At 68.0% G+C, this 48718-nt stretch carries 40 protein-coding genes and 1 pseudogene; 21 read left to right on the top strand and 20 right to left on the bottom strand.

What is annotated here, in order from left to right:
* The 3 genes from AC1D1G_RS15255 to AC1D1G_RS15245 form a co-directional block, all read left to right on the top strand.
* On the top strand, nucleotides 1–295 hold a 295-nt coding region (locus tag AC1D1G_RS15255; protein ID WP_477952709.1), incomplete at its 5' end, for an aldehyde dehydrogenase family protein.
* Between the two features lie 57 nt (nucleotides 296–352).
* On the top strand, nucleotides 353–1921 hold the full coding sequence (locus AC1D1G_RS15250) for an APC family permease (RefSeq protein WP_477952708.1): 1569 nt from the start codon (nucleotides 353–355) through the stop codon (nucleotides 1919–1921).
* The gene (locus tag AC1D1G_RS15245) at nucleotides 1918–3540 is read left to right on the top strand and encodes a GMC family oxidoreductase (RefSeq protein ID WP_477952706.1); all 1623 of its coding nucleotides are present in this window, start codon (nucleotides 1918–1920) and stop codon (nucleotides 3538–3540) included. The genes AC1D1G_RS15250 and AC1D1G_RS15245 overlap by 4 nt, the downstream gene beginning before the upstream one ends.
* Here the strand turns inward: AC1D1G_RS15245 and AC1D1G_RS15240 are convergent.
* Entirely contained in the window at nucleotides 3449–4624 is a 1176-nt protein-coding gene (locus AC1D1G_RS15240) for an alpha/beta hydrolase family protein (RefSeq protein ID WP_477952705.1), read from the bottom strand. The two genes, AC1D1G_RS15245 and AC1D1G_RS15240, sit on opposite strands and share 92 nt — an antisense overlap.
* A 150-nt stretch (nucleotides 4625–4774) precedes the next feature.
* Here AC1D1G_RS15240 and AC1D1G_RS15235 point away from each other — a divergent pair, with 150 nt between their 5' ends.
* The 4 genes from AC1D1G_RS15235 to AC1D1G_RS15220 all read left to right on the top strand — a co-directional run bounded on the left by AC1D1G_RS15235 (nucleotide 4775) and on the right by AC1D1G_RS15220 (nucleotide 8357).
* Nucleotides 4775–5290 (top strand): hypothetical protein, encoded by a 516-nt coding sequence (locus AC1D1G_RS15235; RefSeq protein ID WP_280782088.1) that lies wholly within the window; start codon nucleotides 4775–4777, stop codon nucleotides 5288–5290.
* Between the two features lie 133 nt (nucleotides 5291–5423).
* Nucleotides 5424–6278: a tryptophan 2,3-dioxygenase gene (locus AC1D1G_RS15230; RefSeq protein ID WP_477952703.1), complete on the top strand. Its 855-nt coding sequence runs from the start codon at nucleotides 5424–5426 to the stop codon at nucleotides 6276–6278.
* Nucleotides 6275–7510 carry a kynureninase gene (locus AC1D1G_RS15225; protein WP_477952702.1) on the top strand — a complete coding sequence of 412 codons (1236 nt, stop codon included), beginning with the start codon at nucleotides 6275–6277 and terminating at the stop codon, nucleotides 7508–7510. The genes AC1D1G_RS15230 and AC1D1G_RS15225 overlap by 4 nt, the downstream gene beginning before the upstream one ends.
* The gene (locus tag AC1D1G_RS15220) at nucleotides 7494–8357 is read left to right on the top strand and encodes a PaaX family transcriptional regulator (protein ID WP_477952701.1); all 864 of its coding nucleotides are present in this window, start codon (nucleotides 7494–7496) and stop codon (nucleotides 8355–8357) included. The genes AC1D1G_RS15225 and AC1D1G_RS15220 overlap by 17 nt, the downstream gene beginning before the upstream one ends.
* 4 nt (nucleotides 8358–8361) lie before the next feature.
* Here the strand turns inward: AC1D1G_RS15220 and AC1D1G_RS15215 are convergent, their stop codons facing one another.
* The 10 genes and pseudogenes from AC1D1G_RS15215 to AC1D1G_RS15170 all read right to left on the bottom strand — a co-directional run bounded on the left by AC1D1G_RS15215 (nucleotide 8362) and on the right by AC1D1G_RS15170 (nucleotide 24229).
* Nucleotides 8362–8811 (bottom strand): flavodoxin domain-containing protein, encoded by a 450-nt coding sequence (locus AC1D1G_RS15215; RefSeq protein WP_477952699.1) that lies wholly within the window; start codon nucleotides 8809–8811, stop codon nucleotides 8362–8364.
* 34 nt (nucleotides 8812–8845) lie between these two features.
* Nucleotides 8846–10615, bottom strand: a complete 1770-nt coding sequence (locus tag AC1D1G_RS15210; RefSeq protein WP_477952698.1) for a sulfite reductase subunit alpha — start codon at nucleotides 10613–10615, stop codon at nucleotides 8846–8848.
* A complete protein-coding gene (locus tag AC1D1G_RS15205) occupies nucleotides 10612–16104 on the bottom strand; it encodes a glutamate synthase-related protein (RefSeq protein WP_477952697.1) in 5493 nt (1830 codons plus the stop codon). The genes AC1D1G_RS15210 and AC1D1G_RS15205 overlap by 4 nt, the downstream gene beginning before the upstream one ends.
* A 376-nt stretch (nucleotides 16105–16480) precedes the next feature.
* Nucleotides 16481–16876 carry a nitroreductase/quinone reductase family protein gene (locus AC1D1G_RS15200; protein WP_105413468.1) on the bottom strand — a complete coding sequence of 132 codons (396 nt, stop codon included), beginning with the start codon at nucleotides 16874–16876 and terminating at the stop codon, nucleotides 16481–16483.
* Between the two features lie 44 nt (nucleotides 16877–16920).
* Entirely contained in the window at nucleotides 16921–18300 is a 1380-nt protein-coding gene (locus tag AC1D1G_RS15195) for a dicarboxylate/amino acid:cation symporter (protein ID WP_280782081.1), read from the bottom strand.
* 190 nt (nucleotides 18301–18490) lie between these two features.
* A complete protein-coding gene (locus tag AC1D1G_RS15190; RefSeq protein ID WP_283331179.1) occupies nucleotides 18491–19477 on the bottom strand; it encodes an isopenicillin N synthase family dioxygenase in 987 nt (328 codons plus the stop codon).
* A 31-nt stretch (nucleotides 19478–19508) separates the two neighbouring features.
* Nucleotides 19509–20072: an N-acetyltransferase family protein gene (locus AC1D1G_RS15185; protein WP_477952696.1), complete on the bottom strand. Its 564-nt coding sequence runs from the start codon at nucleotides 20070–20072 to the stop codon at nucleotides 19509–19511.
* Nucleotides 20073–20206: 134 nt separating this feature from the next.
* A pseudogene (locus AC1D1G_RS15180) lies at nucleotides 20207–21702 on the bottom strand (aldehyde dehydrogenase).
* Nucleotides 21703–21737: 35 nt separating this feature from the next.
* A complete protein-coding gene (locus AC1D1G_RS15175) occupies nucleotides 21738–22103 on the bottom strand; it encodes a cupin domain-containing protein (RefSeq protein ID WP_105413473.1) in 366 nt (121 codons plus the stop codon).
* Nucleotides 22104–22111: 8 nt separating this feature from the next.
* Complete coding sequence (locus AC1D1G_RS15170) at nucleotides 22112–24229, bottom strand: oxidoreductase (RefSeq protein ID WP_477952695.1); 2118 nt, start codon at nucleotides 24227–24229, stop codon at nucleotides 22112–22114.
* Between the two features lie 230 nt (nucleotides 24230–24459).
* Here AC1D1G_RS15170 and AC1D1G_RS15165 point away from each other — a divergent pair, with 230 nt between their 5' ends.
* Nucleotides 24460–26001, top strand: coding sequence for an APC family permease (locus AC1D1G_RS15165; RefSeq protein ID WP_061044389.1), 1542 nt, complete (start codon nucleotides 24460–24462; stop codon nucleotides 25999–26001).
* An 86-nt stretch (nucleotides 26002–26087) separates the two neighbouring features.
* The gene (locus AC1D1G_RS15160; protein WP_477952694.1) at nucleotides 26088–27014 is read left to right on the top strand and encodes a LysR family transcriptional regulator; all 927 of its coding nucleotides are present in this window, start codon (nucleotides 26088–26090) and stop codon (nucleotides 27012–27014) included.
* On the opposite strand, the gene AC1D1G_RS15155 is transcribed toward AC1D1G_RS15160, so the two are convergent.
* Nucleotides 27011–28219: an enhanced intracellular survival protein Eis gene (locus tag AC1D1G_RS15155; protein ID WP_477952693.1), complete on the bottom strand. Its 1209-nt coding sequence runs from the start codon at nucleotides 28217–28219 to the stop codon at nucleotides 27011–27013. The two genes, AC1D1G_RS15160 and AC1D1G_RS15155, sit on opposite strands and share 4 nt — an antisense overlap.
* A 119-nt stretch (nucleotides 28220–28338) precedes the next feature.
* Here AC1D1G_RS15155 and AC1D1G_RS15150 point away from each other — a divergent pair, with 119 nt between their 5' ends.
* Nucleotides 28339–29016, top strand: coding sequence for a hypothetical protein (locus tag AC1D1G_RS15150; protein WP_247253758.1), 678 nt, complete (start codon nucleotides 28339–28341; stop codon nucleotides 29014–29016).
* Here the strand turns inward: AC1D1G_RS15150 and AC1D1G_RS15145 are convergent.
* Nucleotides 28974–29879: a dienelactone hydrolase family protein gene (locus AC1D1G_RS15145; protein ID WP_477952692.1), complete on the bottom strand. Its 906-nt coding sequence runs from the start codon at nucleotides 29877–29879 to the stop codon at nucleotides 28974–28976. The two genes, AC1D1G_RS15150 and AC1D1G_RS15145, sit on opposite strands and share 43 nt — an antisense overlap.
* Nucleotides 29880–30072: 193 nt before the next feature.
* Here AC1D1G_RS15145 and AC1D1G_RS15140 point away from each other — a divergent pair, with 193 nt between their 5' ends.
* Genes AC1D1G_RS15140 through AC1D1G_RS15120 form a run of 5 tightly spaced genes read left to right on the top strand, consistent with a single transcriptional unit; the run spans nucleotide 30073 to nucleotide 34367 of the window.
* Complete coding sequence (locus tag AC1D1G_RS15140) at nucleotides 30073–30693, top strand: flavin reductase family protein (RefSeq protein WP_418341994.1); 621 nt, start codon at nucleotides 30073–30075, stop codon at nucleotides 30691–30693.
* A complete protein-coding gene (locus tag AC1D1G_RS15135) occupies nucleotides 30690–32150 on the top strand; it encodes a 4-hydroxyphenylacetate 3-hydroxylase family protein (protein ID WP_280782071.1) in 1461 nt (486 codons plus the stop codon). Before AC1D1G_RS15140 ends, AC1D1G_RS15135 begins: the two co-directional genes overlap by 4 nt.
* On the top strand, nucleotides 32147–32560 hold the full coding sequence (locus AC1D1G_RS15130; protein WP_418341995.1) for a RidA family protein: 414 nt from the start codon (nucleotides 32147–32149) through the stop codon (nucleotides 32558–32560). The genes AC1D1G_RS15135 and AC1D1G_RS15130 overlap by 4 nt, the downstream gene beginning before the upstream one ends.
* A complete protein-coding gene (locus tag AC1D1G_RS15125; RefSeq protein WP_477952691.1) occupies nucleotides 32557–33228 on the top strand; it encodes a DUF1028 domain-containing protein in 672 nt (223 codons plus the stop codon). Before AC1D1G_RS15130 ends, AC1D1G_RS15125 begins: the two co-directional genes overlap by 4 nt.
* Complete coding sequence (locus tag AC1D1G_RS15120) at nucleotides 33225–34367, top strand: M20 family metallopeptidase (protein ID WP_477952690.1); 1143 nt, start codon at nucleotides 33225–33227, stop codon at nucleotides 34365–34367. The genes AC1D1G_RS15125 and AC1D1G_RS15120 overlap by 4 nt, the downstream gene beginning before the upstream one ends.
* Here AC1D1G_RS15120 and AC1D1G_RS15115 read toward each other — a convergent pair.
* Together AC1D1G_RS15115 and AC1D1G_RS15110 are read right to left on the bottom strand one after the other, a co-directional pair.
* A complete protein-coding gene (locus AC1D1G_RS15115; RefSeq protein WP_105413483.1) occupies nucleotides 34364–34771 on the bottom strand; it encodes a VOC family protein in 408 nt (135 codons plus the stop codon). The two genes, AC1D1G_RS15120 and AC1D1G_RS15115, sit on opposite strands and share 4 nt — an antisense overlap.
* A 165-nt stretch (nucleotides 34772–34936) precedes the next feature.
* Nucleotides 34937–36349: a purine-cytosine permease family protein gene (locus tag AC1D1G_RS15110; RefSeq protein ID WP_477952689.1), complete on the bottom strand. Its 1413-nt coding sequence runs from the start codon at nucleotides 36347–36349 to the stop codon at nucleotides 34937–34939.
* A gap of 144 nt (nucleotides 36350–36493) precedes the next feature.
* Between AC1D1G_RS15110 and AC1D1G_RS15105 the strand changes: the two genes are divergently transcribed.
* From AC1D1G_RS15105 to AC1D1G_RS15090, 4 genes are all read left to right on the top strand, one after another.
* Nucleotides 36494–37237, top strand: coding sequence for a DUF429 domain-containing protein (locus AC1D1G_RS15105; protein ID WP_477952688.1), 744 nt, complete (start codon nucleotides 36494–36496; stop codon nucleotides 37235–37237).
* Between the two features lie 192 nt (nucleotides 37238–37429).
* The gene (locus AC1D1G_RS15100) at nucleotides 37430–38242 is read left to right on the top strand and encodes a neutral zinc metallopeptidase (protein ID WP_477952687.1); all 813 of its coding nucleotides are present in this window, start codon (nucleotides 37430–37432) and stop codon (nucleotides 38240–38242) included.
* Between the two features lie 295 nt (nucleotides 38243–38537).
* On the top strand, nucleotides 38538–40265 hold the full coding sequence (locus tag AC1D1G_RS15095) for a serine/threonine-protein kinase (RefSeq protein WP_317568460.1): 1728 nt from the start codon (nucleotides 38538–38540) through the stop codon (nucleotides 40263–40265).
* Nucleotides 40266–40341: 76 nt separating this feature from the next.
* On the top strand, nucleotides 40342–41520 hold the full coding sequence (locus tag AC1D1G_RS15090) for a BTAD domain-containing putative transcriptional regulator (protein ID WP_477952685.1): 1179 nt from the start codon (nucleotides 40342–40344) through the stop codon (nucleotides 41518–41520).
* Nucleotides 41521–41572: 52 nt separating this feature from the next.
* Here AC1D1G_RS15090 and AC1D1G_RS15085 read toward each other — a convergent pair whose 3' ends face one another.
* Both AC1D1G_RS15085 and AC1D1G_RS15080 read right to left on the bottom strand, forming a co-directional pair.
* Nucleotides 41573–41701 carry a hypothetical protein gene (locus AC1D1G_RS15085; protein ID WP_317568461.1) on the bottom strand — a complete coding sequence of 43 codons (129 nt, stop codon included), beginning with the start codon at nucleotides 41699–41701 and terminating at the stop codon, nucleotides 41573–41575.
* Nucleotides 41701–41925 (bottom strand): hypothetical protein, encoded by a 225-nt coding sequence (locus AC1D1G_RS15080; RefSeq protein WP_317568462.1) that lies wholly within the window; start codon nucleotides 41923–41925, stop codon nucleotides 41701–41703. The genes AC1D1G_RS15085 and AC1D1G_RS15080 overlap by 1 nt, the downstream gene beginning before the upstream one ends.
* A gap of 315 nt (nucleotides 41926–42240) precedes the next feature.
* Between AC1D1G_RS15080 and AC1D1G_RS15075 the strand changes: the two genes are divergently transcribed.
* Nucleotides 42241–42696 (top strand): tellurite resistance TerB family protein, encoded by a 456-nt coding sequence (locus AC1D1G_RS15075; RefSeq protein ID WP_005254018.1) that lies wholly within the window; start codon nucleotides 42241–42243, stop codon nucleotides 42694–42696.
* A gap of 42 nt (nucleotides 42697–42738) precedes the next feature.
* Here AC1D1G_RS15075 and AC1D1G_RS15070 read toward each other — a convergent pair whose 3' ends face one another.
* From AC1D1G_RS15070 to AC1D1G_RS15060, 3 genes are all read right to left on the bottom strand, one after another.
* Entirely contained in the window at nucleotides 42739–46011 is a 3273-nt protein-coding gene (locus AC1D1G_RS15070) for an arabinosyltransferase domain-containing protein (protein ID WP_477952684.1), read from the bottom strand.
* A gap of 112 nt (nucleotides 46012–46123) precedes the next feature.
* Nucleotides 46124–46246, bottom strand: coding sequence for a hypothetical protein (locus AC1D1G_RS15065; protein WP_283331192.1), 123 nt, complete (start codon nucleotides 46244–46246; stop codon nucleotides 46124–46126).
* An 87-nt stretch (nucleotides 46247–46333) separates the two neighbouring features.
* Complete coding sequence (locus AC1D1G_RS15060) at nucleotides 46334–46912, bottom strand: DUF4232 domain-containing protein (RefSeq protein WP_477952683.1); 579 nt, start codon at nucleotides 46910–46912, stop codon at nucleotides 46334–46336.
* A 163-nt stretch (nucleotides 46913–47075) separates the two neighbouring features.
* On the opposite strand from AC1D1G_RS15060, the gene AC1D1G_RS15055 reads away from it, so the two are divergent.
* Entirely contained in the window at nucleotides 47076–48500 is a 1425-nt protein-coding gene (locus tag AC1D1G_RS15055; RefSeq protein WP_283331194.1) for an aldehyde dehydrogenase family protein, read from the top strand.
* The last annotated feature ends 218 nt before the right edge of the window (nucleotides 48501–48718 follow it).

Here is a 48718-nt window from a genome sequence, read left to right as displayed (position 1 = left end):
GTTCACCACCGAGGAGGACGCGGTCCGGCTCGGCAACGACACCGAGTACGGCCTCGCCGCCGGAGTCCGGACGTCGGACGCTGCCCGCGGCGAACGGGTGGTGCGCCGCCTGCGCCACGGGACCGTGTGGCTCAACGACTTCGGCTACTACACCGCGGCGGCGGAATGGGGCGGATTCAAGAAGTCCGGCAACGGGCGCGAACTCGGACCGGCCGGGCTCTCCGAATACCAGGAAGTCAAACACATCTGGAACAACACGACCTCGCCTCTCGCGGGTTGGTTCACCGCGACCTGACGTGCTCCCGGCAGGGGCGCGCGAGCAGGCCTACTCACCTTCTCAGGAAGTGATCGAATGACCAGTACCGACAATACGACCGGCGATCACGACAGTGGACTCGAGGAGTTCGGCTACAAGGAGTCCCTCGATCGCAGTATCGGCAAGTTCGCGAGCTTCGCCGCGGGCGTCAGCTACATCTCCATCCTGACCGGCACTTTCCAGTTGTTCTACTTCGGATTCGGCACCGCAGGCCCCGCCTACCTGTGGTCGTGGCCGCTGGTGTTCGTCGGCCAGCTCGCCGTGGCGCTCTGCTTCATGGAGCTGGCCGCCAAGTATCCGATCGCCGGCTCCGTGTACAACTGGGCGAAGACGCTCGGCAGCAGAGTAGTGGGGTGGTCCGCGGGCTGGCTGATGCTCACCGCGTCGATCGTCACCCTGTCGGCCGTTGTGCTGGCGCTGCAGCTCAACCTGCCGCGGCTGTGGAGCGGCTTCCAGATCGTCGGTGACGGCACCGGAGAACACGACTTCGCCACCAACGCCGTCATTCTCGGGACGGTGATGATCGGCTTCACCACCGTCGTCAACGCGCTCGGTGTCCGTCTGATGGCGATGATCAACAGCGCAGGGGTGTTCATCGAGATCATCGCGGCGGTGCTGATCGCGATCATCCTCGCCGCCAACATGACCCGCGGCCCGCAGGTGTTCTTCTCCACCCACGGGTACGGCGCAGACGAAAGCGGTGGATACCTCGGCGCGTTCCTGGTGGCGACGCTCGCGTCGGGCTACGTGATGTACGGCTTCGACACCGCGAGTTCGCTGGGCGAGGAGACGGTCGAACCCCGCCGCACCGCCCCCAAGGCGATCTTCCGTGCGATCCTCGCGTCGTTCGTGATCGGCGGCGCGATCCTCGTGTTCGCCGTGATGGCGGCACCCGACCTCGACGACCCGAAGATCGGCGCGTCCGACGGCAGCCTGCAGTACATCGTGGAACAGGTGATGTGGGGTCCGCTGGGCACGATCTTCCTGGTGTGCATCGTGATCGCGGTGACGGTCTGCTCGCTGGCGGTGCACACCGCCGCGATCCGGCTGACCTTCGCCATGGCCCGCGACAACGCACTCCCGTTCGGTGAGCGGCTCGCCCGCGTCCACCCGCGGACGCGGACGCCCGTCGTGCCTGCGGTGACCATCGGGGTGGTGGCCGCGCTGATCCTGGTGGTCAACATCGGTCAACCGCACATCTTCACCGTGCTCACGTCGATCGCGATCATCATGATCTACCTGGCCTACCTGATGGTCACCGGACCGATGCTGAAGAAACGGCTGCGGGGTGAGTGGCCGCCGCGGGACCTGCAGGAGGGCGGCTACTTCACGATGGGCAGATGGGGACTGCCCGTCAACATCGTCGCACTCGTCTGGGGAATCGGGATGGCCCTCAACCTCGCGTGGCCACGCGAGGCCGTGTACGGCGAACCTTGGTACAACACCTGGGGCGCCTTCGTCTACATCGGCATCATCCTCGGGTTCGGCCTGCTGTGGTACCTCACCACCGGCCGGCACCACATCGGAACGTTGACGTCACACTGCGCGGCGGTGGTAACGACCGCGCCGGAATCCGAACCGAACGACAAGGAGCTCGCCCGATGACCGACGGCGAATCGAAGAGCACTGCAGGGGAATTCGACTACGTGATCGCGGGCGGTGGCAGCGCGGGCTGCGCACTCGCAGCACGTCTGAGCGAAGACCCGTCGGTAACGGTGTGCCTGCTCGAGGCGGGCCCGTCCGACGTCGGGGACCGGGCGATCCTCGAGCTGTCCCAATGGATGCATCTGCTCGACTCCGGGTACGACTGGGACTACCCCGTCGAGCCACAGGAGAAGGGCAACAGCTTCATGCGGCACGCCCGGGCCAAGGTCCTCGGTGGCTGCTCGTCCCACAACTCGTGTATCGCATTCTGGCCGCCGGCCGAGGCACTCGACGACTGGGAGGCAATGGGGGCGTCGGGTTGGGGTGCGCGCGACATCCTCCCGTACGTCAGCCGGCTCGAGAGCAACGACGCCCCCGGCGATGGGCACGGCCGCAGCGGGCCCGTGCGGCTGCGGGACGTCCCGCCGAACGACCCCTGCGGCCGAGCGGTTCTCGACGCCGCCGCCGCGGTCGGTCTGCCGACCGTCGCATTCAACCGCGGCGGAACGGTGCTCAACGGTGCCGGATGGTTCCAGATCAACGCGTCCGAGGACGGCACCCGGATGTCGTCGTCGCACGCCTACCTGCACCCGATCCTCGGGACCCGGCCCAACCTGGAGGTCCGGACCGGCTGCTGGGTGAGCGAGATCCTGTTCGACGAACAGCAGACGGCGACGGGCGTCCGGTACCAGCGTCCCGACCTCACCGGCTACGACACGGTGTCGGCGCGACGGGAGGTGGTGGTGACGGCCGGGGCCATCGACACCCCGAAACTCCTGATGCTGTCGGGTATCGGCCCGGCGGAGCATCTCGCGGAGTTCGGGATCCCCGTGCGCGTCGACTCGCCCGGTGTCGGATCGAACCTCGACGATCACGTCGAGGGCCTCGTGTTCTGGGAGGCGTCCCAGCCGATGGTCACCGAATCGACGCAGTGGTGGGAGATCGGCCTGTTCGCGACCACCCGGGAGGGCCTGAACCATCCCGACCTGATGATGCACTACGGCAGCGTCCCGTTCGACATGAACACCCTGCGGTGGGGTTACCCGACCACCGACAACGGATTCTGCCTGACACCCAACGTCACTCAGGGCCGCTCCCGCGGAACGGTCCGGCTGCGGTCGCGGGACTTCCGCGACCGCGCGAAGGTCGACCCCCGATACTTCACCGACAGCGAGGGCCATGACGACCGGGTGATGCTGTCCGGGGTGAAGCTGGCCCGCGAGATCGCCGAGCAGAAGGCGCTACGCGGGTGGATTGCCCGCGAACTGGCGCCGGGACCCGACGCGGTGACGGACGCCGAAATCCTCGACTACATCCACAAGACCCACAACACGGTGTATCACCCCGCGGGCACGGCCCGCATGGGCGCCGTCGACGATCCGATGGCGGTGCTCGACCCGGAACTGCGCGTCAAGGGGGTTCGAGGACTGCGGGTGGTCGACGCGTCGGCGATGCCGAAACTGCCGCACGTCAACCCGAACATCACGGTCATGACGATGGCCGAGAGGTGCGCGGATCTGCTCCGCGGCCGGGCCGGGTCCGGGCTGCGGGCGGCGGAGTCGGCGTTGTCCGAGGTCTGATCCGGGCGTCGATCGCCTCGGCGGTCCTTCGCCAGATCTCGCTCTCCGGATCGATGACGGTGAAGTGATCGCCGGGCCCCTCGATCCGGACGGCGTCGTCGGGGGTCGTCGCGGCGGCGTCGTGGTATTCCCTGCTCATCTCCAGCATGTCCGGCTCGTCGTCGACGGCGCACACCACCAGCTGAGCGGTGCCCAGCGGCAGTCGCTCGATCGGCGACGACCGTTCGTACGTCGCACGGTCGCCGGCCCGGTCGCCGCCGACGGCGTCCGCCACCGCGCCCTCGCCGAGGTGGCGTTCGCCGGCGAGTCGCAGATTCAGCACCCCGGCGAGGCTGACGGCCAGTGCCGGACGAACCGCTGCGTCCTCGGTCGCGGCGTCGGCGGCGGCGCGGAGCGCAAGCTGAGCACCGGCCGAGTGGCCGAGAATCACGACCCGCTCCGGGTCCGCCTCCGGCACCGTCGCGACGGCCTGCACGGCGTCGGCGACATCGGACGCCATTGCTGCCCATCGGTTCTCCGTGCCCCGCCGGTACTCGACATTCCAGGTGACGTACCCGCGGGCCGTCAGGTCGACAGCCAACGCATCCATCAAGTCGGACTCCCAACGCGGACGCCAGAATCCGCCGTGGATCAGCACGGCGACGGGGAAGGGGCCGTCGCCGCCCGGGATCCGCAGTTCCACTCGCTGATCGGGGTGGTCGCCGTAGCGGACGGTCCGTCCGGGATGGAAGCGGTGGTGATACCAACTGTCGACGGCGTAGCGGAGTCCGTCGAGTCCGCGCCCCCGGATGTGGACCCGGGTGCCCGGCGAGCGGTCGGCCTCGCACTCCCCGAAATCGACGCGGATCGCCCCGCCGGCCGGGGCGGTGAAGGAGGCCCCGGCACCGGGCACGGCGATGAACTCGCCTCGCCCCGCCGCCGACCGCACGGCCCGCTCCAACCCGGCGGTGTCCGCGGCGAACATCAACCCACCGGTCAGGCCGCGCGCATCCAGCGCCCGGCCCACGAGTTCCTCCGCGGTTCCACGGTGCGCCACCACGCCGGGGGCGAAGACGATGTCGACTCTGCGCGCTGGTTCGCTCACCGGGTCACCGTACGTACCCGTGACGACATCTGGCCACGGGTGTTCGTGTCCTGGGTGAGGTGGCTCTGTGCGTGGTCTTCTCTCGGATGCGCGCTGAGTCGGTGCGCACGGACGGCGAAGCCGCATAATTGAGGGTGCGAGGTGAGGTCGGTGCGGCAGACGCCCTGGTTGGCCACGACGGTATTCGTCGGGTCGGTTGCTGTCCTGCTCGCATTCCACACCGGCGGCGGTGCGTCGAGCGAACCCGACAGGGACGCGACGCGCATGCTCGATCCCGCCGGGCCGGTCCTCGTCCTCACTCCGCCGCGCGGGCAGCCGGGCGACCGCATTCAATATCACGCGACGAGTCTTCCGACCTGTGGCGGGCCGTGGGCGGTGGAGTTCGGCGATCGTGTCCTGGGCGAGACCCGTCAGGTCGGCAGCGTCGCCGACTTCCGCGCGGCGGTGCCGAACCGCGGCAGTCGCGGTTTCCAGGTGGCCGGTCTGAGGTGTCTGCCGACCCCGTCCATGGTGGTGCAGACGTCGTTCGAGGTGCTCCCGGTGACACGCTCGTCGGAGCCGACCACCACCTGGATGCTGCCGCCACCAGAGCTACCGACGCGGACGACGAGACCCACACCGACGACCACCACCACGATCACAGCTCCTGCTGACGCGGAACGGTAAGCGTCGGTTGGGGCCGTGACGTCTGGTCAATCGCCGAGCTACGAAGCGCGTATTCGACAACTGTAGCGGTCGCCACGATTATGTAATATGGAGGGCGGAGCCCGGAACTCGAACACCAGCAGTGAGGACGGTCATGGGCGTGCAGGCCAACACCAGAGCCATCGAGAAAGACATCGTCACCGACTTCAGCGAGCGGATGAGCTACGCCTCGTACCTCGACCTCGACACCCTGCTGAGCGCGCAGAAACCGGTGAGCCGGCCGGAGCATCACGACGAACTGCTGTTCATCATCCAGCACCAGACCACCGAACTCTGGTTGAAGCTCGTCCTGCACGAAACGCTCGCCGCCCGGGCGGCTTTCGACGAGGACGAGATCGGCCGGGCGCTCAAGTGCGTGGCCCGCGTCAAGCACATCCAGAAGACGCTGACCGAACAGTGGTCGGTGCTGGCCACGCTGACCCCCACCGAGTACTCGGAGTTCCGCCGGTTCCTCGGCAATTCGTCCGGGTTCCAGTCCTACCAGTACCGCGCCGTCGAGTTCGTGCTCGGCAACAAGAACGCCGGAATGCTTGCGGTGTTCGACGCCGATCCCGCCGCCCACGATCTGCTCGAACGGCTCCTCGCCGAGCCGAGCCTGTACGACGCGTTCTGGCAATGTCTGGCGCGGCTCGGGTACGACGTGCCGGCCTCCGCGCTGGACCGCGACGTGACCGCCGCCTACACAGTGAACGAGGATTTGCTGCCCCTGATCAAGTTCGTCTACGAGAACCACGACGAACACTGGGCCGTCTACGAGGCCTTCGAGGAGTTCGTCGACCTCGAGGAGAACTTTCAGCTGTGGCGCTTCCGTCACATGCGCACGGTGCTGCGGACCATCGGCATGAAATCCGGAACGGGAGGGTCCAGCGGAGTGGGATTCCTGCAGAAGGCGCTGGACCTGACGTTCTTCCCGGAACTGCTGGCCGTGCGCACCGAGATCGGACGATGATGACCACCTCGACCGATGTGCCGGCTGCCCGCGCCGCCGAACTCGACGCCGTGGACCCGCTGCGCCCGTACCGCGACCTGTTCATCGGCGCCGACGACCCCTCGGTGCCCGCCTATCTCGACGGCAACTCGCTCGGCCGACCCACCAAGGCGAGCGCCGAGCGGATAGGCGTCTTCGTCACCCAGTCGTGGGGTGGCCGGCTCATCCGCGGGTGGGACGAGGAGTGGTACGACCTGCCGATCACGATCGGTGACACACTCGCGAGGGTGGCGCTCGGCGCGGCCGCCGGGCAGACCACCATCGGCGACTCGACGACGGTCCTGCTGTACAAACTCGCGCGAGGTGCGCTCGCGTTGCGGCCGGACCGCACCGAGGTCGTCGTGGACCGCGACAACTTTCCGACGGACCGGTACGTGCTCGAGGCCGTCGCGGGAGAACTCGGGCTCACGCTCCGGTGGATCGAGTCCGATACCCGGGGCGGCGTCACCGTCGACGACCTGAAGTCCGTGGTCTCCGAACGCACCGCGCTCGTCGTGCTCAGCCACGTCGCCTACCGCTCCGGGTACCTGGTCGACGCCGCCGGCGCCGCTCGCGTGACACACGACGCCGGTGCGCTCCTGCTGCTCGACCTGTGTCACTCCGTCGGCTCGGTTCCCCTCGAACTCGACACGTGGGGTGTCGATCTGGCGGTCGGGTGCACGTACAAGTATCTGAACGGCGGACCGGGATCACCGGCGTTCGCCTACGTTCGTGCCGACCATCAGCAGGACTTCGTGCAGCCGATCTGGGGCTGGATGGGCCGCGACAACCCGTTCGCGATGGAGCAGGGCTACCGCCCGGCGCCCGGCATCCGGCGGGTGATCAGCGGAACGCCGTCGGTCCTCGGCATGATCGCGCTGCAGGACACCCTCGCACTCCTCGACGAGGTCGGCATGGACGCCGTGCGCGCCAAGTCGATCGCGCTCACCGAGTACGCACTCGACCTCGTGCGCGAATTTCTGGTTCCGCTGGGTGCGGAGATCGGGTCGCCGGAGGATTCCGCCGAACGGGGTGGTCACGTCATCATCGACCACCCGCGGTTCCAGACCGTCGTCGAGCGACTGTGGACGAAGGGCGTCATCCCCGACTTCCGGGCCCCGCAGGGGCTTCGGCTCGGCCTGAGCCCGTTGAGTACCAGCTTCGGTGAGGTGTGCGCCGGGATACTCGCGATCCGTGATGAACTCACCGACTGAACCGGCGAGCGCGATCCTCGACGACTTCGATTCGCGGCCCGGCAGCGCGACGTCGCTGATCCGCACGGTCCTCGGCGCGTACGTGCGCGACCTCGGCGGGTGGGTGGCGATCGCCGACTTCGTGGAATTGATGCAGGCCGTCGGTATCCCGTCCGAATCGACGCGCATCGCGGTGGCCCGCCTGAAGAAGAAGGGGGTGCTACGGCCGCTGACCCGCGACGGGCGGAGCGGGTACGAGGTGACCGAGCAGGCCGAGGCGATGTTCAGGCGCGGCGATCCGCGGATCTTCGGCTTCCGTCAGATGGCGGACACCGACCCCTGGCGGCTGATCTCGTTCACCATCCCCGAATCGCAACGGGCGGTGCGGCACCAGTTGCGCAGGCGACTCGGCTGGATCGGCTGCGGAACCGTGTCGCCCGGCCTGTGGATCGCCCCCGAGTACCTCGCCGGCGAGGTCCAGGACATCGTCGCCGCGCTGGGCCTGTCCGAGTACGTGACCACGTTCGTGTCCACGGCGGTGTTCGTCCCCGATTCGATGGGGGCCGCGGCGACGCGGTGGTGGGATCTGGGCGGCATCGCCGGGCGGCACCGCGACTTCCTGGACCGCCACCGGGTCGCGCTGTCTGCCGCAGAGGAGGTGTCGCCGCGCGACGCGTTCGTCCGCTTCGTCCCGCTGCTCGACGAATGGCGCATCATCCCGTACATCGACCCGGGCCTGCCTACCGGGATGCTGCCCGCGGACTGGCCCGGCGCCGACAGCGTCCGCCTGTTCGCGTCGGCGCGGGACCGCTACCTCGACGGGAGCCGCGACTGGGTGCGGACCGTGCAGTCGCGGCTACCCGTGTGAGGTGCTATCCGAGGAATTCCTCGCCGATGTTCTTGGCCCACTCCTCGGCCTGATCCTTCGGGCGGATCGAGCTGGACCCGTCGTGCCTGCCGTGTTCGCCCACCTGGACCGCGCCGAGGGAGACGAGCTTCTCCGCGATGATCTCGCCGCCGCGGTTGTAGGTCTCCTCGTACACCTTGTCGCCGAGGCCGAACAGCGCGAACTGCACACCGGTGAGGTCGGGTTGGTCCTCCTCGAGACCCTCGAAGAAGGGTTCCGCGCCGGTGGGCAGCTCGCCCTCACCGTAGGTGGAGCACACGATGACGTGGAAATTCTCGGGGTCGAGGTCGCCCGCGTCGAACTCCATCATGTCGTACAGGGACGTGTCGCCGTAGTCGCCGAGCACGTCGGCGATGTTGTCGGCCACCAGTTCGGAGGTTCCGCCCTCGCTGCCGTACAGAATCACCACTGCCATTGTTCTTGCTCCTCGTGAGTTGCTGCCGACGTGGTCAGTACACGTCGCGCAGGTAGCGCTTTTCCTTCTTGAGCGTGGTCACGTAGTCGGCGGCCTGCTCGGTGGAAAGGGTGCCATGGGTGGCGACGACCTCGTGCAGGGCCCGGTCGACGTCCTTCGCCATCCGGGTGGCGTCGCCACAGACGTAGAAGTGGCCGCCGTCCTCGAGCCAGGCGAACAACTCCGCGCCGTTCTCGACCATCCGGTTCTGCACATAGATCTTCTCCGCCTGGTCGCGGGAGAAGGCGAGGTCGAGTCGGGTGAGGAGACCACTGTCGCTCATCGCGCCGATCTCGTCCTCGTAGATGTAGTCCGACGCTCGGTGCTGGTCGCCGAAGAACAGCCAGTTGCGTCCCGACGCGCCCCGCGCCTGCCGTTCCTGCAGAAACGCGCGGAACGGCGCGATGCCGGTGCCGGGGCCGACCATGATCATCGGTGCGTCGTCGTTCGCGGGGACGCGGAACGACTTGTTCTTCGACACGAAGATCCCGCCGCTGCCGCCCTCGGCGATCCGATCGGCGAGGAACGTGGAGCACACGCCGCCGCGGTCGCGTCCGGCCGAGCTGTGGCGGACGCTGGCGACGGTCAGGTGCACGCTGCCGGGGTTGGCGAGTGGGCTGGACGAGATGGAATACGCCCTGTGCTGCAACGGCTTCAGCAGCCCGACGAACTCGTCCGCGGTCAGGGTCACCGACGGTTCGAGGAGCAGCAGGTCGAGCACGTCCTTGCCCCACAACCAGGCGTCGAGGGCTTCCTTGTCGCCGTGCCGCAGCACGTGGCTCAGTTCTTCGTCGCCCGCCCGCTTCTCGATCTCGTCGATGAATTCGTGGCTCGGCGTGGAGATCTCGTACCCGTGCAGCAGGAGATCGCTGAACGGCCGCTCCTTACCGGTGACGGCGGCATCCGCCGGGATGCCCAGCCGGGACACCAGGGCGTCGACGAGCGCGGGATCGTTTATCGGCATCACACCGAGCGCGTCACCGGCCTCGTACTCGAGACCGCTGTCGGCGAGCGCGAACTCGTAGTGCCGGATCTCCTTCGCGGACGTGTCACTCGACAGCCGCCGGTTCACGGAGAGCGTGGACGCGTAGGGGTTCTTGCGGTTCCACTGCGACCGCTTCCGGGCCGGCTTCGTCTCGGGCTCGGCGACATCGGCGACGGGGGACTCGCCGCGAATGCCCTCGACGGCCGCGAACAGGGGGAGGGTGTCGGCGACCCACGCGGCGGCGGTGTCCTCGTAGTCGACGTCGCAGTCGACGCGCGGAGTGACGCGGCGGGCACCGAGCTGCTCGAGCCGGGTGTCGATCATCTTGCCGGCCTGGCAGTACCCGTCGTAGCCGGTGTCGCCGAGCGCGAGGACGGCGAAGTCGGTGTTCTCCAGTCGCGGCGCGGTCTCCGCCGCCAGCGCCTGCCAGAACAGCTCGGCGTTGTCCGGCATCTCACCCTCACCGTAGGTGGAGGTGACGACGAGGACGCGGTGCATGGCGGCGAGGGCGTCCGTGTCGACGTCGTCGAGCGCGCTCACCACCGGCGCGAAGCCCTGCGAACGGGCCGCGGCCGCAGCGTCTTCCGCGACACCCTCGGCGTTCCCGGTCTGGCTGCCATACAGCACGTGCATGGCGGGCAACTGCCCACCGCCCGCCGCAGCAGGCGCGTCGGAGCCGCCGACGACCAGGCGCGAACTCATGCCGGCGAGGAAGCCGGTGAGCCACACGCGCTGGTCCTCGCTGAACGGGGCGTCCTGGGGGATGTAGGGCAATTTCATGAGGGGACCACGTCTCTCGTGGGGATTAGATCGGGGAGAGCGTGCTGCGCGAACAGCTCCTCGAAACCGGGCAGCCGGCCGATCTTGTCGACGTTCTTGGCGTCCTGGTGCAGGATCCAGCCGTACGTGCCGGGGGCGTCGATGGACCGCACGTTGCGGCGGCGCAGCGCATCCTTGTAGTCGGCGAGACGCTTGGCCGCCACCATCACGGCCAGGTCCTCGTCGCTGTAGTCCTTCAACGCTTCCCGCGCGTACCGCTGCAACCGCTGCATGAGGAAGAAGTCCTCGGTGAGCAGCAGGTTGCGGACGGCCTTGTCGACCGCCGGATCGGACGGATCCGCGGCACCCGGCAGCTTGGACAGCGCCATCTCCTGCGCCGCGTTCAGCACCGTGTAGTTGTTCAGCAGCGCGAACATGGCCTCGGTGTCGGCCTCGCCGTAGCCGGGCACGGCGCCGTCCAGCACCGCGTGACCGTCCCGGTAGTCCAGCTTGAACTTGCGCACCTGGTGCGCGACCAGTGCGGCGGCGAGTTCGTCGGCGAGGTCCTTGCGGGGCTTGGCCTTCAGGATCTCGTCGCTGTCCTGGTACTGCAGCAGCGCGCGCGGCATGCCGTACACGAAGTGGTGCTGTTCGGTCTCCCAGTTCTCGAGCAACCAGGCCGCCTTGGCGGAACCGGTGGCCTCGAGGTGCCACCCGAGCAGCACGTGCACGGCCTGACGGTGCAGCGCCGCGTGCTCGTCGTCGCCGGTGATGGAGCCGAGCAGGATCGAGTCCGCGCTGGCCTTGCCGGGCAGCTTGCCCTCGGGGTCGTATTGGTAGACGAAGCCACCGCTCATCCCGTTGCCGACGCCCTTGCCGAAGCCGCCGAGGTTGAGGACGGCGCCGTTGGTCATGTACTCGCAGGCGAAGTCGCCGACGCCCTCGACCACCGCGGTGGCACCCGAATTGCGGACGGCGAACCGGTCGCCCGCCTGACCCTCGACGAACGTGCGTCCACCGGTGGCGCCGAACAGTGCGAAGTTGCCGATCAGCACGTTGCCGCCGTGCAGGTCGGAGCCGCCACCGGGCGAGCGCACGACGATGCTGCCGCCGTTGGCGCCCTTGCCGACGCCGTCGTTGGCGGTGCCGGTGTGGACGAGGGTCATGCCGTCGTTGCAGAACGCACCGTACGACAGGCCCGCGGATCCGGACGTGGCGATCCGGACGCTGCCGTCGCGCAGGTAGCCGCGGCCGCGCTCGTCGCGGAGCACCGCGGGCAGTTCGACGTCGGTGAGCTCGTGGTTCAGCATCCGCTCGATGTCGACCGCCAGCTGGGCGCCGACGCTCTTGTTGCGGTTGCTCAGGTGCACCCCGTCGCCGAGCTCGACCGTGGCCTCGCCCTGCTCGACCACTGCGGCGCGCAGCTGCACGAGCCAGCCGTCGTCGAGGGTGTAGTCCTTCTCCAGGTACACCGGATCGCCGATGGTCACTTCCTCGACCACGGCGAGCATCGCGCGCAGGTCGAGCTGGCCGACGCTCGACGGGTGGTCGAGGAGCTGCAGCAGATCGGAGCGGCCCCGGGCCTCGCGCAGCGAGGACATCCCCAGCTCGGCCAGCACCTCGCGGGTCTCGTGCGCGATGTTCAGCAGGTACTGCGCCATCGCCCGCGGATCACCGTCGAACAGTTCGGGATTGGTGGTCAGACCGGCGGGGCACTTGACGTTGCAGTTCTTGGCCATGACGCACTTGAGCATCATCAGCGCGGTGGTACCGAACTCGAAGCTGTCGGCGCCGAGCAGCGCCGACTTCACGACGTCGCTCGCCGTCTGGTGCGCCCCTGAGCACCGGAGCAGCACCTTCTGCCGCAACCCGTTGGCGCACAACGCCTGATGAACCTCGGCGACACCGATCTCCGCCGAACGGCCGGCGTACTTGAGGCTGGTCACCGCCGCGGCACCGGTGCCGCCGGTGTTGCCCGCGACGTTGATGACGTCGGCGCCGGCCTTCGCGACACCCACCGCGATGGTGCCGATGCCCTCCGAGGACACGAGCTTGACGATGACGCGGACCCGCGCCGCCTTGCAGTCGTGGATCAGCTGCGCGAGGTCCTCGATGGAGTACGTGTCGTGATGCGGTGGGGGAGAGACGAGTTCGACACCGGGGGTGCCGCCACGCGCGGCCGCGATCTCGACGGTCACCTTGGGTGCGGGCAGCTGCCCGCCCTCGCCCGGCTTGGCGCCCTGCGCGATCTTGATCTCGAGTTCCTCGAGCATCGGGTCGGCCAAATACCCGGCCCACACACCGAAGCGGCCGGACGCGAACTGCTTGATCCGGGRACCGCGGATGGTGCCGTAGCGCGAGATGTGCTCGCCGCCCTCACCGCTGTTCGACATGCCGCCGACCATGTTGGTGCCGTGCGCGACGGCCTCGTGCGCGTTGGAGTTCAACGCGCCGTGGCTCATGGCGCCGGACGTGAGGAAYGGGGTGATCTCGCTGGCCTTCTGCACCTGCTCGATCGGCAGGCTCGCCGGAGCGGTGCGCAGCAGCGACAGACATCGCAGCGCCTCACCGGACGTGCGCACGAGCAGGGCATCGCCGTCCACGCTGTGCTCGAGGAGGTCGTCGCCGAACCGCATCGCCAGCGATTCGCCGAGCGCCGCCAGCACACGGGCCTCGCCCGCGTGGGGGCCGGTGAGCCGCAACCGGAACCGGTCCTCGCCGAGGGCCTCGGATTCGAGTCCGCGCACCGCGAAGCTGTTGTTGCCCTTGCGGGAGAAGCGGCCCATCTGCTTGCGGAACTCGGCTGCCGTGGTGAGGAACGTGACGTCCGCAGGCAGATCCAGCACGTCGCGCAGCGCTGCGGGACGACGGGTGCGCTCCTCGGCCATCGTCCGCGCGAACGCGCGGTAGCCGGGGGTGATCTCGAAGCGGTCGATCGCCTCGGGTGTCAGCTTCTGGAAGCCGGCGTTGCGGTAGGCGTCGTCGTCGAGACCGAACGCGTCCTTGAGCCGGTTCAGCGGCAGCAGTCGCAGCGATTCCGTGTGGTCCTGCGTGCCCGCCGTGTCGAACGAGATGGGCTCCTCGGTGAGGTCGACGAAGCCACGTACGGCCGCCGTGCCGTACGAGTGACCGGCGCCTTCCGCGCGCTCCTTGAACAGACCGAGCAGCGGGACGTCCTTCTCCCCGGTGACCGTCAGGGCGCGCTGGTGCCAGTCGGCGACGGCCTGCGCGATGACGGCGAACCCGACACCACCCACCGGCGTCTTCACGTTCGCGAAGTAGCGGCGCAGCACCCGGTCGTCGGTGTCGAGGTAGTTGGGTTCGAAGAACTCGCCGCCGATGTAGCTTTCGGCGGTGCACAGGCCGACCCGGCCCATCGTCTTCATCAGCGACTTCTCGGCGGCCTTCGCGAACCGCTTGAACGCCACATCCGCCTCGTCGGCGAACTTCTCCTCGGCGCGCAGACGGACGGCGAGCGGGTAGATCGCGGCGGCGCCGAAACCGAGGGCGGCGGCCACATGGTGCGACGACGAGATCTGACCGCTCTCGGCGACAACGGACACCCGTAGGCGCAGGCCCTCCTCGATCAGCCGCTGGTTGACGGCGGAGATCGCCACGATCATCGGCAGCGCGGCGCGGTCGGTGGCCACGTGACGGTCGGTGACGATCGCGATGCCGCCCTGCTCGCGGGCGAACGCCTCCACCTCGTCGCACAGCCCGTCGACCGCGGCCTCGAGCGCGGCCGCATTGGCGGCGGAGTCACCGTGGACGGGGGTGTACAGCATCGGGAAACGCTGCACCGGCGTCTCGGACTGCTTGCGGATCCGCAGCATGTCCATGTGGGTGAGGATCGGCGACGGCACCACGATCTGCGGCGCCGACCGCGCCCCGCTGTTCGGCTTGGCGCCCAGCGCGACGCGCAGCGTCATGCCGTCGGCCTCGCGGATGCTGTCGAGCGAAGGGTTTGTGACCTGGGCGAACCGCTGCGAGAAGTACTTGGCCACCCCGCCTTCCTGATCGGAGAGCGCGTTGATGGCGTTGCCGTAGCCCATCGCGGAGATCTTCTCCTGACCCGACGCGAGCATCGGGTCCATCATGAACTTGAAGCTTTCCTGGTTGTGCGAGTACGCGACGTAGCGCTGGGTGCGCTCGAGGTCGCCGTTGTACCGCAGCGGTCCCGGCTCGGCCTCGACCTCGGGCAGCGCCTCGATGGTCCGGCGAGCCTCCGCGACGAGCGTCGGGTAGTCGTTCCGGGAGGCGAGCAGCTCGAGTGCCTCGTCGGTGGAGTACGAGCGGCCCTCACGGTGGTCGAAGTACAGCATTCCGCCGGCCTCGATGCGTCCGCGGTGCAGGACCGTCTCGGGGTCGAAGTCGATCTGTCCGGCCTCGGACGTGACGCACAGGTACTCGTCCGTCTCCACCGAGCGCAGCGGACGCAGTCCGAGCCGGTCGAGCCGGGCGCCGACGACGGTGCCGTCACCGAAGATCAGCGCCGCCGGGCCGTCGTTCTTCTCCTCGTACAGCGAGAAGTACTCGAGCATCGCCCGGACCTCGGACGACAGGGTGGAGTCGTTCTCCCACGCCGGCGGCATCATCGACACCACCGCGGTCACCAGGTCGAGACCGTCCTCCACCACCCGGCTCTGCAGCGTCTGGTCCAGGCGGCAACTGTCGGACTGGCCGTGCGGGCGGACGATCTCCCGGTTGCGGGCACGAGCGAGCGCCGTCTCGGACAGGCGGTTCTTCTTGTCCGTGTTGAGCTCGCCGTTGTGCGCCATCAGACGGAACGGCTGCGCCATCGTCGGGTGCGGGTCGGTGTTCGTCGAGAACCGGGTGTGGAAGTACAGGGTGTGGATGGCGTGCGCCGGGTCGACGAGGTCCTGGAAGTAGGGCATCACCTCGTTCGAGTTGAGGCGGCCCTTGAGCACCTGGGTGCGGGCGCTCAGCGACAGCGGGTACAGCCCGGCCAGATCGGGCTGGGTGTACGCGACGGCCTCGATCGCGAGCAGGGCGTCGTGGATGCGACGGTCGAACTCGGTCTCGTCGGCGCACGCGTCGGGCGCGGTGAACACCCACTGCCGGATCGGCAGCTGGTGCCGGATGGCGGCGGGCCGGAGCACGGTCGCGTCGACGGGCACGTCACGCTCGAGCAGCACGTGGAAACCCTGATCGGCGAGAGCCCGCTCGATGACGGCCTCCGCGTCGCCGTGGAACGCCACGTCGGTGGGGAGGAAGAAGTTGCCGACACCGAAGCGGCCGGTCTCGAGGTCGTCCTGACCGGTCAGCGTGCGGAAGAACGGCACCGACAAGTCGACGCAGACACCGGCGCCGTCGCCGACACCCTCCGCAGACATGCCACCGCGGTGAGGAACAGCACACAGGGCCTGATGGCCCCGGGTGAGGACGTCATGGGTCTGAATGCCGTCCTTGCGGGTGATGAAGCCCACGCCGCAGCTGCTCTTGTCGAGCGTCCTGTCGTACAGGCCGGACTCGGTGGCACTCGTGTTCAACCGACTGTCTCCTCGCGATACTCGCCGAATATGGGGCCGTGCTGGGCGCACGGGTGGCGTCGGCGAGAGGATCACGGCAGAGAACCGGCCCCGAACCGATACGCCGGTGAGGCAGACGTCGTTGTCTGAGGTGCGGAGCTATCGCAGGTCCGCGCGAAATCGCAGATTAGCCGAGGCTAAGTCTCGAGAGCAAGTAGCTCGATCCGCAGCCGACGAGCGGTACCAAATCCGCGCCRAGCGTGCAGCCGAACGACGAGTTGCGAACATCACACCTGGCCAGGACGCTGGGCCCCGCTCGGAGATGCACGGACGTTGGTCAGATGCGGACGCTATTGCGGGTGCGGGTAACTATTCCGTGGGCGTTTGTGGGCTGACCTCAGTCGGTGAGGTCGATGCGGACGGTCAGGAGGTCGGTGCCGACGGCCCGGACGGCGACGCTGTTCATCCGGGGAAGCTGCGCCAACCGGGCGCGGGCGTCGTCGTCGGGAAGCAGCGTCGCGGTACCCGCGTGCCACCTGCCGTGAATCCGCAGCCGAACGGCATTGTTCGCGCGGATGTTGCGGATGTAGTTCGACCGTTCACCGAACTCGGACACCAGCCAGAACTCGGTGCCCGTGCGCCGGCCGCCGATGGGCGTGACGCGGGGCTGCCCGCTGACGCGGCCGGTGGTCTCGAGGAGCGTCTGGCTCGACAGTCGCGTGGAGAGCGGGTTGGCGACGTGCCGCTGGAATTGCATGACGATCCGTCGTTTGATCGCGTCGAGGTCGGCCATGACGAGAGCCTTCCACGTGCGGAAGGCCCTCGTCGACTATTTCGCTACTTCGCGGCGACCGGTTCGTCGTCCTCGAACGGGTCGCCGGTCCGTTCGGCGTTGTAGCGGGCTTCGTCGAGGATGCCTTCCCGCTTCGCGACGATCGTCGGGACGAGAGCCTGCCCGGTGACATTGACCGCGGTGCGGCCCATGTCGACGATCGGTTCGACGGCGAGCAGCAGGCCCACACCGGCGAGGGGCAGTCCCAGCGTCGACAACGTGAGCGTCAGCATGACGGTGGCGCCGGTGGTGCCCGCGGTGGCCGCGGATCCGATCACGGAGACCACGATGATCAGCAGGTAGTCGGTGAACGACAAAGGCACACCGTAGAACTCGGCGACGAAGATCGCGGCGATCGCGGGATAGATGGCAGCGCAGCCGTCCATCTTGGTGGTCGACCCGAGCGGCACCGCGAACGACGCGTACTCGCGGGGGACACCGAGATTGCGTTCGGTGACCCGCTCGGTGAGGGGCAGGGTGCCGATCGACGAACGGGAGACGAAGCCGAGCTGCGTGGCAGGCCAGACGCCGGAGTAGAAGGCGCGCACCGACAGTCCGTGCGCGCGGATCAGGACGGGGTAGACGACGAGGAACACGATGGCCAGGCCGATGTAGACGGCGGCGGTGAACCAGCCGAGCGAGCCGATGGCGTCCCAGCCGTAGGTGGCGACGGCGTTCGCGATGAGCGCGGCGGTCCCGATCGGTGCGAGGCGGATGATCCACCACAGCACCTTCTGCACGATCGCGAGCAGTGACGCGTTGAACTGCAGGAACGGTTCGGCCTTGGCCCCGACCTTCAGTGCGGCGATGCCGATCGCGGCCGCGACGACGAGCAACTGCAGCACGTTGAAACTCAGCGACGTGCTGGCGGCGCCCTCGGTGAGGGTGGTCTTCGCGTTCAGGCCGAGGAAGTTGCTGGGCACGAGGCCCGTGACGAACGCCCACCACGAGCCGGTGGTGGCCGGTTCCTTGCCGGCGCCGGTGACGGTCGTGTGGGATCCGGGCTGGGTGACGAGTCCGATGACGATCCCGATGACGACGGCGATGAACGCGGTGATCGCGAACCACAGCAGTGTCTGGACCGCGAGGCGCGCGGCGTTCGCCACCTCGCGCAGGTTGGCGATCGAACTGACGATGGCCGTGAACACCAGCGGGATCACCGCGACGGTAAGGAGTTTCACGTAACTGGAGCCGATGGTGTGGACGGTTCCGACGAGCCAGTTCTCGTTGCCGTCGGCGGCGACGGGCATGGCGCGGGCGACGAGTCCGAGGATGACGCCGACGACGAGCCCGGTGACGATCTGGGGGCCGAAGGATGTGGCCCACTGGGGTAGACGGCGTCGAGAGGTGGTCTCGGCGCGCGTGGACAGCGCGGGACTGGGCATGGGTGTGCCTTTCGCATGGGGCCGTGGAACGTCGCCCGGTGGGGCGGATACGGCGAGAGAGAGTCCTGAGTGGAGAGGTGCGTCAGCGCGAGCGCGGACAGATTGCGCTCGCCTGCAGGCGGAGGTCGACGTAGCGCCGAGAGGTCAGGAACAACACTGCGGGAACAATACTCCCGGTGGCGGCGCGCGTTTACTCCGGTTCGGCCTCGCCCGGATACCAGCGGGCGTAGACGTCGGGGTGCGCGCGGGTGCGGCTCTTCCACGCGTTCTCGCCGTACGTGCGATAGAGCGGATTCGCCGGATCGAGTTCGATGCCGCGGGCACGTTCGGCCAGGTGCGGCGGCAGCCCGATGGTCGGGACGGTGGCGTCGAGGGCAGGATTGAGGAAGTACGGCACGGACAGTCGCTCGGGCGCACCGGCCGGGGTGAGCACGCGGTGCCGGGTGGCCTTCAGGTACCCGCCGGTCGCGACCTCGAGCAGTTCGCCGATGTTCACCACGAACGAGCCGGCGCGGGCAGGCGCGTCGATCCAGTCGCCGGTCTCGGTTTCCACCTGGAGTCCCGACGACCCGGGTTCGAGGAGCAGCATCGTCAGCACGCCGGAATCCTTGTGGGCGCCGACGCCCTGCTCTCCGGTGTGGTCGGCGCTCGGCCGTTCCGGATAGCGGACGACCTTGATCAGCGTGGCGGGGGCGTGCGCGAATGCGTCGTCGAAGATCGCCGGATCGGCGTCGAGTGACGCGGCCCAGTGCCGCAGCAGTCGCATCCCGACGTCGGCGAGTGCGGCGTCGAGGGCCTCGATCGTCTTCTCGAGGTCGGGGAGATCCGCGGGCCATTGATTGGGACCCTGCAGTCGCAGGTAGCCGGCGGCACCGGGGATCGGCTGCCGCTCGGGGCCGATGTCGATCTGTTCCCGCCAGTCGGTCTCGCCGTTGGTCAGTTCGCCGCCCACCCGGTTGTAGCCACGGAAATGGGGGCTGTTCAGCATGGCGATCGACTGCTTGGAGGCCTCGGGCAGGGCGAAGAACTCCCTCGCGACGGTGAACACGCGGTCGAGCAGTTCGCGGTCGACGCCGTGCCCGTCGAGGTAGAAGAACCCCACGTGGTGGGTGATCTCCCGCAGCCGTTCCCGCCCGGCCGGAGTGTCCAGTTCGGCGAGGTCGATGACGGGGAGCATCCCTCCACGGTATGCCCGCTTCGTCGTGGTGTCAGGTCTCCCGGCGGCGCTCGAGCAGCACGCTGTCGTGCCAGACGCCGTCGATCTGTGCGAGCCGACGCCGTACCCCGACCGTCCGGTAGCCGACCGCGTGGTGCAGCGCGATGGACCCGGTGTTCACGGCCAGCACCGAGGCCTGGAGCGTCCAGATGCCCGAGAAGTCCGCCTCGTCGATGAGCCGCCGCATCAGCGCGGTCCCGACGCCCGCGCCGCGGAACTCCCTGTCCGTGTACACGGAGTTCTCGGCCACCCCGCGAAAGCAGCGCCGCGAGGACACGGGGGACAGGGCCGCCCATCCGGCGACCGTCCCGTCCACCTCCGCCACCCAGCGGTGCCCGCCCAGCCAGCGCGCGTCCAGTTCCGACCGTGTCGGGGTCTCGGTGTCGAAAGTGGCCGGCCCGCCGGCGATGCCCTCCGAATAGATCCGGAGCACCGACCCCCAGTCGCCCGCATCGAGCCGGCGGACGGTGATCGGCGGAATCGTGGAGGTGTGGTCATGAAATGCTGTGACACAACGTAATCGAGGATCGGGTTCCGAAGGGACGAGGGCAAACATGGCGCCAGCTTAGCGGCTCGACGTGCCCATGTGGGGTGCCACGTTTCGGGGCGAATGTACCTTCGGGCGCCTCGGCAGCGCCGACGGGTACATTCGCCCGGCGAGGTCGGGAGCTCAACCCGGTGTCGTGACGCTCACTGCCGCAGCCGGATCCACGTCGTCTTCAGCCCGGTGTACTTGTCCATCGCGTGCAGGGAGAGGTCGCGGCCGAACCCGGACTGTTTGAACCCGCCGAACGGGGTCTGCGCGCTGATGGCGTCGACGGTGTTGACGGAGACGGTCCCCGCCCGCAGTGCCGCGGAGACGCGGTGTGCCCGGTTCAGGTTCTCGGTCCACACCGAGGCGGCCAGGCCGTAGACGCTGTCGTTACCCATCCGGACGGCGTCGGCCTCGTCGGTGAACGTCTGGACGGTGAGGACGGGGCCGAACACCTCCCGGGTCACCACCTCGGCGGTGGGTGCGACGTCCGCGAAGATCGTCGGCTCGACGAAGGATCCGCGGCCGTCGACGGTGGTCCTGTTGCCGCCCAGCAATACCCGGCCCTCGGACCGGGCCCGGTCGATGAACCCCGCGACGGTGCGAGCGTGGTTCTCGTCGACGATCGCACCCAGCGTGGAGGCGGGATCGAGCGGATTGCCGGGGCGGATCGACGACGCCCGGCGGACGAGGGCCGCGGTCACCTGTTCGGCCACCGACTCCTCGACCAGCAACCGGGAGTTGGCCGAGCACACCGCGCCCTGGTTGTAGAACGCGCCGAAGACCGCCTTTTCCGCCGCGTCGTCGAGGTCGGCGTCCGCGAACACCAGGTTGGGGCTCTTGCCTCCGCATTCGAGCCAGACCTGCTTCAGATTCGAGTCCGCCGCATACCGGAGGAACCGCTTCCCGGTCGCGGTCGAGCCGGTGAAGGCGAGGACGTCGACGTCGGGATGCAGGCCCAGCGCCGCCCCGGCGGTGGCGCCGAACCCGGGGACGACACTCAGGACGCCGTCGGGCAGGCCCGCCTCAGCGGCGAGCTCGGCCAGCCGCAGCACCGACAGCGGAGCCTGCTCGGCGGGTTTGAGGACGACGCTGTTGCCCGCTGCGAGGGCCGGCGCCAGCTTCCACACCGCGAGGTCGAGTGGGAAGTTCCATGGGACCACCGCCCCGACGACCCCGAGGGGTTCGCGGGAGACGAGCGCGAGACTCCCGGGATCGGTGGGCGCGATCTCCCCGCCGATCTTGTCGAGGGCCTCGGCGTAGAACCTGAAAAGCTCGGCTGCCGAGGGGACGTCGACGGTCAGCGCCTCCACCACGAGCTTGCCCATGTCGAGGGAGTCGAGCAGGGCGAGCTCGTGCCGGTGTTCGAGGATCAGCTCGGCGAGCCGGAGCAGGACCCGCTTGCGGTGGGACGCCGGGCTCCGCGACCAGACGCCCGAGTCGAACGCCTCGCGCGCAGACCGCACCGCGGCGTCGACGTCCGGGGCGTCCGCGGCCGCGACCCGTGCCAGCAGCTCACCGGTGCCGGGTTGATCGAGTCGTACGTCTCGTCGGACTTGGCGGGACGGAACGCGCCGTCGATGAAGAGCTCCCGGTGCGGCGTGATCGTCGCGGCGAGCCGGGTCCAGTCGTCGAGTGTGGTCGGGTCAGGCATCGTCATCCCTCGGGCTCGAAAGTGGTGGTGTGCGATCAGGGAACATAGATGGCGAACTGTTTGAGCAGGGGCTCGTCGACGCGGTACTCGCCGCGCCACCCCTTGGTCAGGGTGAACGCGTCGCCGGGTCCGAAGGTGTGCGAGACGCCGTCGTCCGCTGTCAGCGTCACCGAACCCTCCAGCACCCGGGTGTATTCGTCGCCCGGGTAGGACTCGATGTACTCGCGATACGGCTCGGCGCGCCACGAGCCGACGGTGAACTTCTCGTCGCCGCTGCTCAGGTGAACCATTTCGTGTTCCTTCGGATCGCCTGCCCGGAGCGTGTCCGCGGTGACGTAGGCGCTGGGTGTCATCGCCGCGATGTTCCGGGCGTCGGTCGGGATCGGGTGCACTGCGGTCATGGTGTTCCTCAGTTCTGTGCGTTGGCGAGCGGGGGGACGGAGAATTTCTCGACGGGTTCGATGGACAGTCCGGTGACTTCGCGTCGGAAGGCGACCGGACCCGGGGCGGGTGGTTCGTCGAGTTCCTCGGCGTACCGGTGCCCGGACCAGACCGCCGCCGCGATGGTGGACGGCGCCCAGGCGTCGCCGATGCCGCGGACACTGCGCAGGTCGGCGCCGGCCCATTCGGATTCGCGGGAGTGCAGTTCGTGGAACAACCCGTCGTGTGGGAGTCGGGCGGTGACGAGGACAACGCTGTCCGCGTCGACGAACTGCTCGTCGCCGGTGAACGCGCACACGGTGCGGACGCCCTGGGGGGTGACCGCGGTGACGGCGCGGTTCACCTGAACGTGCACACCGGCCTTGATGATTCGCTTGCGGATTCGGACCACTTCCATGGTGTTCGTCGTCCACTGCGACACGTGCGCGGCCGGCGTGATCAGGGTGACGTCGAATCCCTCCTTGGCGAGGAGTTCGGCGACGACCGCACCGAGGTAGTAGTGGTCGTCGTCGAAGAGCACTACCTTGTTGCCCCGGGGGCGGAGCCCCGCCATTACGTCGTCGGGGGTCAGGACGTCGGCGTGCTCGTCGACGGGGACGGCGTGGGTGTGCCACCGGCCGACGCCGTCTCGGCGCCAGTGCGAGCCCGTCGCGACGACCACGTGGTGGAAGTCGTTCTCGATGACGTCGTCGGCGGTCATCTCGCTCTCCATGAACACGTCGACGTCGGGGAGCTTGCGGAGTTGCTGTTCGCGGTAGTCGACCACGCGGATCCACGCGGACAGTCCGGGAAGCCTGGACTCGCGGGTCACACGGCCGCCGAGTTGCCTGCTCGCCTCGGCGAGGCTGACGTGGTAGCCGCGTTGCCCGAGCGCGCGGGCCGCCTCGAGTCCGGCGGGGCCGGCGCCGACGACGAGGACGTTCGAATCGGTCGAGCGGACCTTGATCCGCTCCGGGTGCCAGCCGCGCCGGAACTCCTCGCCCATCGTCGGGTTCTGGGTGCAGCGGATCGGCGACATGGTGAAGTCGCCGGACACGCAGATGTTGCAGCCGATGCACTCCCGGATGTCCTCGAGGTTCCCCTCCTCGATCTTGCGGGGAAGGTACGGGTCGGCGATCGAGGGGCGGGCCGCCCCGATGAAGTCGAGGATTCCGCTCTTGACCTGATGCAGCATCGTGTCGGGCGAGGTGAAGCGGCCGACGCCGACGACGGGTTTCGTGGTGAGCTGCTTCAGACCGCGTACGTATGGTTCCTGCTCCGCCTCGGGACCGAACCGCGACGTGACGGAGTCGTCCTCCCAGCTGCCCAGCACGAAGTCCCACAGATCGGGGGTCTCGCCGAGCAGGCCGATCACGTCCTCGATCTCGCTGCGGGTGATCCCCTCGTCGCCGAGGAGTTCGTCGACCGAGATGCGGCACGCCACGGCGGCCTTCCCGTCGGCGACCTCGCGTGAATCCTCGAGGATCTCGCGGAGCAGGCGAACCCGGTTGGTCAGGCTGCCGCCGTACTCGTCCGTCCGGTTGTTGTAGCGGCGGGACAGGAAGTGGTGCAGGCCGCCGATCGCGTGCCCGGCGTACACGTAGACGATGTCGTATTCGGCCTTCAGCGACCGGCGCACCGCCTCCTTGTGCCAGTGCCGGAGGTCGGCGATGTCCGACTTGGTCATCGCCCTGGCCTGGACGGGGTCGTAGTTCCAGGAGACGACGGGCAGATTCTGCGGGCCGAGCGGGGTCTCGCGGCTGATCAGGTTGGGGCTGTTCAGGCCGTTGTGGGCGAGTTCGATGCCGGCGAGGGAGCCGCCCTCGTGAATCTTCTCGGAGATCCGGGTCAGGGCGGGCAGGTCCTGGTCGTCCCACAGGCGCAGTTCGATGAACGGGCCGATGTCCGAGGTGGGGTGGATCTCGACCTGCTCGGTGCAGACGACGGCCCAGCCGCCCTCGGCCTTGACGCGCCGCATGTAGGCCTCCCCGGAGGGATCCCGGTAGCCCATGCCGTTGCAGTGCGGGACTTGGAAGAATCTGTTGTGGGCGGTGACCGGTCCGATCTTGACCGGTTCGAAAAGGATGTCGTATCGCGGATCACGCACGGTGGGTTCCTCACGCTGTTCGGTTCGTGCAGTGCCAGAATCGTCGGTCCGCGCGACCACAACAGTCAACAGGATCTTTCCGTGCCACTACATCAGTTATTCAGATGCCAACCCACCGGCATCCGCATCTGGAGAACTGATGCAGTACCCCGGATCTTTGTGCTGTACAGATTTGCCGGGTCCGGACGAGAGTAGTGACCGGCATCACTGCAACGTGAGAGGCACGATCGATGAGCGACAACACCCCCACCGCCCTGGCGGACGAACAGACACAACATCTCCAGAAGTCACTCGGCCGTTTCGACATCGTCTTCCTCATCGTCGCGGCGGTGGTGTCGGTCGAGGTTCTCGGTCAGGTCTCCACCTTCGGCGCGGAGACGTTCACGTGGGCACTGGTTCTCGCGGTGTTCTTCCTGCTGCCGTACGGCCTCATCTTCGCCGAGATCGGCAGCACGTTCACCGGCGAGGGCGGGGTCTACGTGTGGGTCCGGAGAGCGTTCGGCCGGCCCCTCGCCGCCCTCGCATCGCTGCTGACGTGGGTGACTCAGCCCGTGTGGGTCGGCGGGTCCATGGCGTTCATCGCCGCGGAGACCTGGAACCACTACGTCACCGCGTTCGAGGAAGGATCGGTGACGGACTACCTGTTCAAGCTCGTCTTCATCTGGCTGACGGTGCTCGCCGCCGTCGTGAGTCTGGCTCGCGGCAAGTGGATTCCGACGGTCGGTGCGTTCCTCAAGATCGTCTTCCTGCTGTTCTTCCTCGTCACCACCGGCATCTACGCCGCGAAGAATGGCTTCGCCGGCATCTCCGCGGGCGACTTCAGCCCCACTCTGACCGGGCTCCTCGGTGTGACGCCGCTGCTGCTGTTCTCCTACCTCGGTTTCGAATCCGGCAACAGCGCGGCCGGGGAGATGAAGAACCCCGCCCGCGACGTCCCGATCTCGATCGCCCGCGCCTGCGCCATCGCCGCCGCGTCCTACCTGCTGCCGATCTTCGCCATCCTGCTCGTCGTACCCGCGGACGACATCACCGGCGTCGGCGGACTCCTCGAGGCGGTCGCGACCGTGTACAGCGTCTACGGTCCCGCCGCACCCGCCATGCTGACCGTGACCGGGGTGATCTTCGCGGTGATCCTGATGACCCAGGGTGCGGCGTGGATGATCATCAGCGACCGCATGCAGGCGATGGCCGCGGCCGACGGTGCGTTCTTCGGCGGGTTCTTCGGCCGCTTCCATCCGCGTCTCGGAACGCCGGTGCGCGTCAACTTCCTGTCCGGAGTCGTCGCCACCGTCTTCATGGTCGCGGCCATGCAGATCACCGGATCCGGCGGCTCCATCTTCGCGGTCGTGCTCACCATCTCGATCTCGACGTTCCTGCTCAGCTACCTGATCGTCATCCCGTCGGCGGTCCGCCTGCGCACGCGTTTCCCGGACGTCGTGCGGCCTTTCCGGGTTCCCACCGGAAACGCGGGCTTCCGCGTCCTCGGCATCCTGTGCTTCGCGTGGGTGCTGCTCGGCTCCTGGGTGGCGGTCTTCCCGGGCACCCTGGAATCGGTGTTCGGCCTGGACTACGACTTCGAGGAGATCTGGGGAGTGAGCCAGGGGACGTTCGAACTGTTCACCCTCGGGACGCTGGCCGTGCTCGCGCTACTCGGCGCCGTCGGATACGTGCGCGGCACATCCGTGCGGTCCGCGAGTGGCCCGCGCCCCACCCGGGAAGACGGCCCCGGATCGCAGCCGGATCCCGACCTCGTGAACGCCGACATCCGCTGACGGTGTCGCGTCCGCCGCGTGTGTCGTGGGTGGCTCCCCGGTCGGAGACCTGCAATCCTGGTGGCCTCAGATCCCGAGGAGAGCGCATGCAACGACGACCCGACGTGACGTTCACCCAACTGAGGTATTTCGTCGAGGCCGCGAACTTCTCCAGCATGACGAAGGCCGCCGACGAACTGATGGTCGCGCAGTCGGCGGTCTCCTCGGCGATCTCCCAACTCGAGCACCAGATCGGCACCCAGCTCTTCATCCGGCAACGGTCCCGCGGACTGGTCCTCACCGCGGCGGGGGAGGAGATGCTCCGCGACACCCGCAGCGTCCTCGCCCACCTCGGTGAGGTTCTCGACGCGGCCCGCGGTCACGAGGACAACGTGCGGGGAACGGTGCGCCTGGCCTGCTTCGTCACCCTCACCCCGTTCATCCTCCCGACACTGATCTCGGACCTGCGCGATCAGCACCCCGACCTGGAGGTCGAGGTCGTCGAGACGCAGGCGGAGGCGGTGCGGGCGGCGCTGCGCAACGGCACCGCGGAACTGGCCCTGACCTACGACCTCGGGCTGGGCGACGACATGGAGACGGAGACGCTCGGGGTCGCCAGGCCGCACGTCATCCTTCCGCCGGACCACCGGCTGGCCGGACACGACGCGATCACCCTCGCCGACCTCGAGGGCGAACCCATGGTGTTGCTGGACCTGCCGAGCAGCCGTGACTACTTCCTGGCGATGCTGTCGGCGGCGGGGGTCACGCCGGTGGTCCGGTACCGCTCGGCGAGCTACGAAACGGTGCGCGGACTCGTCGCCCGCGGCCACGGCTTCTCGATCCTCAACCAGCGGCCCGCCGAGGGCCGGACCTACGACGGCGGCCGGGTCGCGACGCTGCCCATCGCCGACGACGTTCCCGGCCTCCCCCTGGTACTCGCCCGGCTGAAGGGTGTGCGGAGCACGGCGCGGGCCCGGGCCGTCGCCGAACGGGCGCGGGCCGTGTTCGCGAAACAGGCGGGTTCGGCCCGCTAGAACGGCCACCCCATCTGGGCGTCGCGGTCGGCGCCGAAGGCGTGATCGACACGGTCGAGGACGCCGGGGTCCGCGGCCTGCAGCCGGTTCGCGGCCGCGAACGTGCGTGCCCGGTGGGCGCCGAGATACAGGCTGCCCAGGACGTCCAGGTCGAGCACCACCTGCGGGGTGGAGTCGGTCGGGGTGCACATCGCGGTGCCGTCCCGCACGGTCAGCGCGAACCGCCCGCCGGCGTCCAAAAATCCGTCGTCGACCTGGATCACGACGTCGAAGTCTGTTCGGTACCTGCGGGCCTCGAGCGCGGCGGGCACGTCCATGATCCGGACCCACAGCTCGTCGTGGCGCGAGGTGGTGCGCACCAGCCGGCCGTCGGTCAGCAGATACGGCAGTGGGTCCTCGGGGGTGAGGTGCGCTTCGATGCGCCGCACGAGGTCCAGGCCGAGCAGTGCCCGCCACACCGCGGCGTGCGCGTCCCGCGTGACCGTGCGGATCTCCTCCACCCGGGCGACGGTTCCGTTGTCGCCGGACACGCGACGGTAGAGCACGTAACCGCCGTCGTGCACGAGCCCGAACAGGCTTGTGCCGCCGCCGCGCTCGCTCTCACGGTCGGCGAAGATCCGATTCCACACGATCTCGGGCCGCACCTGCGCCCCCGGGGTCACCCGTTGCCAGCGGTCGTAGACGTCGGTGAACGCGGCCCGGGCCTCCGCCGGATGGACCATCCGCACACCACCCGGATCCGGTGCCTTCGGATGCGGCACGGCGAATCGGCGGTCGATGCTCGACGTGGTCTCGATGGTTGCGGGCCCGTACCCGAAGCGTCCGTAGATCCCGCCCTCACTGGCCGTGAGGAGCGACAGCGGGACCCCCGACGTCCGGATGCGGTCGTGATGTTCGGCGTAGAGCGCGCGAAGGAGACCGCGGCGTCGATGGGTGGGCGCGACCGTCACCGCGGTGACGCCCGCCGCGGGAACGCCCTCGCCACCGGGAACGGTGACGGTCATGGGGATGTCCATGGTGGCGCCGACCACCGCGTCCTCGTCGACCGCGATGATCGGCGGCGCGCCGCTGACGAGTTGCCTCCAGTGGGCGGTGAACTCCTCGTTCTGCGGTGTCACGAAGCAGATCTCGTTGAGCAGGGTGATCTTCGGCCAGTCCTGTTCGGTCGCCGTTCTGATCGTGATGCCGGCGGTGGTCGTCGTCATGTCCCGACACTGGCACACCCCACGTGGACGCGCAGCCGAATTTCGGCCTCCGACCTTGACCCGGTACGTGTCTTCGGAGAGTCTGAGACCCTGCCGACCGGTGAGGGGGTGACGTCACGGTGTCGAGTGACCACACCTCGTCCGCACCTCGCCGAACGCTCCGGCTGCGCCGGGAGTCCTGGGGATTCGTCATCGGCTCCTTCCTGTTCGGGATGGCGGCCACGCGGGTGTACGGGCAGGCGGTCGGCCCCGAGATCGACAACATCACCTACTTCGTCGGATCGCTGTTCTTCACGACCGCCGGATTCATCCAGTTGCGGCTCAGCGGCAGGCCGGTGCCCGGGGAGGAATCCGCGACGGTCGAACGCTACGACTGGTGGGCGGCGCTGATCCAGTTCGTCGGCACCCTGCTGTTCAACGTGAGTACCGGGGTCGTGCTGATCCAGAGCCTCACCGTCGAACAGGACCGGGTGTGGGGGTGGAGTCCCGACCTCTTCGGGTCGACGGCGTTCCTCGTCGCCAGCGGTCTGGCGGTGGTGGCCACCACCGAAACCGACAAGCTGTGGGATCCGCATGCCCGCAACTGGCGCAGCACCTGGCTGAACATGATCGGGTCGGTGGCGTTCGGTGTGTCCGCGGTCGGCGCGTACATCGTGCCCGGCACCGACGCGCTGAAGAACGCGGCGGTCGCCGATCTGGGCACGTTCGTGGGCGCCGTCTGCTTCCTCGTGGCCGCACTGCTGATGCGCCCGCCTCACCCCAGGTATTCGCCGAACCAGGCGAGGACACGTTCGTAGGCCTCGGCTGCCGCGGTCGCGTTGTAGCGGGGCCCGGTGTCGTTGAAGAACGCGTGATCGGCACCCGGAACCGTGACGATCTCGTGCGGTAGCCCCGCCTTCGCGAGTGCGGCGGCCGCGGCGTCGCGGGACGCGTTCACCCGGGCGTCCAGTTCCGCGTAGATGGCGAGGACCGCGGCCTTCGACCCGGAGAAGTCGGCGCCGTCGGGCAGGGGACCGTAGAAGGGGACCGCCGCCGCCAGCCGCGGCTCACCGGACGCGAGGAGTTGCCACACCATCCCGCCGCCGAAGCAGAACCCCACCGCCGCCATCTTCTCGTCCGGCACCCGCCGCCCGAGTTCGTCGATTCCGGCCTTCATGTCGGCGACGAAGCGTGCCGGCGGCACGGTGGCCAGCGCGGCGGTGGCCTGCGCCTGATCGGTGAACGTCGCGGTCCCGCCCTCTTCCGAGAGCAGGTCGAGGGCGAGCGCGGAGTAGCCGGCGCCCGCGAATCGTCCCGCCACCGAACGGATGTGGTCGGTCAGGCCCTTGTTCTCGTGTATGACGAGGACCGCTCCGCGAGGTGTGGCGGCGTCGGCCCACGCACCCTGCAGGACGCGGCCGTCCGGGCCGGGGAACGTCACCGCTTCGGTCTCGACGGCGTCGGCCGATCCCGGTGGCGGGGGCGTCGCTCCGCCGGGTGTCACCGGCGCCGAGGTCGGCGACTCGTCGCTGTCGGTGGAACAGGCGGCGAGCAACGAGGACGCCGCCGCCACGCCGAGGCCGATGAGTCCGAGTCTGCGCAACGCTTCGCGGCGGGACAGCAGCCCGTCGGCATGATCGATCGCGATCTCTTCGGCGATATAGCGTTGCAGTGGCGTCATGATCGTCCCCGTCCGCATCGGCTGATGTAGGGAATTATCCCTGGTCGAACCCGTGATCGACATCGGTTCCCAGTTCATCACTTTTCCTTATGCAGTACGCCACTTATCTGTGTTGTACAGATTTCACCGGGGACCTCAAGATTGGTGCAACGGCACGAACTCCTCGCTCACCGCACACAGAAAGGAGCCCGTCATGCCGATCGCTGACCGTCACCCAGCCGTCGAAACGACGGCCCGAACATCGGTGGCCTCACCGATGCCGGACAACTCGACCGCGAACTTCGTCATGGCCATGAGCGCTGTCGCGACCGGAGTCACCGTCGTCGCGACCGACGGTCCCGGCGGTCGCGCCGCCCAGACCGTGAGTGCGATGTGCTCCGTCTCGGCCGACCCGGCGCTGGTGCTGGTCTGCCTGCACGGACGAAGCCCGGTCAACGACGCGATTTCCGGGAACGGTGTCTTCTGCGTCAATGTGCTTGCCACCCAGCATGATCACGTCGCCGACACCTTCGCCGGCCGGCCCTGGCCGGGCAAGCAGCGGTGGGACTTCACCTGCGGGCACTGGACCGTGGCCGAATCCGGCTCACCCCGCGTCCACGACGCGATCGCGTCGTTCGACTGCACCGTCCACGACGTCATCGAGGCCGGTACCCACCGCGTCTACATCGGACGCGTCGCCGCGGTGGAGGCACACCCCGGCGAACCGCTCGTGTACGCCTCCCACACCTACAGCAAGCCTGCAGCATTCGAACCTTCCACCTTCCCCGACTACCCGGACGCACACCCCGCGCCGAGGACCAGGAGCACGAAATGATCCGCACCGGAGACGAATACAGGGAGTCCATCAGGGACGGCCGCGAGGTCTGGGTCGACGGGGAACGCGTCAAGGACGTGGCCGACCACCCCATGTTCAAGCCGATCGTCGACGTGCGGGCACGCATCTACGACCTCGCGCACGACGAGGCCACGCAGGACGCGATGACCTACGTCGACCCCGAATCCGGCGAACGCAACGCCATCGCCAACAAGCTCCCCCGCACGCAGCAGGACTGGCTCGACAAGCGCGCCGCCGTCGACCTGGTCCTCGAGGACACCCGGGGCGTGGTCACCCGCGTCGGTGACGAGACCATCGGCGAGATGTGGTCGCTGTTCGACGGTCAGGACGTCCTCAACGAGGTCGACCCGCGCTTCTCGGAGAACATCCGACGCCACCTGGACCGGTCGGTCCGGGAGGACCCGTTCCACGTGTCGGCCAACACGGACCCCAAGGGCGACCGGTCCAAGGCGCCGCAGGATCAGGACCCCGACATGCTCCTGCACGTCGTGAAGGAGACCGACAACGGCATCGTCGTGCGCGGCGCGAAGTACGAGACCGCCGCCGCCTACTCCAACCAGGCGTTCACCAAACCCACCATCGCCAACTGGGGAAACAGCGAACTGTCCGACTACGCCGTCGGATTCGTGCTCGACATGGGCGCGCCGGGGCTGAAGTACATTTCCCGCAACGGGTTCGCCGGCCGCGCGCCGTCCGCCGACTACCCGCTCGCCAACCGGGTCGACGAGGTGGAGTCCCTCGTCGTGTTCGACAACGTCGAGATCCCCTGGGAAGACGTCCTGTTCTACCGGCACACCCGGGCGGCCACGTTCATCCGCTCCACCCTGCACCGCTACAGCGCGTTCCCGTTCGTGCAACGCACGCTGCACCTCGCCGATCTGATGATCGGATCCGCATTGTGGAACGTCAAGCAGAGCGGGCTCGAGAAGCAGCAGGCGGTGCAGGAGAAGCTCGCCCAGCTCGCCTGCTACCGGGAGACGATCAACGCCCACCTCACCGCGGCCATCTCACTCGCCGAGCCCAGCCCGGGTGGCCTGCTCATGCCCAACCAGTCCCTGCTCTACACCGGCCGGGTGATGGCGCTCAGCCAGCTGCCCGCGATGATGCACATCGCCCGCGAGCTGTGCGGCGGCCAGATCTGCATCACCCCGGACGCCGCCACGTTCGCCGACCCCGACGTCGCGCCGTGGCTGGAGAAGTTCTACTCCATCAACGACAACTGGGTGGCCGACGACCGTCGCAAGCTTCTCGCGTTCGCCCGCGACCTGCTCAACAGCGACTACGCGGGACATCGCCTGACGTTCCAGCTCTTCGCCCAGTCACCGCCGTTCGCGCAGCTCGCCGCCGTCTACCGCAACTTCGACTTCGACGGGCCGCTCGGGCTGGTCAAGGCCGCAGCGGGGCTGTCGGACAACGTCGACGGAGGTGCGGCATGACCACCCACACCCGCATCCGCCCGTTCAACACCCGCGACACGTACCCGGAACAGAACCTCGACAACGACCTCGCGCAAGCGGTCGTCGCCGGCGGAGTCGTGTATCTCCGCGGGCAGATCGGACAGGACCTCGACACCCGGGAGTCGGTGGGAATCGGCGACGTCGAGGCCCAGGCCGAGAAGGCGATGGCGAACATCGCGATGCTGCTGAAGGAATCGGGCAGCCGGCTGGAGGACGTCGTCAAGGTCACCATCTACCTGGTGGACGTCCGGTACCGGGAGACCGTCTACCGGGTGGTCGGACGCTGGCTGACAGGTGTGCATCCGGTGTCCACCGGCATCGTCGTCGACGCCCTCGCCCGGCCCGAATGGCTCGTCGAGATCGACGCGACGGCTGTGATCAGCTCATGACGTTCTCACTCGTCGCCCGTGATCCCGGGGGCGCGTTCGGGATGGTCGTCTGCTCCTCCAGCCCCGCCGTGGCCGCACGCTGCCTGCACGTGCGGTCCGGGGTCGGTGTCGTCGCCTCCCAGAACGTGACCAATCCGCAGCTGGGACCGCTCGGCCTCGACGCGCTCGCGTCGGGTGCGAATGCGGAGACCGCACTGAAAAGCGCACTCGCGCAGGAGAAGTTCCCGGACTACCGCCAGGTCGTCATCGTCGATGCGGATGGCCGCACCGCGGTGCACTCGGGCGCGCAGACGTTGGGCATCCACAGCAGCGCGCAGGGCAGCGCCGCCGCCGTCGCCGGCAACATGCTCCGCGACGAAGGCGTCATCCGGTCGCTGCTGTTCGGCTACGTGTCGAGCACGGCCCCGACGTTCGAGGGCAGACTGCTCGACGGACTCACCGCGGCCGTCACCGCCGGCGGGGAGGCGGGGCCCGTGCACTCGGCGGGAATCCAGGTGGTCGAGGACGTGCCCTGGCCCGTCACCGATCTGCGCGTCGACTGGCACGACGACCCGGTCGGCGAACTGCGCCGGCTGTGGACGGTGTGGGAACCGCAGAAGCGGGACTACCGGGCGCGTGGTGTCGACCCGACGGCCGCCCCGTCCTACGGCGTGCCGGGGGACCTGTGAGCGCCGACGCCGCGGTTCGTGACGGAGCCAGGAGGGCGGAAGACCGGATCCTGGCTCTGTCGCACGACCTCCACGCCCACCCCGAGGTCGCGTGGGAGGAGGAACGCTCGTGCGTCCGGGTGGCCGGGGTGCTGTCGGACGCCGGTTTCACGGTGGAGCAACAGTACGTCGGACTGCCCACCGCGTTCCGCGCGCACGTCGGTTCCGGACCGCTGCACCTCGCGGTCTGCGCGGAATACGACGCGCTCCCCGGGCTCGGGCACGCGTGCGGGCACAACGTCATCTCCGCCATCTCGGTGGGGACGGCGCTGGCTCTCGCCCCGCTCGTCGACGACCTCGGCATCACCCTGTCGGTGCTCGGCACCCCCGCCGAGGAAGGCGGGGGCGGCAAGATCGACATGCTCGAACGCGGAGCGTTCGAGGGCGTCCACGCCGCCGTCATGGCCCACCCCGGCCCGGTCGACGTCGCCCGGGCCGAACCGTACGCGGTGTCCCACAGCCACATCCGGTACGACGGCAAGGCGGCACACGCCGCCGCGTACCCGGAGCGGGGCGTCAACGCGGCCGACGCGTTCACGGTGGCGCAGGTTGCCATCGGGCTTCTCCGGCAACAGCTTCCGTCGAGCACGCGAGTGCACGGGATGATGACCCGCGGGGGAGAGGCGCCCAACGCCATTCCCCAGCGCACCGAAGGTCGCTGGTACGTGCGCGCGGAAACGCTGGAGGAGTTGGCCCGCATCGAACCCCGCGTGGCCCGCTGCTTCGAGGCCGGCGCCATCGCAACCGGCTGTGAACTCACCATCGCCCCGGAAAGCGAACCGTACTCGGAGTTCCGCACCGACGAAGCGCTGCTCGCGTCGTACGTCCGGCACGCGGAGGGGCTGGGCCGCGTGTTCCGCACCGGCGCGGACTCGCTGATGAACCGGGCCTCCACCGACATGGGCAACGTCTCGCAGGTGCACCCCTACATCGGAATCGACTCCGCGCCCGCGGTCAACCATCAGGCCGAGTTCGCCGCGGCCAGCGCCGCGCCCGCCGCAGACCGGGCGGCCGTCGACGGTGCGCTGGCCCTCGCCCTGACCCTGCTCGACGCCTGCGGCTCCGCCGCCCGTGCGTACTTGTTAACCGCCCGACGTTAAGAAGTACTCACGGGTGGAGCGAAGAATTCGAGCGCGATGTTGTCGGGGTCGCGGAACGAGATGCCGGAGCCGTAGTGCGCCGTCTTGATGCCCCCGTGCTCGATGCCGAGGGCGTCGAGCCGCTCCACCCACCGGGGCAGCGCGTCGGGGGAACACTGGAACGCGATGTGGTCGAGTCCGACCTGCCGTTCGTCGAACCGTGCGGGAGCGCCGCTGTCGGGGTGCGTGTGCAGGCCGAAGAGCATGCCGCCGTCGAGCGCGAACACCGTGTGGTGGAAGGTTCCCGATTCCTCGTCCTCGTCGAGCACGGGGGCTGATCCGAACAGTGCGGTGTACCAGGCGGTGCTGGCCGGTAGGTCGGACACGGTGATTGCGACGTGGGTGAGGCCCGGGAAACTGGACATCTGCGACAACTTCCTTCTCCGGTGAATCGGTCTCTTCTTTCGACCCTAGCGAGTCGGCGCTGCCGGGTGGTGGACAAACGCGAAACCCTGCCCGAGCGGACAGGGGCGGGCACCACGCACACCGCCCGAGCCTGTAACGGGCTCGGGCGGTGCGGTGTTCGAGGACTACAGGCGCGCAGGCTCACGCGTCGCGGCGGACGTGGTCTTCGCTCCGGTCGAGCCGCGCCGCGCGAGGAGCAGGTAGAGGGGTCCGGTCACCACGAGTCCGGCCACCCAGGACAGGTCGGCGCCGCCGAGGAACGCGGACACCGGGCCCGTGTAGAGGGATGTGGCCATGAACGGAATCTGGACGACGATGCCGAGCAGGTAGGCGGTGATTGCCGTCCAGTTGAAGCGGCCGTAGACGCCGCCGTCGAAGCGGAAGATCGACTCGAGGTCGTAGACGCCCTTGTGGATGATGTAGAAGTCGATGAGGTTGATCGCTGTCCACGGCACCAGGACCACCAGGAGGACGACCACCAGATCGACGAAGTGCGAGACGAAGTCGGCCGACAGTGCGATGGCGACGACGGACGCCGCGACGAGGATGATCGTCGAGAGGATGATGCGGCCGCGGGCGGTCGGAATCCAGTGGGCGCGGAACGTCTGGACCGACGTGATGATGGCGAGGACGGCGCCGTACAGGTTCAGCGCGTTGTGGCTGATGACGCTGAGCAGGAACAGCACCAGCATGATGCTGCCGAGGCTTCCCGTCGTCGCCTTGACGCCGTCCATGGTGCCCATGCCGATCGGTGCGGAGAGCGTGACGACCGCGCCGAACGCGAAGGCGAGGAACGAGCCGAGGGTGCAGCCGAGGTAGGTCGCCCAGAACGTCGACGGCACGCCGACGTCCTTGGGGAGGTACCGCGAGTAGTCGGACACGTAGGGTGCGAACGCGATCTGCCAGAGCGCGCCGAGTGACACGGTGGCCAGCCAGCCGGCGAAGTTGAAGTCGCCCCGCGTGAGGAAGTCCGACGGCAGGTCGCCGGTGAGGATGGCGAAGAAGCCCACCAGGATTCCGATTCCGAGGACCCAGGTTCCGATGCGGTTGAGGATGTGGATCAACCGGTAGCCGATGATGCAGATGACGGCGGAGCCGAGAGCGCCGGCCACGATCCCCACGTCCACGGGTATGCCGGTCACGATCCCGTGCATCGACTGGCCGGCGAGGACGATGTTCGACGAGAAGAAGCCGAGATACATGACGGCGGCGATCACCACGATGATGAGCGCCCCGAATGTGCCGAACTGGCCGCGGCTCTGGATCATCTGGGGGATCCCCATCTGGGGTCCCTGCGCCGAATGTAACGCCATCAGGGCGCCGCCGGCGAGATGTCCGACGACGAACGCGACGAGGCTCCACCACAGCGAGAGTCCGAACAGACTGGGGCCGAGGGCGCCGGTCACGATCGGGAGCGGGGCGAGGTTGCCGCCGAACCACAGCGTGAACAGATCGCGAACCTTGCCGTGGCGATCGGATTCCGGGACGAACCCGATGGTGTGCTTCTCCAGCATCGGGGCGACGTGGGTGTCGGGCATCAATCCTCCGAACGGCGCAAGTGCGCCACTTCTAGGTCGAGTAGTGGAGGCCACAATGGTCGGAGGCAGTGAATCTGTACAGAACAACTAACTGATGCGTTGCATCACTTCTTCTGATTCAGCAGGTCGGACTAGCCTGGGCCGATGCGCACCGTGGGAGTCGACCTGGCGGCCGAGCCGAAGAAGACGGCCCTGGCCGTGATCGACTGGTCCGGCGGTGTGGCCCGCGTCGAGTCCGTCCGGCTGGGAGCCGGGAACGACGCCGTCACCGAGGCCGTGCTGGCCTGCGACAGGACCGGTATCGATGCACCGTTCGGCTGGCCCGACGCGTTCGTCCGCATGGTGTCCGAGCATCACGCCGGCCGACTGTCCGCGACCAGCGGTCTCGCCAACCGCGAGGGGCGTCGACCGTTGACGAAGCGGCGCACCGACCTCGTGGTGCAGGCCGCGACGGGGATATCCCCGCTCAGTGTGTCGGCGGATCTCATTGCGCACGTCGCGTTGCGCTGCGCTGGAATTCTTGCGGAACTCGGCGACCTCGGCATCGACGTCGGACGCGTCGACGGCCGCGTGGTCGAGGTGTATCCGGCGGCCGCGCTGCGCACCTGGGGGCTGGTGTCGCGGGGATACAAGAGCGCTCAGAACCGGGTGACGCTGGGGGAGTTGGTCGACGCGCTCCTGGCGGCCGCGGACTGGTTGGAACTCGGTGTATTCCAGACGATCTGCCGCGAATCGGACGACGCCCTCGACGCCGTGCTGGCCGCCGTCGTCGCACGGGCCGCGGCCGTCGGCTGCACAGCACTACCCGAGGGCGACGACCGCGCCGTCGCCGAGCGGGAGGGGTGGATCCACGTGCCGACGGGAGACCTGCAGTCGTTGCGGCCCTAGCGGCGGGGCCGAAGGGATGCCGATTCCCGTCGTCGTCTGTTCGTCGGTGGCGGTTGCCTGTCACCGGATCGGGTTAAGGGTTTGTGCAGAGGTTCTTAAGCGGCCCACGGGATGGTCTTTCCAGGCAATCGCCTGCTGAATACCGAGCATCTCGCCGGTCACGAGACCAGCGCCCGAGAATCAAGGATCCATATGAACCACATTTCCAGTGCCACGAAGCCGGCGACGCGAGCGTCCAGCGTAGGGGCCGTCGCCAAGAAGGTCGCGGCGGGTGTCGCCCTCGCAGGGGCGGCATTGGCGTCAGCGCTGACGTTCAGCGCACCTGTCCACGCACAGAGTGCGGGGCCCCAGGCGATCTCCGCGAAGTCAGCCTGTTCTGTCGCGGGTGATCTGGACGGTGCCTTTACGGGATCATCACAAATGCTGGGATATCTGGAATGCGTCCTTCCTGAGATCGAGGGATGGATCGACCAGCAGTATCTGAACATGCCGCATCCATCGTCGTACCGATTTGTTCCTCGGGGCATGCGCGGGTCAACTCGGGCGGGGTGCCCATTCGACGAGAACGCCCTGCAATACTGCCTCGGTGATCAGGCGGTCTTCCTCGGCGAGGCTGCAGTCTGGCGGTTGTATCGGGGGATCGGAGACGCGGCGCCTGCGCTCGTCGTTGCACATGAGCTGACTCATCACTTCCAGAACCAGATCGGTATGCGGTCGGCGACCACGGCCAACGAGCAGATTCGGTACGAAAATCAGGCCGACTGCGGTGCGGGGGCATTCATGGCCTATGCCCGGCAGCAGGGATTGCTCGGCGGCAACGATGATGTCCGCGAGCTGGCCACTGCGCTCGTCGAGGTCGGAGAGTCGGAGGGTCCCCGTCAATCGCATGGCACGGTCGAGCAGCGATTGAAGTCGTTCTATCTCGCGTATTCCAGCTCGTTGCAGTCGCCTATGGTCGCGTGCAACGCGTTCGTTCCGGAAACGCCGATCATCGGGGTCAGCTAGTTGTAGTGCGCTGGCGGTGAGAGATTCCCGCCGACCCGCATCGCTCAATGACGACGGCGAAACCGCGGGCTGCCAATGCCAAAGGATCCCAGGATCCAATTCGCGAGGTTAGCGTGTGTTATGGGCACCTTGTGTCCCGGTAGCCGCGCTATTAACGTGGGATTTCAAGCTTCGATCAAGGACGTCCGACAGCGCGACCCCAGCGAGTGCGAAAGGCRGGGGCTGTCACCGACGCGGATGGCACAGAGACTCTCGGTCGCAGTGACTGTGTGTTCCGAGAACGAGGGAGCCCACCATGGTGGAGTCTGCGCAATCGAGGGCGGGCGCGCACTTCGGGCATTACCAACTGCGTCGTCTTCTCGGCCGCGGTGGGATGGGCGAGGTCTACGAGGCATATGACGAGGTCAAGGACCGCGTCGTAGCGCTGAAGCTACTCCCGGACGACTCTGCGGCGGACCCGGTGTTCCGAGAAAGGTTCCAACGTGAATCCCACGCCGCCGCCCGCCTCCAAGAGCCGCATGTGATACCCATCCACGACTACGGGGAGATTGATGGGACTCTGTTCATCGACATGCGGCTGGTCAAGGGAGCCGATCTCGGCGCACTGATCGAACAGCACGGTCCGCTCCCGCCCGGGCGGGCAGTGACCATCATCAGTCAGATCGCTTCCGCCGTCGACGCAGCGCACGATGACGGGCTCATTCACCGTGACATCAAACCTCCGAACATCCTCGTCACGAGGGACGACTTCGCTTATCTCGTGGACTTCGGAATCACGAAAGATGCTGGGGCGGAGAAGATTACTGCCGTCGGAATGACGATCGGAACCCTGGCGTATATGGCCCCTGAACGATTCCTCGAAGGCACCGTCACCACGAGCGTCGACATCTATTCTCTCACCTGTGTGTTGCACGAGAGCCTGACTGGATCGCAACCGTACCCTCACAGCAGTGACGGGGCCGTCATGAACAAACATCTGAACGGACCCATCCCACGTCCGAGCGCTATCCGCCCCGGGGTGTCCACCTCGTTCGACGCGGTTATCGCCAGGGGTATGGCGAAGGCACCAGAAGGCCGGTACCCCAGTGCGGGTGAGCTCGCAGTCGCCGCGCGCGCAGCCCTCACAGCCGCGGACCGAGCCCAACCCCACGCCGGTTCGCGTCGTGACAGCCCGCCATCGACGCTCTTCACCAATCAACGGCCTTCTCCTGCACCTGGAGTGCCGCAGCCGAATCCGGCGATTGCCCAGCCAACACAACGAGAGATCAACCCGAACCCGCCGGGTAGCAGCGGACCGCCGCCACCACCATTGTTCGGTCCGCCGATGCAGGGTCCTCCGCCGTCGCACCCCAACCGTCCGGCCCGCCGTCGCAGCGCGTGGTGGGCAGCTGCCGCCGCGGCGCTCGCCGCCCCGCTGGTCGTGGCGGGTCTGTGGTGGCTCATAGGAAGCGGCGACGAGTCCGGTACCGGCGGAACAACAGCAACCGGCGCCGCACCGTCTACTTGCATATCATTTCGTGGCGGTGGCTGCGTGAGCTCCCCACCGACACGGCCGCCGACCACGAGGCCGACGTCGAAACCATCAACGTCATTAGTGCCCATGCCTGGTCCCGCGTCGAGTGAGGCCGTACTGTTCGACCGCTTGCCCCAGGGATACAGCGACTCGAGTTGCAGTCCAGTCGAGTATTTCCCACCCGCGCTGACGGGTATGACCTGCGGTCCCACTCAAGGAGGCCCGACAACAACGAGAATGTTTCTCTACAAGAATGTCCCCGACGTGGAGTCCTCACTCCAAGATGTAGTAACGGGCAGCTCGCTGGTGCCCTGCCCAGGTGTGGGGCAGGGCCCGATCAACTGGTACCAACCGAACGATCCAACTCACACCGTGGTCGGACAGTACGCATGCGCGCAGACAGATGGCCACCCTCGCCTGATCTGGACAAATACGCACGAGCTGACCATGGGTATCGCAGACGGAACGGACCTCGGCAACCTCAACACATGGTGGAGCCAGAACCGATGACATCGCGGACATTGCCAACGGAAATCGCGGCTTACACCATCGTCGCCAGAGGGTGATCTGTTCCGTGGTATCACACTTGGCCCCGCGCCCGAGCCTCGAATTCAGCGTCCTCGGGCCCCTCGAGATGACCATCGATGGCACACCCCAGACCCTCGGTGGATCCAGGCAGCGCGCCGTGCTCGCCATGCTTCTGATCAATCGGAATCGCGCGCTGTCCGCGGACACCATCGCGGCCGCGGCGTGGGATGATCGGCCGCCGGCCGATACTCGCGGAAACATCCAGGTCCTCATCTCCCATCTGCGCAAGCTCTTGAAGACCGCCCAACTCGATGCCCGCGAGATCATCGTCACGACCCCACCCGGCTACCGGCTGTGTACGTCCGAGCCACAATGCGACGTGGACCGCTTCCATGCTCGTAAGAGACAAGCTTTCGACGCCGCGGCCGGCCGCCGATTCGCGGAGGCAAGCACTCACTTCTCTCACGCTCTCCAGGAATGGAGGGGAGAGGTACTCGATGATCTGCACGGCCTCCGATTCGCCGATACTTTCGCTACAGGCCTCGAGGAAGAGAAGATCGTAACCCTCACGGCACGCGCCGAATCCGAACTCGCGTGTGGTCGCACCGCGGCTGTTATCTCCGATCTCACTCCTCTTGTCGCCTCGAACCCGCTCAGAGAGCCGCTGTGGGCTCAGCTGATTGCTGCTCTGTACCTCGCCGGCCGGCAATCTGATGCCCTCGACGCCTGCAGGCGCCTGCGCTCCACGCTCGCCGACGAACTCGGCATCGATCCCAGCGCACCGTTGCAGGAACTCGAGGCCCGGATACTGCGGCAAGAATCGCTCGAAGTACAACGCCAGGCTTCCGCGACCGCCGCGGTCGCAATGACGATCATCGACGCTCATCCCCGCGCCGCGCGGGCCCAGCTACGGGACGCAACCGGCCGGGTCTTCACCATCGACGAGGGAGCCCTGCGTATCGGCAGGATGGATGACAACGATCTGACGCTAGCGGACGGGAAAGCCAGTCGTCACCATGCGCTGGTCGTCGACACCGGTGCTTCCTACTTGATCAGAGACCTGAAGTCGGCGAACGGAACCTACGTGGCGGGGGTTCGTGTATTCAACAGTGCCCCACTGTCCGATGGTGATGTGATACGAATCGGAGACAACGAGTTCACCTTCGAGAGATTGCGTGAGGCCGGTGGAATCGCAACGCAAAGCGGGAACAGTCGCCGGAGTGGTTCCGGCGACTAGGGAAGTGAGGCGCTCGGTCACGTCGTTCGGGACGGTGCCATCCGTAGCCCGGCTACTGCTGCTTCTCCAACCGCGCGCACGTCGTGCGGTACCCCTCGCCGTGTTCGACGTAGCAGTAGTCGAGTGTCTGCGGACTCACGAGCGAGAAGGAATAGACGCCTTCCGCATCGCCGCCCGCCATCAGCGACCCTCCAGGGTGAACGCGCCGACCAGGTCCTCGCGAACCTCGCCTTCGGGTGTGGACCAGCCCATGGATCCCTTGAAGGTGAGGCCGGTCTGTTCGGTGACCGTGAGGGTCGCGGTGCCCTCCCGGTAGCCCTCGGTGCTCGCGATGCGTTCGCGGTGGCCGGTCCACGTGCCCAGCAGCGACACGTCCTCGGTGCTGCTCGATTGTGCAAAGGCCACGGAATGATTTGAGGAACCGTCGTCGCTCGAGCAACCGGAGACCGTCACCGCGTGGTGCAGCCGGCCAGCATCGCCGCCGCACGAATCATTCCCCGTCTACCCTGGTTGGGTCGACACCGCGCACTCCCTCCGTGATAGAAAGGCGCCCGACCGCCCGGTACCGAAATTATCAAGACGTGGCCGGTCGGCGCGGCCGATCGAGTGTGTGGATTCCTGCGACTGCGCTGGTAGACCGACCGCGGCGACGCCCCCGGGCGAAACCTGGCAAATTGGACACCACACGCACCGTGCGTGGGCACACGAAGAAGGAGTCCAATGGCTTTCTGGGATCAGCTGAAGGCAAAGGCGTTCGAGATGAACGGCCAGCTCAAGACCAAGACGGCACAGTTCCAGAACAAGGAGTTCGCCAACGCCAGCATGGCCATGTGCGCCCTCATCGCCGCGGCGGACGGGACCATCGACCCGTCCGAGCGTCAGAAGACCGCGGCGCTGATCACCAGCAACGAGGCGCTGAGTGTGTTCCCGTCGGACGAGCTGAGTCAGAAGTTCGACTGGTACTGCAGCAAGCTGCAGTCCGATTTCGAGTTCGGCAAGATCGAGGCCACCGCGACCATCGCGAAGCTGAAGTCCAAGCAGGATCAGGCACGTGCCGTCATCCAGATCGGCATCGTCATCGGTGGCGCCGACGGCAACTTCGACCAGCACGAGCGAAACGTGGTGCGCGACGCCTGTTTCGCCGTCGGCATCGCCCCGGCGGAATTCGAACTCTGAGGTGATCGGTGACGCGCCCGGCGGKGGGCGCGTCACCGACGCTCAGTAGGCCGTGATGATCGGCGCCGGGTTCCACATGCCCGAACGCTGAATCCCGGTGGTGTCGATCTCCGCGGTCTTCGCGTCGGGGTCGAGCGGGGAGTACTGCTCCACTCCGCCCCAGTCACGGTCCCAGTCGTCCCGCAGATACGACGGTATGGTTCGGCTCGCCCGGGTCATCTCGATCCAGCCCAGGGGGCCTCCGCCGTACCGGTCCTGCCACAGGCTCGTCATGATCGCGCCGGGACGGTCGGGAAGGATCCGGTATTCGGGCGCCTCCGCGACCCCGGTGCGGTGGTCGAACGGTCGCTGGCACGGAAAGGCAAGTCCCACAGCCCAGTCGATCATCACAGGTGCGTCGGATCCGATCACGTCGTTCAGTGTCTGCGTCCGCGGAACACGCGGCGGTGTCACCGCCAGCCACTGCTGCGGATCACTGTCCGAATCCGATGCCACGAGTCGGATCACATCCGTATCGTCCGGCAGGGAATCGAGCGGAACGCGCAGATTTCGCCAGGACGGTGCCGGGCCGATGTCGATCGGCGTCACGCGTCCCGCCACCGCGACCGCGCCGTCCGGCCCCGTGGTGCCGTATTCCACCTCGAGGTTCTGGCCGTACGTGACGACGCCGTCCGCGTCGACGGAGTGGATGCGACCCGCCGCGGCGATGGAGATGATGTCGCCCGCCCCGGCGTCCGAGTCGGGATTCGGCAACCGGTACCAATCGGTGGTCAGTGACGCGTCGCCGTCGCTGCCGTCGCTGCCGAGGACCGGCGTGCGGTCGGGGTCGAGGCCGAACGGCAGGGCCACCGCGCTGCCGTTGACGCCCACCGCGCCGGCGCCGCCGCCGGTGCCCGCAGCATTGYTCGACGCCGTCTGCTCGGTGTTGTCGGTTGTGACGGAGTTGGCGACACCCGCATCCGACGATTCCTCGTCGGCACTGAGGTCGCCGGCGACGCCGTTCGGTGTGAAGCCGACGGTGCCGGTACCCGCCAGGGCGGTGGCGGCGTCGCCGGACAGCGGTTGCAGCAGCGACGCGTTCGGATCGGTTTCGAGCAGGACGTCGTTGGCGAGACCGCACGGTGCGCCGGTGACGGCGTCGACGTTGGAACGGGCGAGGGAGAACGCGGGATACTGCGCGACCGCGCCCTTCGCCATCGACAGCACCTCGAACAGCACCATCGCGGCGGCCGCCACCGTCAACGGCGGGATCGCCCACAACCGGCGTCGCCGCACGGCGTCGGTCCGGGTGTAGGGCTCGCGGAAGTAGCACCACGCCGCGATCAGCAGCATCACCAGCGTGGCGCCGAGGAGGATCGTGCCGGCGCCCAGGCCGGCGATCGACACCGGCTTGTCCCACCACGGGACGCTGTAACTGGACACGTACCACCACCCGTTGGTGCTGGTGAAACACATCGCCAGCAGGAACAGCACGGCGGCCGCGAACAGGGCGCGGTTGCGCGGCGAGCGCACCACGGCGGTGCTCACCGCCACGGACGCCAGGACGGCGAGCGACCCTGCGAGGCCGGCGTAGATGCCGAAGTGGTGYGTCCACTTGGTGGGCGTGAACATCATCAGCCCCATCGCGGCGAGCGTGATGCCGATGAGCCGCCGCGACGGTCCGGCCGCGGTCCCGGGGATCCGGCCGCCCTTGCGGAGCATCACGAAGACCGTCACGGCCAGGCTCAGCACCATCACGAACACGCCGAACCGGCGCGCCAGTGAACCGTCGACCGAGATGTTCAGCAGGTACTGGTAGCGGAGGTACTCGTCGAACCAGGGAACGTTGGGGCCGATCGCATGTACGTGCTGCATCTCCATGACGGCGGCGAGGGTCTGGTCGGCAAACACCGCCACCAGGATCACCGTCCCCGACGCGACGAGCGGCGCCAGCAAGGCGACGTACCCCACCGTCTTGGCCCGCGCGATCACGATCTGCAGGATCGGCCGGGCGCCCGCGACCAGGGCGCCGAAACAGATCAACCCGGACGGCCCCGCGGTCAGCGTCGCCGCACCGACCAGAATCGCCACCGCGGCGGGCAGCAGTCGCCGGGTCGCGACGGCACGTTCCACCGAGCACCACGTGAGCAGCACGCCCACCGCGACGATCGGCTCGGGCCGCAGACCGTTGTTGTACGGGAGCCAGAACGCGAGGAACACCAATCCGCCGGTCCACAGCGCGAGCCGGTTGCCCCGGACCGCGGCGCCGAGTCGCGGTGCGACCTCACGGCTGATCACCAGCCACGCGACGATACCGGCGAGCAGCGCGGGCAGACGCACGAACGGGCTCGCCGGTGTGATGTTCGCCAGCACCGCGAGGACGTCGTAATACGGAGACCCGAACGGCGCCTCCGGGACGCCGTACCAGCGGAAGTAATTGGCCATATAACCCGCCGCCTCGGACGTGCGGGCCATGTTGAACTGATAGCCGTCGTCGGAGGTGGAAGCGCCGATGAAATGCCACAGCACCAGCGTGCCGATGACGACGGCATCGACGGCCCCGAACGACCACCAGCGGGTGGGCAGGAATCGTCGTGCCCGGCGCCCGTCCACGTCGTCGAGACGGTGCAGCGCCACCAGCGCCAGAATCGTCGCGAGCGCGCCCACCACCACGGCGACGAACTTGAGGGTCGACGGCGTCGACGAGAAGCGGCTGTCGATCTCAGCGGTCACCTGCAGTCCGTCGGGCGCCGCACTGTCGAGGTCGCTGAAGATGCCCACCATCTGCGGGCGGAGGTCGCCGTCGACGACGGTCGGTGCGTCCTGGCCTGCCGCGCCGAAACCGGCGGTGGTCCGCGTGGAATCCGACGACACCACGAGCGCGCAGTCTGCGGGTAGCTGGTCCAGCGGCGATGACAGCAGCACCTTGTTCCGCAACAGCACCTCGACGCCGGCGGGACCGTCCGGGGTCGCGGGATTCACCCTGGCGACCAGTCCGTACCTCCCGGCGTCGGCGGCGCCCGCGGGGGCGGTGGAGGTCAGGATCCCGCCGCGGTCGGCGAGTTCGCCGACCGCCGAACAGGGGATCTGCACGTCGAGGCTCAGCGGCGCGTAGGTGACGAGCGGTGCCTCGACGCTTCCGGTGCTGCCGTTCTGCGGCCAGCTGAGGGTCGCGCTGTCCTGCTCGACCGGAAGGAACGGGAGCGACAACGTGAGCAGCACTCCGAAGACGGAGGCGATGATCGCGAGAAGGCGGGCGGAGCGGACCGACTGACCGAGGGGAGATGACTGGGGCGGGGTCCCGATCGGCGACTCGTCCGAGTCGTCTCTGGACACTTTCGCCGATTCCAGCCTGCTGTCAGTCACGACGTCGGATAGTACCCATCCGCGACAATTGTTAGCGAAGGCAAGGAACAGGTCCGGTTCGAGGGCCGGCCGCCCCGGTGGATCACATGTGGAAGTGCTTCAGGATCCGCGACCGGCGTTGCGGTCGGGTGAGGAGATGGTGGTGGTGCCGCGGACCGCGGCGGTGCTGAACCTCGGAATGCACTTCGCGGATGATCTCGAACATGTCTCCGCCTTCCTTCTACGCGAGTCGGTAGCCCGACGGTAGGTCGGGAACAGGGTGAGCCGATTCACCCGGGGCGGGTGAACCAGGTCACCCGATCACGGGCTGCACCGACAGCTGTTTCACGCCGGTCTGCGAACAGCCGGTGGTGGGGTAGGGGAGGAATACCGACCCGGTGTCGTCGGGTGGGTACACCCGGAATCCCGCGACCGGAGTGGGGCCACAGGTCTCGGCCGGATAGTTCTGCACCACCGTGGCACGCACCGCTGCGGTGGCCCGTGCGCCCGGGGCGACCGTCACCGGAGTCTCGGTTCCGCCGTCCCGCTCGGCCGCGGCACCTACCTGCGGACCGCCCTGGGACGCGACGTACGAGACCCCGGGGTATCCGTGGAGGACGCAGCTGCGGGTGCCGGTGTTGGTGAAGACGAGCGGGATCTCCTGAGATCCGGCGGCCCCGCTCGCCTGTCCGAGCGTCACCTGTAGTTCGCCGATCAGGCAGCGGTCGGGGTGCGGTGCGGTCGCCTCGGACGGTGCGGATCTCGTGACGGTGATGTCACGCGAGGGTTCGGCGGTCCCCGTCTCGTCCGTCGAGCCACAGGCCGAGGCGGTGAGCGCGGCGGCGATTCCGAGTACGCCGAGAAGGGCGCGTGCCGGTGACTGCGTGCGCATCTGATCGCTCCTCCTATTGATGTGCTGCCGTAGTCGATGGTCCGTGATCGGTGCCGTCCCGGTGTGTGGTTCGGGGAGATCGCATTCGCCCCTCGCCGGACGATTCCGGTCGTAGGCTGCGGGGCGGCAGGGGATCCGCAACACTTTCACTGGAGGCTGACCGATGAGCGAAGTTCTGGACCGGACCAAGATCTACATCGACGGATCCTGGGTCGATTCGCAGGGGACGGGCCGGATCGACGTGGTGAATCCGGCCACCGAGGACGTCATCGCGGTGGTCGCCGAGGGCACCGCCGACGACGTCGATCGCGCCGCGAAGGCCGCGCGAGCAGCCTTCCCCGCGTGGTCTGCGCTCAGCGGCAAGGAACGCGGCGAGTACCTCCGGAAGGCCGCTGCGCTGATCCAGGAGCGCCTCGACGACTTCACTGCCCTGGTGTCCCGCGACATGGGCATGCCGCTGGGATTCGCGAAGCCCATCCAGATCGGCATGCCGCTCGCGAACCTCGCCGCGTTCGCCGAACTGGCCGCCACCTATGACTTCGACGCCCACGAGGTGGGCAACTCGCTGATCGTGCGCGAGCCGATCGGTGTGGTCGGGGCGATCACCCCGTGGAATTTCCCGCTCCACCAGGTGGTGCTCAAGGTCGGCGGTGCTCTGGCCGCGGGGTGCACCGTGGTGCTCAAGCCGACCGAGGTGGCGCCGCTCGCCACGTACGCGCTCGCCGACGTCTTCGACGAAATCGGTCTGCCGGCAGGCGTGTTCAACCTCGTCAGCGGATTCGGGCCCGTCGTGGGCGAGGCGATCGCCGGCCATCCCGAGGTGGACATGGTCTCGTTCACCGGCTCCACCCGCGCGGGCAAGAGGGTCGCGGTGGTCGCGGCCGAGACGGTGAAGAAGGTGGCACTCGAGCTCGGCGGCAAGTCCGCCAACGTCATCCTCGACGACGCCGACCTGACGAAGGCGGTCACCGACGGAGTGGCCAAGTGTTTCCTCAACTCCGGTCAGACCTGCTCGGCGCTGACCCGGATGCTGGTCCCCGCGGGCAAGGTGGACGAGGCCGCCGCCATCGCGGCGCAGGTCGCGCAGAACTACTCGGTCGGCGATCCGACGGCCGCCACCTCGGTGCTGGGGCCGCTGGTGAACTCGAACCAGCTGAAGCGGGTGCGCGGCTACATCGAACAGGGCATCGCGGAAGGCGCGCACGCCGTACTCGACGGCCGGGAGACCGGCCAGGAATCCGGCTACTTCGTCGGCCCCACCGTGTTCTCCGGTGTCACCGAGGACATGACCATCGCCAAGGAGGAGATCTTCGGCCCCGTCCTGTCGATCATCGGATACCAGGACGAGGACGACGCCGTGCGGATCGCCAACGCGACGGAGTACGGCCTCGCCGCCGGCGTGTGGTCCGGTGACCAGGACCGGGCCGACCGCGTCGCGCGGCAGCTGCGCGCCGGCCAGGTCGAGGTGAACGGCGGCGCGTTCAACACCAACGCCCCGTTCGGCGGGTACAAGCAGTCGGGCATCGGCCGCGAGGCCGGCGTCCTCGGCTTCGAGGAGTTCCTCGAGATCAAGTCGATCCAGCGGTAGGCGGCTTCGCCGCCCGTGCGCCTTTTTGGTAGTCACTGCTAGGCGGGTTCAACCGGTCGTTGCAACGTCCCTGATGATGAGGGGTGTCGCAGATGGTGATGATCGGTCGACCGCCGGCTTCGGAGCGGGCGCGGTTGTTGTTCTGGCAGTGTCGCACGCAAGGCGCGACCGTGGTGGAGGCGGCGTGCGCCGCCGAGGTGACCGCGTCCACCGCGCGC

This window comes from Rhodococcus sp. P3_B8, from assembly GCF_056402775.1.
Note: the sequence above shows the minus strand (reverse complement) of the source record. Positions and strands in the feature narration are given on the sequence as shown.

What these genes read in the sequence shown, in the direction of transcription:
- AC1D1G_RS15095 (WP_317568460.1), top strand. Translation starts at nt 38,538, where the DNA reads ATGGTGGAGTCTGCGCAATCGAGGGCGGGCGCGCACTTCGGGCATTAC.
- AC1D1G_RS15065 (WP_283331192.1), bottom strand. Translation starts at nt 46,246, where the DNA reads ATGTTCGAGATCATCCGCGAAGTGCATTCCGAGGTTCAGCACCGCCGC.
- AC1D1G_RS15250 (WP_477952708.1), top strand. Translation starts at nt 353, where the DNA reads ATGACCAGTACCGACAATACGACCGGCGATCACGACAGTGGACTCGAG.
- AC1D1G_RS15075 (WP_005254018.1), top strand. Translation starts at nt 42,241, where the DNA reads ATGGCTTTCTGGGATCAGCTGAAGGCAAAGGCGTTCGAGATGAACGGC.
- AC1D1G_RS15130 (WP_418341995.1), top strand. Translation starts at nt 32,147, where the DNA reads ATGACCACCCACACCCGCATCCGCCCGTTCAACACCCGCGACACGTAC.
- AC1D1G_RS15195 (WP_280782081.1), bottom strand. Translation starts at nt 18,300, where the DNA reads ATGCCCAGTCCCGCGCTGTCCACGCGCGCCGAGACCACCTCTCGACGC.
- AC1D1G_RS15245 (WP_477952706.1), top strand. Translation starts at nt 1,918, where the DNA reads ATGACCGACGGCGAATCGAAGAGCACTGCAGGGGAATTCGACTACGTG.
- AC1D1G_RS15105 (WP_477952688.1), top strand. Translation starts at nt 36,494, where the DNA reads ATGCGCACCGTGGGAGTCGACCTGGCGGCCGAGCCGAAGAAGACGGCC.
- AC1D1G_RS15220 (WP_477952701.1), top strand. Translation starts at nt 7,494, where the DNA reads ATGAACTCACCGACTGAACCGGCGAGCGCGATCCTCGACGACTTCGAT.
- AC1D1G_RS15155 (WP_477952693.1), bottom strand. Translation starts at nt 28,219, where the DNA reads ATGACGACGACCACCGCCGGCATCACGATCAGAACGGCGACCGAACAG.
- AC1D1G_RS15215 (WP_477952699.1), bottom strand. Translation starts at nt 8,811, where the DNA reads ATGGCAGTGGTGATTCTGTACGGCAGCGAGGGCGGAACCTCCGAACTG.
- AC1D1G_RS15125 (WP_477952691.1), top strand. Translation starts at nt 32,557, where the DNA reads ATGACGTTCTCACTCGTCGCCCGTGATCCCGGGGGCGCGTTCGGGATG.
- AC1D1G_RS15230 (WP_477952703.1), top strand. Translation starts at nt 5,424, where the DNA reads ATGGGCGTGCAGGCCAACACCAGAGCCATCGAGAAAGACATCGTCACC.
- AC1D1G_RS15190 (WP_283331179.1), bottom strand. Translation starts at nt 19,477, where the DNA reads ATGCTCCCCGTCATCGACCTCGCCGAACTGGACACTCCGGCCGGGCGG.
- AC1D1G_RS15100 (WP_477952687.1), top strand. Translation starts at nt 37,430, where the DNA reads ATGAACCACATTTCCAGTGCCACGAAGCCGGCGACGCGAGCGTCCAGC.
- AC1D1G_RS15140 (WP_418341994.1), top strand. Translation starts at nt 30,073, where the DNA reads ATGCCGATCGCTGACCGTCACCCAGCCGTCGAAACGACGGCCCGAACA.
- AC1D1G_RS15175 (WP_105413473.1), bottom strand. Translation starts at nt 22,103, where the DNA reads ATGACCGCAGTGCACCCGATCCCGACCGACGCCCGGAACATCGCGGCG.
- AC1D1G_RS15085 (WP_317568461.1), bottom strand. Translation starts at nt 41,701, where the DNA reads ATGGCGGGCGGCGATGCGGAAGGCGTCTATTCCTTCTCGCTCGTGAGT.
- AC1D1G_RS15055 (WP_283331194.1), top strand. Translation starts at nt 47,076, where the DNA reads ATGAGCGAAGTTCTGGACCGGACCAAGATCTACATCGACGGATCCTGG.
- AC1D1G_RS15165 (WP_061044389.1), top strand. Translation starts at nt 24,460, where the DNA reads ATGAGCGACAACACCCCCACCGCCCTGGCGGACGAACAGACACAACAT.
- AC1D1G_RS15225 (WP_477952702.1), top strand. Translation starts at nt 6,275, where the DNA reads ATGATGACCACCTCGACCGATGTGCCGGCTGCCCGCGCCGCCGAACTC.
- AC1D1G_RS15110 (WP_477952689.1), bottom strand. Translation starts at nt 36,349, where the DNA reads ATGCCCGACACCCACGTCGCCCCGATGCTGGAGAAGCACACCATCGGG.
- AC1D1G_RS15060 (WP_477952683.1), bottom strand. Translation starts at nt 46,912, where the DNA reads ATGCGCACGCAGTCACCGGCACGCGCCCTTCTCGGCGTACTCGGAATC.
- AC1D1G_RS15135 (WP_280782071.1), top strand. Translation starts at nt 30,690, where the DNA reads ATGATCCGCACCGGAGACGAATACAGGGAGTCCATCAGGGACGGCCGC.
- AC1D1G_RS15145 (WP_477952692.1), bottom strand. Translation starts at nt 29,879, where the DNA reads ATGACGCCACTGCAACGCTATATCGCCGAAGAGATCGCGATCGATCAT.
- AC1D1G_RS15115 (WP_105413483.1), bottom strand. Translation starts at nt 34,771, where the DNA reads ATGTCCAGTTTCCCGGGCCTCACCCACGTCGCAATCACCGTGTCCGAC.
- AC1D1G_RS15200 (WP_105413468.1), bottom strand. Translation starts at nt 16,876, where the DNA reads ATGGCCGACCTCGACGCGATCAAACGACGGATCGTCATGCAATTCCAG.
- AC1D1G_RS15160 (WP_477952694.1), top strand. Translation starts at nt 26,088, where the DNA reads ATGCAACGACGACCCGACGTGACGTTCACCCAACTGAGGTATTTCGTC.
- AC1D1G_RS15185 (WP_477952696.1), bottom strand. Translation starts at nt 20,072, where the DNA reads ATGTTTGCCCTCGTCCCTTCGGAACCCGATCCTCGATTACGTTGTGTC.
- AC1D1G_RS15210 (WP_477952698.1), bottom strand. Translation starts at nt 10,615, where the DNA reads ATGAAATTGCCCTACATCCCCCAGGACGCCCCGTTCAGCGAGGACCAG.